Raw genomic sequence first — 54,230 nt, 5'->3', positions numbered from 1 at the left:
TTTTTTAAGCTCAATGAGCTGATTTCAACCTATATGACTCATATACAAGAAAAAAAGAGGTCGTAACCTCCTAGGCATCATCTGAATTTCCAAATGTGTCTATTTCGTTACAGCCTCTTTTTCAATAAAGTAACACAATTTTTAAGTGGGCTCATATACTAGAATGTATAAGAAAAAAAATAGGCTTATATAAGAAGGAGGATAAAGATGAGCAAACACTTAAAGGAAGTCTTTGCCAGCAGGTTTCAAGTGCATTTACTTGAAACTATTCAGCCTGAGCCATGTAATGTAAAGGGAACGATGGATATCATCGTGGAAGAAGTAAATGATGATGGAAGTCCATGGAAGAATCAGGCAAAGCGTTTTGTGAAAATTTGTCATTCACAAAATGAGTGTACACATGCAGAAATCAACATTGATGAACAAAGTGGTATCGGAAAGATGACGCTGAACAATATGGGGGCTATGCAATACCGTATTTCACAGGTGGATGAATGTGGTACCCAAATGATCAATGGGGATATGTATGAGGTTACCTATCGAGTAGACGATGAAGAGATGGAAAGTGATTATGCGACCGTGATGTTTGATGAACAACATTCACACCGCATGCTTCATATCATCAATCGAAGATTATCAAAAGCATATTTACAAATTAGTAAATCTTTGCGTGATCGTAGAGGAAATCCAAAGAAACCATGCGAGGATATGGAATTTTTAATTCGCATTACTAGAAGTGATTGTTATGAGAAATTTGTGAAGTTGAATGTTCATAATGGGTTTTGTGCATCTGTAGAAGATTTATGTGCAGGTGTATATCACATTGAGGAATTTGAATATTGTGATTATAGAGCGTTCTATCGTTTGAATGAACAAGAAGAAACAACGAGTACATTATTTGAATTGATGCCAGGTACAAATATTTTGCATATCTGTAATGAAGAGCGAATGGATACACAGCTGACCATTGAAAAATACGTTCGTAACAATTGTGGAGAATTAAATAAACCAAGTTGTTTTGAAGAGTTTCAAGTGTCTATTATATCCGATGAACATGATGAGTGTATCACACTTTGTGAAGAGAATGATTTCTGTGCCACATTGTATGGTTTAACTCCAGGATTTTATGATATCCAAGAAGTGAATTGTGATGGAAGTTTGTATGAGACTAGTTATATTGTTGGGGGATGTGATGAGAGCGAAGGGGCACAACTGCAACTTTGTGAAGGAAATTATGAAGAAGTATGGATTATCAATAGCAATATAGAACGCAATACTTGTTGTGATATGCAACCATCTGCTTTGCGCATTTGCAAGTTTATACGAGGATGTGATGGCAGAGTTTGTAGACCACAAGAAGATGCACAGTTTAAAGTTATGGTAAGAGGATGTGGCATGAATGAAGCCTTTTATCTAAATGCCAACAACAATTTCTGTATTGATCTAGCAAGTCTTTGTGTGGGGGAATATGAAGTATGTGAGATCAGTTGTGGGGAATACAATACGAGTTATAGTATCAATGGGGGAAGAGAGAAAACCAGTGCTTGTCTAAGATATGATAGAAGCGAGAACTTCTGTGTTTCCATTATCAATGAAGAACGTAATCGTGGTAGCATTTGTGTAAGTAAATATATTCGTAATGAATATGGCGATATGATGAAACCAGAAAAGGGACAATGCTTTCAAGTAAGTTTAAGTTCTTATTTCTGTAAACGTTGTTTTGAATTGAATGAGGATAATGACTTCTCTATGTGTTTCCATGATTTGCGTTTTGGAAGTTATGAAATACGAGAAGAGGAAACTTGCGAGTATGAAACAAGTTATCAGGTAGATTGTGAACGAGAACGACGTCATGCCAGATTTATGGTAGATGATTGTTGCGACCATGAAGTAAAGATTATCAATAGTATAACGCGTAATAACTGTGGCATTTTAAAGATAAGTAAATTTATTGAAACCGCAAGTAAAGAGTTGGTGAAACCTGCACGAGATGAAGAATTCGAAGTAGAAGTAGAGGGTCCATGTTTCTCTCAATGCTATGTCTTACGGGCTTCCAATAACTGGTGTATACAATTAGAAGGATTACAAGAAGGTGAATACCAAATCAGTGAATGTGGAAGTGCATGTTATGAAACTACGTATTTGGTAAACCGCGAAATCTGTAAAGAAGCATTTGTTTATATGGGGGACTGTAACCAAGATGTATGCATTATCAACCGTGCAATGCATAGTGGAAGTTTGACACTATCTGCCTGTGTTCGCAGATGTGATGGATGTATGGAAAAACCATCAAATGGTGCCTTCTTTGAAATCTTAGTAGAAGGAAGTGATGATTGTTTCAAAGTATGTTTGGATGCGTCAAATCAATGGTGTGCTGTATTGGATGAGTTGTGCGAAGGCAAATATCGCATCATTCAAAAGGATAATATGGGATATAAAGTAAGCTATATCGTACACGGACGAGAAGAAAGCTTTGGAAAGATCAAACTTGGTTCACAAGATGAAGAAGTTATGATTATCAATGAAGAAACAGCTTGTATGGGAAGTGTCATTGTTACAAAGTATATCATGGATGAACATGGTGATTTATGTACGCCTTGTCCACAAGATGAATTCCACTTTGAATTATCAGGAAGATGTTTCTGTCGTACGTATACGTTAAGAAATAGGAACGATTTCTGTATCTATTTTGATGATTTAGATGAGGGAGAATATGAAATACGGGAATTAGATGAAGGCTATGATGTGCAATATCGTATCAACAATTCTTGTGTAGAACATGCATGTTTTGTACTTGGAAGAGATGATATTCATGTAGATATTATAAATTCCATCAGTAGAGAAGGTATGGTACACATTGAAAAAAGAATTCGTAAAGGAAACGCACTTGTAAAACCTTCACCTGAGGATTGTTTCCAAATTTTATTAAAAGGGAAGAATACACACGAAGTTTATGAATTGAACTGTGATAATGATTTCCGTATTACCTTATGTGATTTATGTAAACAGCATTATGAAATCAAAGAACTTAATAGTGCTTGTAAAACATGTTATAACGTTGATGGAAATCTACAAAGCGATGGGTATTTCCTCTTTGATGGAGAACCAATCGATGTTACCATCATCAATGAAGAAATGTTGTTTGGATGTATGGAACTCAATAAAGTGATAGCAAGTGAAGATGGTAGACTAATCAAGCCGAATCGCTATGAATGTTTTGAAGTATTGGTAGAGAGTGATTGTTTCAAACAGAAGGTGGTCTTAAGTAAAGATAACGACTTCTGTGCTAGACTCTATGATTTACCACAAGGACATTATGAAGTAAAAGAATTGAACAACGATGGATATGTAAGTTATTTAATCAATGATTTACCATATGAATCTGCCTGTGTGGATGTATGTGAAGATGATGTATGCATTACCATTATCAACCATCCATGTGCACTTGGAAGCTTGCATTTCCAAGGTATGGTAGAAGAGCAAGGATGTTTAAAAGAACCACGTTGTGAAGATGAGTTTGTAATACAAGTAAGTGGTAAGAAGTGTTGTGAAGAACTAATCTTTAACAATAAAAATGAATTCCAACAAGAGTTGAGTAATTTGATACCAGATTCTTATATGTTGAAGGCAATCGGAAATGAAAATGTTCGCTTTGAAATGGAAGGGCAATGTTTTGATGATGAAGTTTGTATAGAACTTCGTGGGGAAGATGTTTGCGTCAATGTGATTGTACAAAAGAATTATGGGGTAGATATTACCATTCATAAATGTATGATGGATTGCCATGGAAACTTATTAGCACCAGAACATGATGCATGTTTTGAAGTACAATTGATACATGCAGAGAGTGTGAAGAACTATACTCTGAATTCTTATAATAACTTCACACAAATTGTAGAAAATTGTTTCCCTGGGAAATATGAAATTAAGGAATGTGGATGTGATACGATTACCCTTGTAGTAAACGACCAGTGTGCTCAAAATCATGGATCATTCGAAGTAGGAACACATGATGTACAAGTAACACTTATCAATACAATGAAGTCCAGTGCTTATTTGCATATTGAAACGAGAATACAAGATGGTCATGGTAGATTGATTAAACCACATCAAGATATGTGCTTTGAAATGGAAGTTAAAGGGGAACATTTCCACGAGAAGTTTATGATGAGTTGTCAAAACTCATGGCATGAAAAAGTATGGTTAGAAGAAGGTATGTATGAAGTTACACAGAAGGCAGATTGTGATTTTGATGATGTGTACTATCTTGTCAATGATCAAAAGATGAGAGAAGCCACACTTACCATTTGTGATGAAGATCAATACGTTACTGCCATCAATGAAGAATGCAGTGCAAGGGGAAGCATTGAAATTTGTAAATTGATACGAGATGAAGAGGGATGTTATTGTTATCCTGCACAAGATGAATCCTATTGGATAACAATACAAGGTGCCTGTGATACAACGCGTATTCTCTTGAATGCTGACAATCATTTCTACGCAAGCATTCGTTCACTAAAAGATGGATACTATGAAGTCATGGAAGAACAAGGAAGTGATCAAGTAGAGTATATCGTAAACAATGCCACACCTTCCTCTTCTGGAAGAGTTCATGTCGCGGGAAATGCAAATACAATCAATATCATCAATCCTATGAATCCTATGCCAAAGAATGGTAGCATTGACTTAATTAAATATATGGAAACATCCGATGGAATCTTTGTGAAACCACAAAGTGGAATGTATCGCATCCATGTATCCAAACCAGGTTATAATGAAATGTTCTATTTAAGCAAAGAGAATAGTTATCGTATGCGTATTGATGGTTTAGAAGATGGTCTTTATGTAGTAAATGAAGTGGATGTAGAAGGTGTTACGTATATTGTGAATGGAGGAAGTCAAGTTGATCGTGCCAGTGTACAAGTACGTAACAATGCCAATAAAGTAGAAGTTATAAATCCAGAGACGGTTTCAAAAACAGGAAGCATTACGTTAGCAAAATATATTCGCGAGAATAACCAATTGCGTCGTCCTACAGGAACTGCATCCTATGTCTTCCTTGTATCACGTCCTGGTTTTAATCAGCTCTATACCTTAGATGCTAGTAACCAGTGGATGCAAACCATCGAAGATCTTGAAGATGGTGACTATGTCATCAACGAAACAACCAACGAAGATAAAGTGACTTATATTGTCAACGGTGGTAGTGAAGTGGATCGTGCGGTTGTATCTGTAAGTGGAAATAGCAATACACTACAAATTATCAATACGCAAAAGCCATCAGGAAAAGGCAGTATTCATATCGAAAAATATGTACGAGTTGGTATGAAACTACGCCGTCCTACAGGGGATTATGAAGCAGAAATATTTATTAGTAAACCAGGGTATAATGAAAACTTCCTGTTAAATGAAAGCAATGGATGGATGGTAGATGTAAAGGATTTAGAAAGTGGACTGTATGTAATTGATGAAGTAGGAAACAATGATGTGGTTACCTATATCATCAATGGGGGAAGTGAAGTAAGCAATGGTGTGGTAAGTGTTGATAATGATGAAAATATGGTGATGATGATCAACACGATGAATGAAGATTCATCTTCCATCAAACTGAATAAATATGTACGTGATGGAAGTGGGGTATTACATTCACCTAGTGCAAATGAACAATTTCAAGTAGAAGTGAGTGGACAGGATGGTTATCGAAGTGTGGTAGTCTTGAATGCTTCCAATGGATGGAGTTCTACATTGAAGAACCTAAGCAATGGGTATTACACCGTAAAAGAAATGAGCAATCTAGGATACTCTGTAAGCTATATTGTAGATAACGGGTTAGAAACAAACAATGCAAGTATCTATCTACAAGACAATGCACACACGGTGAATATTATCAATTCTTCTGGGGAAATGATGGGAAGACTTGAAATTACAAAATTGATTAAGAATGCGGATGGTACACTCATTATGCCTGCAGATGGGGATATCTACTTTGTGGAAGTATCCAATGAATCGACCATAAGAAAAATACAACTTGATTCAGGAAACATGTTTACAAGTGTATTACAAGATCTTCCTGAAGGGCAATATCGCGTGTTAGAAATTGCGAACTTATCGTATTTAACCACATATCGTGTCAATGGAGGGCCAGAAGCAACCAGTGCTACCGTTATGATGGCGAGTGGAATTAACAACCAAGTAGAAGTCATCAATGAATTGCGTGGAAATCGTAATACCATTGAAGTCTTTAAATATATGTTAGATAACGATGGGAATTATTTACCACCTGTTGCGCCTGACACGTATCAATTTTCCATTACTGGTATTAACAATGAGGTAAATGAAACCTATGATTTGAATGTGGATAACAGTTGGCATCAAAGTCTTCGAACCCTGCCAAGTGGAACGTATCAAGTGAAAGAGTTAGGTACTTCACCATTTCCAGTAAAATATTTAATCAATAGTGCAGACTTAAAAGAAGAGGCAATCTTCAATGCGGCACCTGGTTCTACAACGGTTATCGGTATCATCAATTTAACATCCGATAATACTGGACAGGGAACGATGGTTATTACAAAGCGCATCCGTGAAATCAATGGAGCGTTGAATGTGCCAATGGATGGAGAAATCTTCACGGTTACGGTAAATGGACAAAATACAACGCAAATTGTGACCTTAGAACCAGAGAATAATTATACGTTTACGCTTTCTGATATCGCATTCGGTGTGTATACGGTAGAAGAAGTAGGAGCGGATTATAATGTCACGTATAGAGTAAATGAAGGACAAGTTACTTCAACAGGTGTTGTGAATGTGGATAGCAGTGCGATGAATGTGGTACTCGTTATCAATTCACGAACGGATGATGTAAGTGATACGAGCAATGTGATGAAGCGACAAGACAGTGTTGTACGTGTTGTCATAGAGTAAAAGAAGTTGGGGGAATGATGGGGAAGATAAAAGACGAAGTGCGCGCTTCGTCTTTTTCTTATGTGTGGATGTAGGAAAAGTGGTATTTTATAGATAAATCGGTATGAAAACACAGTTTTATTTACATTTTTTGTCATTTTGTTTCAAAATTTGTAAATATTTGAGACATATTTTCACATATCAAAAACAAACCGAAATAAATTGCTTTTATTTCTAAAAAAAACATCGAAATCGCTAGTAAAATAAAGTGATTCGTTTTATAATGGTTAGGTATCAGTTATTCAAGGAGGAAAACAAATGACTAAGAAATTTATGTCAATGGACGGTAATACTGCTGCTGCACATTGCGCTTACGCGTTTACCGAACTATCTGCGATTTACCCAATCACTCCATCTTCACCTATGGCTGAAGTTGTGGATCAATGGGCAACACAGGGTCGCAAAAATATTTTCGAAAGCGTTGTAAAAGTAGCTGAACTTCAATCTGAAGGTGGAGCTGCTGGTGCCGTACACGGTGCTTTACAAGCAGGAACATTAGCAACAACATTTACAGCATCTCAGGGTCTACTTCTAATGATTCCTAACATTTACAAAATGGTTGGGGAATGTTTACCAGGAGTTATCCATGTAGCTGCTCGTGCATTGGCATCAAGAGCATTGAATATCTTTGGTGACCATGAAGACGTTTATGCTTGTCGTCAGACAGGTGCTTGTATGTTAGCATCTCACTCTGTACAAGAAGCTATGGACTTAGCTGGAGTTGCACATTTAGCTGCAATCAAAGGTTCTGTACCATTCTTGCATTTCTTCGACGGATTCCGTACTTCTCATGAAGTTAGTAAAATCGAAGTGTTGGATACAGAAGTATTCAAAGGTTTAATCGACAAGGATGCATTAGCAAGTTTCCGCAAAAATGCATTAAATCCTCACACAAACCCAGTTACTCGTGGTGGTGCTGAAAATGACGATATCTTCTTCCAAGGTGTAGAAGCTCGTAACACTCACTTCGATGCAATTCCTGATATCGTTGCAGGTTATATGAGCGAAATCAGCAAAGTTACAGGGCGTGACTATGCTCCATTTACTTATTATGGTGCTGCAGATGCAGATCGTATTATCGTTGCTATGGGTTCTGTTACAGAAGCTGCAAAAGAATTGATCGATGCATTATGCGCTGCTGGAGAAAAAGTTGGTATGATCAAAGTTCACTTATACCGTCCTTTCTCTGTTAAATACTTAAATGCTGTACTTCCTAAGACAGTTAAGAAAATTGCTGTATTAGACCGTACAAAAGAATGCGGTGCAATGGGTGAACCATTATACTTAGATATCTTATCTGCATTAAAAGATACAGACATCGAAATTATTGGTGGACGCTATGGTTTAGGATCAAAAGATACACAACCATACCACATCAAAGGCGTATTTGATGAATTAAAGAAAGACGTTATGAAAAACTCTTTCACTATCGGAATTAACGATGACGTTACAAACACTAGTTTAGAGGCTGATAAATCATTTACTATCGATACTGACTATACTAGCTGCTTGTTCTGGGGTCTTGGATCTGATGGTACCGTATCTGCAAACAAGTCAACTGTAAAAATCATCGGTGATAATACAGATCAATATGCACAAGCTTACTTTGCATATGACTCTAAAAAAGCTGGTGGGGTTACACGTAGTCACTTACGTTTTGGAAACTCTCCAATCCGTTCAACTTACTACATTGACAACGCAGACTTCATTTCATGTTCATTAGATGCTTACATCTTCAAATATGACATGGTGAAAAACATTAAAGAAGGTGGTGTCTTCTTATTGAATACTACATTCTCTAAAGAAGAAATCATTGAACATATGCCTAACCGTATGAAAGCACAGTTAGCACAAAAGCACGCGAAATTCTATATCATCAATGCGACAAGCATTGCACAAAGTATTGGTATGGGTCGTCGTACAAATACAATTCTTCAGTCTGCATTCTTCGCACTTAACGAACAGATCATGCCTTATGCATCTGCAGTTGAGTTGATGAAAGCTGCTGCTAAGAAATCTTATAGCAAAAAAGGTGATGCTGTTGTTGAATTAAACTACAAAGCAATCGATGCTGGTAAAGCTGGTATTGAAGAAATTGCAGTGGATGCAGCTTGGGCTAATCTTCCATTTGATTCAACTCGTAAACTTACAGGTGATGAATACTTCGATAACCATGTTGCAGTAATTAATAGCCTTGAAGGATATGATATGCCAGTATCTGCATTTACAGGAGATTTCTTATTAGATGGATCTATCCGTAACAATGTAGCATTCGAAGAAAAACGTACAATCGCTGTTCAGGTACCAACTTGGCATCCAGAAAACTGTATCCAATGTGGAATCTGTAGCTTCGTTTGTCCTCATGCAACTATTCGTCCATTCTTATTGAATGATGAAGAAATTGCTAACGCTCCTATGGCATTCGATACATTACCTGCAATGGGTAAAGGTGTTGAAAACATGAAATATCGTATTCAAGTTTCTCCTGCAAACTGTGTAGGTTGTGGACTATGTACGGTAGAGTGTCCAGGAAAAGCTGGAAACAAAGCACTTGAAATGGTAGATATCAATGAAAAACTTGATGAAGAACCATTAGCAACTTATTTATACAAACAAACAGATTACAAATCTGAATTCTTCCCAGTAGATACTGTTAAGGGTTCTCAGTTCTTAATGCCTTATTTTGAAGTAAGTGGAGCTTGTCCAGGATGTGGAGAAACACCTTACTACAAATTGGTATCTCAGTTATTTGGTAGAGACTTATTAATTGCCAATGCTACTGGATGTTCTATGATTTACTGTTCTTCTACTCCTTCTACTCCATTTGTTAATGATGCAAACGGTGAAGGTGTTGCTTGGGCAAACTCTTTATTCGAAGACAATGCTGAATTCGGATATGGTATGGCATTAGCTCAAAACTACAAAGAAGCTAGAATCCTCAAAACAATGGAAGACAACATGGACAATGTTGATGCAGCTTTAAAAGATGCATTTGCTAAATATGTTGAAATTCACGGAGATCGTGAAGCTGAAAGAGAAATTGCTCCAACGATTAAAGAACTTGCAGCTAAATCTGATATCGAAATGGTAAAAGAATTATCTGAAGTTGACTTAGTAAGCAAATCTGTTTGGATTGTTGGTGGAGATGGATGGGCATATGACATCGGTTACGGTGGACTTGACCACGTTCTTGCTAACAACTTGAATGTAAACGTATTAGTACTTGATACTGAAGTTTACTCTAACACAGGTGGACAGTCTTCTAAATCAAGCCAGGCTGCTTCTATCGCTAAGTTCGCTGCTGGTGGTAAAACAACAGCTAAGAAAGACTTAGGACAGATCGCTATGGCATATGGTCATGTTTATGTAGCTCAGATTTCTATGGGTGCTAACAAAGCTCAGACTTTAAAAGCAATCAAAGAAGCTGAAAGCTATGAAGGACCATCATTGATCTTAGCTTACTCTCCATGTGCTGAACATGGTATTAAGGGAGGTCTTGCTAACCACCAAAGAACACAAGCGAAAGCTGTTGAATGTGGTTACTTAGACTTATACCGTTTCGATCCAAGAAACGAAAAACCTCTAACAATCGACTCAAAAGAACCAGACTTCGAAAAGATGATCGACTTCATGATGAGCGAAACTCGTTACAGCCAATTACCTAAATTAAAAGGTGAAACTGCATACGAAATGTTCGAGAAAACTAAGAAAGATGCTATGAAACGTCATAGAAGATTAATCGCACTTTCTAAAGAAGAAGCTTAATAAACGTTAAGGACTGAGAAATCAGTCCTTTTTGTTTACTTTATTACGCTATAAAATTGTTACCATTTGTTAAGAAATGCACGCATATGAAATAGATTTTGATATAATAGAAACACGTTATAGAAGAGGAGGAACAAAGTGAAAACAAAAGGAAAGAAAAGAGTTTCTCCCTTACTAAAAGTATTACTATCTATAGAAGTGATTTGTATTGTTCTTTTGATAACATTGTGTGGGTTCAAAGATCGAATTCCATTACTTGCGGATATGTTTGATGAAGAAGTGGTGGATGTAGTGTTGGATGCAGGACATGGTGGGTTTGATAGTGGATGTGTTTCTGGTGATTTATATGAAAAAGATATCAACTTGCAAGTTACTCTTCAAATAGGAAAACAATTAGAATCTGCTGGATATAAAGTGTCTTATACACGCGATAGTGATAATGTTGATTGGGCAGATGAAGAGATGGGAGATTTACGATATCGAACAAAAGTTTCCAACAATAGTGGAGCGAAGCTCTTTGTGTCCATTCATGTGAATTCAGAAGAAGTAGATTATGGCTCTTATGGATATGAGGTATGGGGACAATTTGATAAAGCAGAGGTAGAAAGATTAGGAACGAATATCTTAGATAGTGTAGATACACTTGGATATTCACTTAATCGTGGAATGAAAGATCAAGATGTTTCTCCATTGCATGTGCTACAAAATAATCAAGTACCTGCTGTATTATTTGAGTTAGGGTTTATCAATAGTGATATAGATCAACGTCACTTAATTGAAGGTTATAGCCAAACACAGATGTCAAATAAGATTGCGGAAGGTATTAAAAAAACGTTGGATGAAATAAAAAAAGAAGAAGAATTAAAAGAAAAAGAAAAATCTTAATTTACAAAATAGGATTTTTCTGTTAAACTTAGAGTCAATAAGGGAGTAGTCAGCACGATATTGTGCGAATATGGTCAACAATCCCGAATATTATTATTCTGGCCTAATTCTTAAATGACGAGACTTATAAAAAGGTAGTGCTTTTTATATAGTCTCGTTTTTATTTTGTTAAAGTGGTAAGACTAGTAAATGCACAGTAAAGAAAAGTGAGGATCTTATATGAAACAAAATTATCAAAAAGAAACGTCAGAAATACTCAATGAGTTAAATACTACGTTAGAAGGACTTAGTAGTAGTGAAGTTGAAAAACGAAGAGAACAATATGGAAGAAACGTATTAGAGGAATCAAAACCAGTTTCTCCACTTGTTGTATTTTTAACGCAGTTTAAAGATTTATTGGTAATCATTTTGATTATTGCGGCGATTATCTCAATGGTAAGTGGAGAAGTAGAAAGCACTATTGTTATCCTTGCGGTTATCACGATGAATGCAATTTTAGGAACTGTACAAACCATTAAAGCACAGAAATCTTTGGATTCCTTAAAGCAATTATCCACTCCTCATACACGTGTAATTCGTGATGGTGGAGTTATGGAAGTAAGCAGTAGTGAGTTGATGGTTGGGGACATCATGTTGTTAGAGGCTGGAGATGTTGTAGGTGCGGATGGACGTATCTTAGATAGCTTCTCTTTACAAGTGAATGAAAGTGCCTTAACCGGAGAAGTAGAAAGTGTTGATAAACAAATTGAAGTGATCGAAGAAGAAAGTGGTATCGGCGATCAGAAAAATATGGTATTTTCAAGTGGATTGGTAACTTATGGACGTGGTAAAGTAGTAATTACTTCTATTGGTATGAATACTGAAATTGGTAAAATTGCGACACTTATGAATACCACAAAAGAACGTAAGACTCCACTTCAAAGAACCCTTGATGATTTTAGTAAGAAGTTAAGTGTTGCGATTATTGCCATTTGTATCCTTGTATTTGGTTTAAATATAATGCAAGGGAATAATGTCTTAGATGCAATGATGTTTGCGGTAGCGTTAGCGGTAGCGGCAATTCCAGAAGCACTTGCTAGTATCGTTACCATTGTACTTGCAATGGGTACTTCTCAAATGGCTAAAGAAAATGCCATTATTAAGAATATCAATTCCGTAGAAAGCTTAGGTTGTGTTAGTGTTATATGTAGTGATAAAACAGGCACCTTAACACAAAATAAGATGACCGCAATCAATGTATATCGCAATGAAGAATTGATTGATGCGAAAACGATGAATGAGGCAATGCCACTAGATCGTATGATGATGTTAGGCTTTGGTTTATGTACCGATGCACAAACAACAGAAACCCAAAGAATTGGAGATCCAACAGAGTTAGCACTTGTGGATCTACTTGCAGTATATAATATTGATGAATTGAAATTGCGTGAGAAATATGCACGTATTGATGAAAATCCATTTGATTCACAACGTAAGTTAATGTCTACTTTGCATAAGATTGATGGAAATTTAACACTTATGTTAAAAGGGGCATGTGATGAAATTTTACGCAAAGCAACACATATTCAAATGAGTGATGGAATTCGTGAGATAAAGGAAGACGATCGTAAGAAAATCTTAGATAAAAATACGGAGTTTGCACAACATGGATTGCGTGTTCTAGGATTTGCATATCGCCATGTCAATGATGAAAAAATCACATTAGAAGATGAGGATCAATTAACCTTCCTTGGATTGATTTCCTTAATGGACCCACCACGTGAAGAAAGTAAAGTAGCAGTTGAAAACTGTCTACGTGCAGGAATTACTCCAGTGATGATTACTGGAGACCATAAAGTAACCGCAAAAAGTATTGCGACATCTCTAGGAATCTATAAAGATGGAGATGAATGTGTAGATGGAAGAGAATTAGACGCAATGAGTGAAGAAGAACTAGTGCAGCGTTTGAAACATATCACAGTGTATGCACGTGTGGCTCCTGAACATAAAATACGTATCGTAAACGCATGGCAAAAAGAAGGCAATATCGCCGCGATGACAGGAGATGGGGTAAATGATGCTCCTGCCTTGAAACAAGCGGATATTGGTATTGCAATGGGTATTACAGGGACGGAAGTTAGTAAAGACGCCGCAAGTATGATTCTAACCGATGATAACTTTGCGACCATTGTAAAAGCAGTAGCTACTGGACGTAATATTTATGCGAATATAAAAAATAGTATTATCTATTTATTATCTGGTAACTTATCTGGAATCATCTGTGTTCTAGCAGCTTCTCTATTAGGTCTAAAAGTACCATTCCTTCCAGTACATTTATTATTTATCAATCTAGTTACCGATTCTTTACCAGCGATTGCGATTGGTATGGAACATTCTACAAAGGATATATTAAAAGAAAAACCAAGAGATCCAAAAGAAGGAATCTTAACCAAAGATACGATGCAACAATTAGGATTCCAAGGTGTCTTGATTGCAATAGCAACTATGATTTCTTACTTCTTAGGATTACAAGTAAGCTGGGAAATCGCAACTACGATGGCATTCTCAACATTGTGTTTAGCTAGATTATTCCATGGCTTTAACTGTCGTAGTAAAGGTTCTTTATACCGTATTGGATTCTTCTCTAATAAGTATTCCATTATGGCATTCTGTATAGGATTTATATTCTTAACATGTATTCTTATGATTCCTGCATTACATTCTTTATTCTCTGTAACAACAATCACATTAGAACAATTGTTAATGATCTATGGTTTAGCATTTGCACCAACGTTCATTATTCAATCTGTAAAAATGTTGAAACATATGTAAAAGAAAAGGCATCGTCATTGTGGCGATGCCTTTCTAGTTCAAATACTTTCGAATGAACGTATGTTGAAATAATTTTTTCCAATTTGTATGATACGTAATTGGATATAGTACAAGGGTTAATAGGATGCCTGCGACAACATCGATAATTGAATGCTGTTTTAAAAACATCGTAGATAAGATGATCAAAATGGAAAGGATGGAAGTAGAGCCCTTAATTAGTAGAGGATGTTTAAAGTTTTTATAACGTAATACGGATAGATGAATGGCCAATGTGGTAGAAACATGAATGGATGGACATACATTGGTAGGGGAATCAAATCCCTGTAACATAGATACTATGTTTGCAAATACATTATCTGGATAATGATCCACTCGCAAATCTAATCCATTTGGAAGGATTGTATAAATCAATAAACAAATACTCATTCCTGTAAACATGAAGAAACAAAGATTTTGAAATTCTTTATGATCTTTCAACATATAATATCCTTGCGATACTGCCAATAAGGGAAACCAAAGGGCGTAGGGGATAATAAAGATTTCTAAGAATGGGATATGCGCATCGATCGGTGAATATAAAATATATTTAGCGACGACAATTCTCTCCAATAAAAAGAAATAGATGAGATAGAAAATCCAATACCCTAACAGCCTACAGTGTGGGTGTTCTTTGATCCATTTCATTGTATTTTTTATCATATATGCCCTCCTTTTTTCAGTTTATTATAACGCGAATAGTAAAAATTTAAAACCTTTTTTAATCGATTATTTATGGAAACACTTACATTGTATGGAAGGTTTACTTTTTACTAATATGCGCCTATAATTAAAAAAATGGAGGAATCAATATGCCAAAGATAGGAAAGCGTATATTAAAATCATCACTTGCTGTATTTTTATGCTTTGTCATCTATTTGTTGCGTGGGGAACAAGGCATTGTTTTTTATTCCTGTATAGCAGCCGTTCTCTGTGTCCAACAAAGTACATCCAATACCATTAAAGTGGCTCGTAATCGAGTAGAAGGAACCCTGATTGGGGGATTTATAGGAATGCTTGTCCTAGCTTTTGAGAAAGCATATATCCCACATGATTTCATATTCATACAATATGCTTTAATTGCATTTATGATCATACCTATTATTTATATTACAGTGTTATGGAAGAAAACGAATGCTTCTTATATATCTTGCGTTGTATTTATGAGTATTTGTGTTTCTCATGCAATGGATGTGAACCCATATTTATTTGCATTAGATCGTATCATGGATACGTTGATTGGAATCTTTGTGGCACTCCTTATAAACTGTGTACATATTCCTTATGGGAAACAAAAAGATAGTTTGATGGTTGTGGACTTTGCATTATTGGAAAAGGAAGAGGGGATTTCTTCCTATCATAAAATAAAATGGAATCAGTTTATGGAACGAGGTGCATCTTTGGCGATATTTAGTAAAGAAACACCTGGAAGTATATTATCTAGCATGCAAGGGATGCATATGCAAAATCCATTACTCATTCTAAATGGGGCAGCACTTTATAACATCCAACAACAAAGTTATCATTGTTATAGAACTTTTGAAGAGAGTTCATATGAATCTATGGTTCATGAGTTAAAGAAGCACGGAGATGTCTTTGTATATTGTGTAGTCCATAATGTCATGCATATCTATTATGAACATCTACATGCTTTAGAAGAAACCTTTTACGAACAAGCACGTAAACAACCATATGAAAACTATGTATATGGAAACAAACCTAAAGAAGTAGAAGTACTTGCACTTATGATTATAAAAGGTAAAGATCAAAAGAAAGAACTTCAAGAACTTATCGATAAACCATATGATGATGTACATATGTACATCAATGAAAAGCGTGATTATGTACAATTGTTTGTCACCAAAGTACCAGATTATACAAAGCTTAAACAAGAACTACAAAGAACAAGCAATCGTCATGTGCTCCATCTTGTACACCATCAACATGAATCTCAGCTTCAAACACTATGTGATATTAATCATGTCCAACAACCAAAGGATGTTATGCGACAACTTCATAAACTCTTGCATACGACATCACATAATAAAAATTCTCTACAATAGTAGGGAATTTTTATATATTGTTTTTCACTTCTACACAGAAACGATATGCATTTTCTGGGTATAAACGTATTTTCTTACCATCCTTACAAATGATACATATTTTATCTTTTGAATACCCAATGTTGAAAGTATCCTGTTGTACTATATCTTTGATATCATCATACTTAATGATACCACCTTTTTTCCCCCATAGTGCCTTATGGTATACAATCCCTTCTTCATTCAGAATATACACGTTATTAGGATTTTGGAATCCGTAAATATAAATATTATAAAGAAGAAGAATCGCACCAGCTACAATACCAAATTTAAAATAAAATTCATAAGAAATCGGTAAAAAATTTAAGACGATTGCGAATACGATGATATTATTTACCATCAATTTCCGGGAGGTGAAATGAAGTTCTCCTTCATTGATCTCTTTTTCTATATTCTTTCTACCATTTTGATATGCTTTATTGGCTCCTGCATACACAAGTAGGAACAAGATTGGTAATGATAAGAAAACAATTAAATATACGTAGAAATGTTTTGTGATATTACACAAATCCAATATAATCCAAATACTATGAAAAAATATAAACGGGGTAAATGCAAATGCTGGAATCAATAATACTTCAAAGTTAGAATCAAAACCCACCACACTTCGATAACAAACGCGAAGTGTATAATAGTAGGTAATCGCCCCTAACACACACATAGCTATAGATAAATATGGAATACTTACTTTTTCCTCAGCCATTTCCATATACCCATACGATATCATGAGTACCATAAATCCTAAAATGACGGATTTAGCGAGCTCTAAATACATATCCTTTAAGGTATCCATCTGCCGTTCATCTAATGGCAAGATACCTTTTGTTTTACTATACTTCCTTAAATCGGCAAAAAGTGATACTTTCATTATAATTCCTCCTTCTCATATGCTTCATCCCAAAATAAATCGTCTAGGCGTTTATGTAGCGCAATACAAATATTGATACATAATTTAATAGAGGGATTATAACGACCAGCTTCGATGAGTCCGATAGTCTGTCTAGTGGCACCTACTTTTTCTGCAAGTTCCTCTTGAGACATATCAAGTTCCATACGAGCTATCTTGATTTTTATGTTTTTCATAGGTCCACTCCTTACCTATATTATAATGGAGGCAACCCTATAAAGCAATACAAATTGCAATATATATGTGATAAATGTAAAGTATATATTGCATTTAAAAGGAGAGTGTACTATAATGAGGACATCTAAGGAGGAATGATGTATGAATCTTGAAGTCAAGGGATTAAAGAAAAGTTTTGAAGATAACGAAGTACTTCATGGAATCTCTTTTTCAATATCCAGTGGAAAAGCATTAGGATTATTAGGGAGAAACGGTGCAGGTAAAACAACAACCATTCGTATCTTAATGGATGTATTTAAAGCAAACGAAGGAACAATCACAATGGATGGAAAACCTTTCAAAGCTTTAGATTATAAGATTGGATATTTACCAGAAGAAAGAGGTTTATATCCTAAGAAGCGTGTGGATGAACAATTGTTGTATCTAGCTGCACTTAGAGGGATGAATAAAGCAGAGGCAAAAATCAACTTAAAGAAATGGTTAAGCCGTTTAGAAATCAGCGAATATGAAACAAGAAAGTTAGATACCTTATCGAAGGGAAACCAACAAAAAGTACAACTTGCACAAACATTGATGTGTGATCCAGATATCGTGATTCTTGATGAACCATTTAGTGGTCTTGACCCAGTCAATTCACAGGTGTTAAAAGAAGTAGTACAAGAATTGATTAAGGAAGGGAAATTGGTTATCTTCTCATCTCATCAAATGAATTATGTAGAAGAGTTTTGTGAAAGCATCGTTATTGTACACCGTGGAAATGTTGTGGTAAATGGAGAGCTGAAACAAATCAAAAAAGAGTTTGGAAACGATCGGTTAGTGATTAGCTCTTTGAATCATAGTGTTACAGAACTAAAAAAATTATGTAGTGAGGAACTATCTAACTTAATCAAAGAAAGTGAAGTAAAAGATGAGACACTTATCATTGCTTTACAAAAAGATGTCAAGAAACAAGATGTATTATCCGCATTGATGAAGAAAGATGTTGATATTGAAAAGTTTATGGTATATGAACCTTCTCTTACCGATATCTTTGTTGCAAAGGCAGGTGATGAAGCATGAAACGATTTTTAAATGTATTTAAATTTGAGTTTTCAGGATTTATTAAGGGAAAATGGTATCGTGTTTCTACAATTTTGATTTGTGCAATTGTAATGATTGTCATGTTTGCGCCTCGCTTCTTGGATATAGGGGGTTCTGAGGAAGGTGGAAACAATGTTTCACAAACTACAGGAAAAATTGGATTATATGATCCAAGTGGTTTGTTTAGCGATGAAACAATGTTAAAAAATGCATTTCCAAAGGCAACGATTACTAAGCCTGCTTCTATAGAAGATATGAAAAAAGATATCAAGGATGGAGATTTACAATCAGGTATCTATATCAAAGAAAATGGTGCGTACGAATATTTAATTTTAGACTCTTCTATGAGTGACAATACAGGGTATATCGTAGAGTCAATCATGAACACACAATATAAAATAAAGATGTTAAGTGATATGGGTCTTACACCTGAGCAAGCTTTACAAAGCGCTACCTCATCTGTAAAAGGAGAAACGGTCATCCTTGGTAAAGATGGTGTAAAAAATTATATGTATACGTATATTTTAATCTTTGCGTTATACTTTGTTATCATGTTCTATGGTCAATTGACCGCAACAAATGTCGCAAGTGAAAAGGGAAATCGTTCTATGGAGATACTGGTAACGAGTACCTCTACCAATGCCCTAATTTTTGGAAAAGTGTTTGCAGGAGCAGTAGCAAGTATCTTACAAGTAACCTTAATGTTAGGTGTTAGTGTTCTAGCGTATCAAGCAAATGCTGAAATATGGAATCATTCACTCGATTTCTTATTCAACATCCCAGTAAATGTGTTGCTTGCATTCTCCGTATTTGGAACCTTTGGTTATCTCTTCTATTCCTTTATCTTTGGAGCATTAGGTTCTATGGTTTCCAAGGTAGAAGATGTATCTGCAGCAATTGCTCCGATTCTGATGCTTTTTATTGCTGCATTCTTCCTAACTTTCTTCTCCGTTATGATGAACCCAGGAACGCTTCTATCAACTGTTGTTTCTTATTTGCCATTTACATCTTGTATGGCAATGTTCGCAAGAGTTGCGATGGGTAGTGTAGAAGTATGGGAGATTGTAGTATCTGCTGCAATTCTAATCGCATCAACATTCTTGATGGGATATTTAGGGGCGAAACTATATCGTCATGGTACCTTGTCTTATGGAAACAGCTTCAAATTTAAACAAGTTCTTAAATTGCTAAAACATAAAAACTAATACAGACGCTCTTCGGAGCGTTTTCTTTTGTCAAATTATGGTATGGGAGAATGGTTTACGATATAATAGGGATGTATAGTGAGGTAAACATATGGGAATATTTGATATATTTAAGAAACAAAAGCAAACACCTGTTGTGGAAATAAAGAAAGAAGAAACAACATTGTAAAAAGCAATAAACGTAAAACGATTCCAAATGATATAAAAGAATTGTTAGAACAAGGAAATGAAGAAGAAGTAAAAAAACGTATGGCGAAGTGCCAAGTGAACGCTTATGATACCTTTACAAAAAATACGATTCTATCGTATCCTAGTCTAAGTGACGACTTGGTGTGTTATTTTGTATTGGAGCAGGGCTATGATATCAATTATGTTGATCGATGGGAAAAGACACCTCTTCATTATCAAGCAACGATGGAACATAGCAATCTTTTGTTGTTTGTGGAATTGGGAGCCAATCCTCATGCATTAGATTATGAAGGATGTGGTCCACTTCATTATGCTGCAATGTATCAACAATTACAGCATATAAAAGAACTTATTGCATTAGGTGCAGATGTGAATTTAAAAGGAAAAACATTTCATAATACTCCTTTAGAAGAGGTACTGTCTAGAATGTGTCTTTATAATAGTGAACAAGCGATTGCTTGTATTCATTATTTGTTGGATCATGGGGCATGTATGACACAAGCAATGAAAGATATAGTGAAGCGCAATGGAGAAGACTTTGAATTTCATGTAGATGAAACAAATGAATTTTATGTGGAGATGAAGCAAACTTTATCTAAATTATATGAAATCTTTGATGTAGAACCTGTTGCCCCTCGTGTCTTGCATGATGGAATAGCAGATATCAAAGTATCTTCAACGAAATGGCAATCCCAATATCAAGAATTATGGCAATTGTTAGTTCCTAGTAGTGGACATGCGAGTACCATTCAAGGAGAAGTAATTCGTATTTCAGGTAAAGTGTCTTATGAAATATTAGATAATGGCGCTAGCAATTGGGATAAAAACTATAAAATGATGATACAATCAATGCCTTCCTATCTTGCGCAAGGCACTCCTTTGAAAGAAGAGGAGGAAGAAGAACTCACTGTATTACTAAAAACGATCGAAAAGAAACAGGGAGAAGAAAGCCAATTTCGTCGTTTTAGTGAGCTTATGGTCAAGTGGGTGTTATCAAATCCTAAACCACTACCACTAGAAAATACGAATTATAAGCGATAACGATAATTTACGCTACCCTAAAGTACGATATTATTATATAATATTAACTATGTGAAAGAGAGGAAGTGCTTCATGGAATTTATTACGACACCTTATACAATCGAGGATATTACAAAACTACATGAAGTAGCTGACGCTCTTGTTATTGCGACTCCATTCTTTTCTGTACGAGGAGCTGCATATTTTGATGTAGAGGAACTTGGTCTCATTCGTAAGTTGAGTGCTGAGAAATCTATGAACATGTATGTACTTGTAAATCGTTTCTTTATGGAAGATGAACTGGAATTATTAAGAGAGCATCTAGCCTATTTAAAAGAGTTGGATGTAGATGGTATCTATTATGGAGATGAGGGTGTTCTTTACGAGGCAAAGAAACTTCATATGGAACATAAACTGATATACAATCCAGATACACTCATTACCAATAAAGAAGATGTGCAATATTATCTTGATGAAGGTATTTCTATGGTAACCATATCCAAAGAAATTACATTACATGAAATATGCGAAATTGCGAGAAATGTAAAAGGAAACTGTGAAGTGATCATTCATGGAAGATTGAATATGATGCATAGCAAACGTCATTTATTGTCGAATTATCTCGATTTCCTTGGAAAGAGCGAAGACATTAAAGATAAACACGATTTATATATTATGGAAGAAACAAGAGATGAACATATGCCAATCATAGAAGATGATTTAGGTACGCATGTATTTACTGGATTTACACTTTCTTCCTTTGATGAAATAAAGGATTTAAGTGAAGCAGGGATACAACATGTGCGAATTGATGGAATCTTTCATGATATCGATTATGTATGTGAAATGATAGGATATTACAAAGAGATTTTAAATGGAACAAGAAATGGAAGAAAAACATATGAAGAAATGCGTGAGAAGTATCCAGAAGATCACATGACGCATGGCTTCTATTATACAAAGACAAGTAAAGTAAAGTAGGTGAACATATGAAGAAAATTGAATTACTAGCACCAGCTGGAGATTTAGAACGTTTAAAGATTGCGGTTTTATATGGTGCAGATGCAGTGTATTTGGGTGGTAAACAATTTTCTTTGCGTTCTCGTGCAAGTAACTTTGATATCCCAGATATTGAAGAAGGGGTAAAGTTTGCGAAAGCACATGGTGCCCATGTGCATGTAACTGTAAATATGTTGCCACATGAAGAAGATTTGAACGGGTTAAAAGAATATTTGATGGAACTGGAAAGAGTGGGTGTTACGGCAATCATTGCCGCATCGCCTTATATTGCAACAACCGCAAAAAAATACGCACCGAAATTAGAAGTGCATGTAAGTACACAACATTCTTCTACCAATTCTTCTTGTGCGAAGTATTGGAAAGAAAAAGGAATGGATCGAGTGGTACTTGCAAGAGAGTGTACCTTAGAAGAAATTCAAGCAACTGCTAAACATACGGATATTCCTCTTGAAGTATTTATTCATGGAGGTATGTGTATCTCTTATTCTGGAAGATGTGTGTTATCCAACAACATGACAGGAAGAGATGCGAATCGCGGAGGGTGTGCACAGAGTTGTCGTTGGAAGTATCGTTTATATGAGGGAGAACGTCAATTGCATGATGATCAAGATTTGTTCTCCATGTCTAGTAAGGATATGATGGCTGCGAAGTATATTCCTGATTTGATAGAGGCAAACATTGCGTCTTTAAAGATTGAAGGCCGTATGAAAAGTTCCTATTATATAGCGACACTAATCAAAACATATCGTACCTTGATTGATGAAATTTATGAAAAGGGGCGATTGAGTGATAAGCGTATGCAGTGGTATTATAATGAACTGGCAAAGGCAGAAAATCGACCCACTGGGGTTGGATTCTATGAAGGATTGCCTAAGCCAACAGGAAACTTGTATGGTGTCAATGGCGCAGGTGTTACGCAAGAATTCATTGCCTATGTTGTGGATTATGAGGAAGAAAGTGGAATGGCTACTTTAGAAGTTAGAAACAATTTCAAGCCTTTTATTGAAGCGGAAGTATTTGGACCAAGTATCACAACCACGGCATTCACCTTCGATAAAATCTATGATCAAGAAGGAAACGAAATGGATGTCGCAAAAACACCAATGCAAATTATTAAAACAGTCGTACCATGTCGTATGGAAAAAGATGCCATGATACGTAAAGTAATGGAGAAAAATCGTAAAGATATATACTAGAGGAGAACGTTATGAAATTAAAAGATAGTTTCTTTTATACCATAAGAGAAAATGCAAAAGATGAAGATAGTACAAGTGGAAATCTACTTGTACGTAGTGGGATGATTAAAAAGAGTAGTAGTGGAATTTATATGATCATGCCAATGGGGAAAAAAGTATTACACAAGATTGAAAATATTGTACGTGAAGAAATGGATCTAGCTGGTGCACAAGAGCTATTGATGCCTGCGTTAATCCCAGAAGAGATGTATGAGAAATCAGGAAGAAGAGTAGCATTCGGTTCTAACATGTTCGCACTAAAAGATCGTTTCCAAAAGAATTATGTATTAGGTCCAACGCATGAAGAGTTGTTTACGATTGCAGCAATGATGAAGGGAAGTTCTTACAAAGATTTCCCATATAACTTATACCAAATACAAACAAAATTCCGTGATGAAACAAGACCACGTTATGGATTGATTCGTGTACGTGAATTTATCATGAAGGATGCGTATTCCTTTGATGTGGATCAAGATGGACTTCATGAATCTTATATGAAGATGTTCAATGCATATAAGAATATAATGGATCGTTGTGAATTGAACTATAAGATTGTAAAAGCCGACACAGGTGCGATGGGTGGTTCTTTGTCTGAAGAGTTCCAAGCCATTTCAGAAATTGGTGAAGATGTTGTGGTAACTTGTGATCACTGTGATTTCTCTAGTAACTTAGAGATTACAGAGGTAATCGATACGACAAAAGATAGTGATGAAGAAGCATTAGAGATGGAAACCGTAGAAACTCCAAATGCGAAAACAATTGAAGATGTTGCGGCATTCTTCAAAAAATCAGAAGATGATTTCGTAAAAACCTTAATTTATAGTGTCGATGGAAAAACATATGCATTCTTGTTGAAGGGGACTAGAGAGCTCAATGAAACAAAAGTGTTAAAACTATTAAAAGCTAATGAAATGGAATTAGCAAACTTTGATGAAGTAGAACGTGTAACACATGCGAAAGTTGGATTTGCTGGTCCTGTTGGATTGGAATGTCCAATCATTATGGATCGTGAAGTTACACATATGAAAAACTTTATCGTAGGTGCAAATAAAAGTGATCATCACATTCAAAATGTAAACCTTAAAGACTTTAGCGTTGAGAGTGTTGCGGATATTGCACAAGTACATGAAGGCGATGTTTGTCCTACCTGTGGTGCACCACTAAAATTCTGTAAAGGAATTGAAGTTGGGAATACCTTTAAACTTGGTACTAAGTATGCAGAAGCATTTGGTCTAGAATATCTAGATGCCAACAATACCCTTCATCCAGTACAAATGGGATGTTATGGATTTGGTTTAGAACGTTGTATGGCAAGTATCGTAGAACAACATAACGATGAGTCTGGAATTCTTTGGCCTTTATCTGTTGCGCCATTTCAAGTAGCTATTGTCATTGTGTCTATGAAAGATGAAGAACAAATTCGTATTGCGAATGAGTTGTATGAAACACTGAAAAAAGCAGGTGTTGATGTAGTACTCGATGATCGTAATGAGCGTCCGGGTGTAAAATTCAAAGATATGGAACTCATTGGTATCCCTTATCGTATTACGGTAGGTCGTGGAATTAGCGAAGGAAATGTTGAATTTAGAGCACGTACAGCAAGTGAAAATGAAAACATTTCACTAAATGAAATCACTGAATACGTTTTCAATAAGTTAAAATAAAGTTAAAAATAAGAAAGATGATATGCGTAAAATGAAAATATTTACATTTTATGAAAATATTACAAAAATCTCTTTCTTATTTTTTCTTTTTATAGTATAATGGTATCCGATAAGGTTTAGATGACTTTATTTTCATTCCAAGTTTGAAAGGAGAAAGCTTATGAAAGAGACATTATATCTAAATAACCAACTGGCAATCGTAAACTATAGTGCAGGTTTTGCACACTCAGGAGATCAGTTGTTGAATTCCTCAACATTCAGTAACTATATCCAGAACTATCTAGAATTTCTAAAACATAACGACGAAGATTTATATAATTTTGCAATTGATGGGAAAACACCGAGAGAGGCAACATTTGAAATTTTAAAATTGTTCCGTTTATTACGTGTGTTCAATGTGGATGAATTAGAATCTGTATATTTGAATGACAAAGCGAAACTATTAGAATTTGTAGAAGAAGCTTATAACTTTTGGAAAAATCACCAGCGTTTCTCTGTAATCTCTGCAGGGGATGGAAATACATTACAGGATATTAGCTTTGTAGGGACTGACTCAAGTTTCAATTCCTTGATTTTATCCGTATATCGTTCTTTAGAAGAACAAATCATGGGACGTAAGAATCGTGTGTATCGTCAATTACAAGCAGGTACAAATGCAAGTATTGCGGTACGTAAACATGCAAACTCAAAATTATCTAAAAAATATGATGCATTGAAGAAAATCGAATTCGTAGAAAGTGTTCTACTTCGTACTCCAATGATCCTTCATCCAAAATCAAACAAACGTACTGGTATGTTTGAAGAAGTGGATGTAAACCCAATTGAAAAATTTACTGGAAATGCAGATGAATGGTTCTGTTATCCATGTAAAATTGGTTCTTTATTAGCCTTCGTTTATTTCCATCGTGATTTCATTTCTTCTGCAGTTTCTCTAGCAAACCTATTTGAACTAGCAAATGCAGATGAATGTCGTAAAAAACCAGACCTTGTATTATTGTTTGGTAACGAAGATGGAGAAGATGCGACAACGTTCCATTATGATTCAGAAGACAATGTTTGGGTAGGATGTGTAAGCTACAACGAACGTATCGAATATTTCGGATACATGAAGAAAATGTCTTTAACACTTCACAATGTATGTATGATGCAAAAGGGTTGGTTACCAATCCATGGTGCATTCGTAAACATTACTTTAAAGAGTGGAAAACGCAAAGGTATCATGTTGATGGGAGACTCTGGTGCAGGTAAATCAGAATCTATCGAAGCATTGAAAATTGCCGGAGCAGATGTTATCAAAGACATCGAAATCGTATTTGATGACATGGGAACAATTCACTTAGAAGATGGCGTTCCTTATGGACAGGGTACAGAAATTGGTGCTTTCATTCGTCTAGATGATTTGGATCCAGGTACACCTTACCGTGATATGGACCGTTCTATCTTCATGAACCCAGAATCAAGTAACAACGCTCGTGTTATTACACCTGCTGCACCATATGAAGTTGTAGCAATGAATCATCGTATTGACTTATTTGCATACGCAAATAACTATGATGATAAAATCGGTATGTCTAGATTGGATGTAGATACAGCCATAGAAACATGCAAAGAAGGTAAACGTATGGCAAAAGGAACTACACAAGAAGTTGGTATTTCTACTACGTACTTTGCGAATCCATTTGGTCCTATGCAACAACAAGAAGTATGTGAACCATTGATTCATGAAATGTTTAAAGCATTGGAAAAAGACAATGTATATATTGGAGAAATCTATACACACTTAGGTCTTGATAAAGAAAACCGTGATGGTATCAATCAAGCAGCTAAAGAATTGTTAGAGTTCATCGAAAAAGATTAATCTAAAGATTGAAGTCTCGGACTTCAATCTTTTTCTCTATATAGGAAAAATTATGTAATTCATGATTAAGTGTTTTTGATTTATGAACATATGCGTGAAAATGTTCTTAATTAGTAGAAATTCATCTTTATTTTATGAAATAAACATTGTACAATGGTTATAGTAATATAGGAGGATAATTGCATGGAGTTCTATAAAATTCAAGAAGCAAATGTTACACTACAAAATATCATATCAAAGACACCTTTGGTACATGCTACAAAGATTCACGATAATCTTTGGATTAAGGCAGAGAATTTACAATCTACAGGAGCATTTAAGTTAAGAGGTGCATATTATAAGCTTTCTAATTTAAGTGATGAAGAAAAAGCAAAGGGTGTAATTGCCGCAAGTGCTGGTAATCATGCACAAGGGGTTGCGTATTCTTGTAAGAAGATGGGGATTCAAGGTACTATCGTTATGCCTAAGACTGCACCCTTATCTAAGATAGAAGCTACTAGAAGTTATGGTGTCAATGTGGAACTTCAAGGGGATACGTTTAATGATGCTTATGAGTACGCAAAAAACTTACAAGAAATTACAGGAGCAGTATTCATCGAACCGTTCAATGATGAAGATGTAATCGCTGGACAGGGAACAATTGGACTTGAAATTATTGAGAAAATGCCAGATGTAGATACGGTGATTGTACCGATTGGTGGAGGTGGACTTATTAGTGGTATCGCCATGGCGATTAAGACTTTAAAACCGAATTGTAGGATCATTGGTGTACAATCGGAAAATGCTCCAAGTATGAAGAAGTCACTTGAACAACATGAAATTATCCAATTAGATAATGTATCTACAATCGCGGATGGAATTGCAGTAAAAACACCAGGCACACTTACTTTTGATCTATGTACAAAATACGTAGATGAAGTCGTTACCGTAAGTGAAGAAGAAATCGCTGCGGCTATCTTGACATTGTTAGAGAAGATGAAAATGGTGGCAGAAGGGGCAGGCGCAACCTCTGTTGCGGCAGCTATGTTCAAACTAGATTTAAGTAACCGTAAATGTGTAGCGTTATTGTCTGGTGGGAATATCGATGTAAACTTACTTTCTAAAATTATCGATTTAGGTTTGATCAAAACAGGTAGAAAAGCTGTTATCAATATGAATGTAATGGATAAACCAGGAAATTTATCTAGAATGTTAGAGTTGATTTCTAGAACAGGCGCTAATATTATCTCTGTTAATCACAATCGTATTCAAAATGGTATTTTATTCAATCAATGTCGTGTAGGTGTAGTGATAGAAACAAACGACCAAGAACACATCAATGAAGTCATGCAAATCCTGAAAGAGAATGGTTTTGAACCACATAATGTTGAACATGTTTCATATACTAATTGATGCGGATGGTTGTCCAGTTGTGGGGCAAACAATTGATATGGCGCAAGAATATCAAGTGCCTGTAATCCTTGTATGTGATACATCTCATATCTTTCATGAACCCTACGCAACTTTACTAATGGCAGATAAAGGAAAAGACCAAAGTGATTTCTTATTACTGAAACATGTTCATGCTGGTGATATCGTGATCACTCAGGATTATGGACTTGCTAGTTTAGCCCTAGCCAAAGGAGCGATTCCTTTATCACAGAATGGACTCCGTTATCATGAAGGCAACATGGATCAATTACTTCAATCCCGTCATGAACATGCCAAAATGCGAAAACATAAACAATATGGACATATTCCTAAAAGAACTGCACAAGCAGATATTGATTTTATGGATGCGTTAGAAACGATATTATTGGAAAAATTAGAGAAATAAAATTGAAATCTAAGGAATAGAAGATAGATATTGTAAAAAAATATGGGAAATTGCGAAAATCTTTCAAAATACTAGGATAATGATAGGAAGTATACTATAATAATATAGAAATAAGGAGGTATTTGATATGAAACAAAATGAAAATTATTTTGAACCAGCCTATACAACATCTTTACAAAGACATGCTGCGAGAACATTTGGTTGGATGACAATAGGTTTATTGGTCACTACAGTAGTGGCAATGTTAGTAACATTTACAGGAACATTTGATTTTATTTTCAGTATTCCTATGCTACCAATCGTTATGATTGTTGCACAGTTGGGATTGGTATTTGCATTAGCTGGAAGAATTATGAAGATGTCTCCAACAAGTGCGAAAATATTATTCCTATTATATTCAGCACTTACAGGAATCACATTCTCTGTACTTGGGTTAGTTTATAGCGTAGGTACATTGGCACTTGCATTCTTAGTAACGACTGTATATTTTGGAAGTCTTGCGGTGATTGGTCTTACGACAAAAATGAATCTATTAAAATTAGGACCTATCCTAATTGGCGCTTTGTTTGCGTTAATTATCACTCAAATTGTGATGATGTTTTTAAATGTTGGTACAGATACAATGTTATTCTCTGCGATTGGTCTGTTAATCTTTACTGGTATTACTGCGTATGATGCACAAAAGATGAAAGCATTGTACATGCAGTATGAACAAGATGAATTGGCATTACAAAGATTATCTATTTACTCAGCATTTGATTTATATTTAGACTTTATTAATATTTTCTTATATATCTTACGTTTCCTTGGAAACAGAGATTAATCATTTCAATAAAATAGGCTGCCCTCGTTATGAGTGCAGCCTTGTTTTTATTTCGTTAAGTAATTTGCGATATTCGCATCTTTATCAATGATTGGTTTTATAGCATTTGTTCTACTTGTTAGCACAATGGTAAGTCCAGGTCCATGTCCACTTGTAAAGGAATCTGAGTGCACCACCACACCAATAGAAACAGCATCTTTTAAATAATGTGGTCCATTATGGTTATCGTGATCTTGTACTGCGACTATATCTCCAAAACGTAGTTCATTAAGGTGATAAGTCTCATTGGCTTGAGCATCCTGTGTCATGATGTCATAATCACCCATCATCATATTGGCTTCTCCAAGTCCACTCCCCATTAAGGCAGCGGGTACAATGGTTACTACAGGGACTTCGATTCCATCTTCTTTCTCTGTAATATTCATTTTTTCTAATAAAGAAGGGTCAATGTTCATTGCCTGAATATCTTTATAATCCAATAACTTTAATCCCATACCACAAGCTTTGATTAAGACTTTATCATCACATGTCATAGTTTCTAAGGTTTCCTCATCAAAGGATACCATAACGTGATCTACACCACCGTGTTTTCCAGTTACAAATCCAGTTTTTCCTTTTGCGTCGCCACTGATAATTTTGGCTTCATTACCAACACACGCAAATGCCATAAGTGCATGATTTTCTTTATCACTAGGATTCTTTAAACTGACTCCTGGTTCAATGTGGTCTCCTTCAATCCCCATACAAGAATCTCCAATTTTATAATTGTAAGTAATACCACCAGTACCCATTGTAATTCTTCCATACCCATCATATCCTACGCGATATCCATTGGCCGCAAGACCGGGATGATCTACTTTTCCCTGCACGCTAATGATGGCTAATTTATCTTTGTTTAATTTCATATACGAACCTCCTGAATGCTTTCATTATAACAGTCTTTTCCATAAAAGTTAAGCAAGAATCCCGGGAGATTCACATAGGATATGATATAATACTTGTACGAGGTGAAGCTATGATATTTGGACATGCATGCAAAGTGAAAAGTAAAGGCGCGACATGTATTGATGCGCAAACATATGAACACTTTAAAGACGTTGTAGATTGTGAAGAATTTTTAAACGGTATTCAAAAGGCCAGTGCACAACTACATGCACAAGTAGATGGTGTAGAGAGAACTATGTATCAAGAAGAGTTCACGTTGCCTTTATCTAGAAATCTATTTGGATTATTGACGATTCCAGTGTATGTGAATCATATGAAATATCGATTTATCATTGATACAGGCGCACAGATAAGTGGTGTAAAGGAACAGGTTGTAAAGACTTTAGGGTTACGGAAAACCAATGGTAAAGTCACCATTGGTTCTATTGGAGGCACACAAAAGGAAATGCCTGGTGTCGTCATGGAATCCTTTCAATTTGGTGCTTTAGAGTATCGTAATCGTACTATGATTGAACTGGCAGACTCTGATTTTTCTATGCGTTTTGGTAACATTGATTTATTATCTTTTGATGGCATCTTAGGTTGGGATATTTTAAGTCAATTGGATTTTGAACTTGATGATATCAAGAAAGAATTTAAGGTGTTAAAAAATAGATTGAAGGTACCAAATCCGAATATGTTAAAAGGAAGCTTTCCATGTTTTATTGTGAAATTACCAAATGGAAATAGTGCACTTTATGGATTTGATAGTGGTTCGAAAATGAGTTGGATTGGAGAAGATGCAATTCAATTACACAACTATCGAAGCTCCAAAGAAGTGAATAGTGTTGGATTTGGGGTACACGGTATGGAAAAGCTTCAGTTAAAAGTAATAGAACACTGTACACTTTTATTAGATAAAGCCAAGATTGATTTATATCAAACGATGAGTGGCAGAACGAAGTTATTTCCTTCCTTTAGCTTTGATGGAGTACTAGGCAATGAAATATGCAAGGGAAGAAGAATGCGTATCATTAACAGCGCGCAAATGGTTTTAATTGCCTAATGTTGAAATTTGTGAGAATTTCGTGTATATTTTAGAAGTATAAAAAATAGAGAGGACGATATATATGATATTACATGGAAAATTTGTTTTAGAGAATGGGGCAGAGTTGCCTTTTGAATTATATCCGAGTGAAGCACCAAAAACAGTGGAGAATTTTGTGAAATTGATTAAAGAAGGGTATTATGATGGAAAGACATTTCATCGTGTAATTCCTCACTTTGTATCTCAAGGCGGATGTCCAAATGGAAATGGAACAGGGGATTTAGGTTATACAATTCCTTGTGAAACAGCTGGAAATCCACATAAACATGAAGAAGGAAGTTTATCAATGGCACATCGTGGAAAAGATACAGGATGTTGTCAATTCTTCATTTGTCATGATCCTCAGCCACATTTAGATGGTGTACACACCGTATTTGGTAAAGTGACAGACAATATGGGTGCAGTTCGCAATATGCGCAATGGCGATGTAATGACTCGTGTCATCATCGAGGAATAATAAATGAACGATTCTAGACGTTTAGGTATGCCTGTATTGGTTATGGTCGTATTTACTACGCTCTTTTATTTGATCAATACCTACTTACACTCAGAAATTACAAACACCATTTTAACGATTATATTTGATATTTCTTTGTTTATGTTTGGGGTTACTTTAAACGGTAAGAAGAAAAGTCATAGTGTGTACCGTAAGGTACTAGCACTTGTATTAACAATCATCTTAGTATTCATCCAATTGGGTGTGGTTTCCATGCCGTTTGTAGCAACACTACAAACCTTCTTTTCAATCAATCCATATTTAATAAGTATGTTGTTTATTTATTTTGGATTTTTATTCATGGATTAGAGGTAGACTATGTTTTTTAAGAAATTTGACAAAGACATGAGTGAAGTTAAACAGGAGATGCAACAAGGAACTAAGATACAATTAGTAGATGTACGTTTTGAAGAGGAATACATAGAAGGACACATTCCTAATGCTATATTGATTCCTTTGCCACAACTAGAAGAACTAGCTGATACGTTATTAAATAAAGATAGTACAACGTATGTATATTGTCGTAGTGGACAACGTGCCAGCAAAGCAGTTATGAAATTAAAGGCAATGGGATATCATGAAGTGTATAATGTTGGTGGTATTATTCATTGGAATGGAAATATAGAAAAAAGTCAGTAATTTACTGACTTTTTATATGATTTCGAAGGTACAAAAAACCAATAGAATCTGTATAAGAATACAACCTCAATAAAGCATATCAAGAATATTTTCATCTGTATCATAAAGTTTATCACCTAAATAAATATGATAGATAGATGTTAACCAAAGTGAAATACTTCAGAAACGATATACATAATTATCTTCGAACTTAATTCGATATTGATTAGTCTTTTGTTTGTCTTACATATTCAAATGCAAATATTGCTGTTGATGCGGCTGCCGTCATTGCATTTCTAAAGTCCGCACGATAGGGAATATATAAGTTTTGATCACTCTCTTGAAGGACGGGTTTACTTAAACCACGCATTTCTCCACCAATCGCAATACAAACACGTTCAGGGAATGTGTAATCATACAAAGAAATTGCATCACTTCGTTGGGCACATACAAAGTTTACTTTGTGTTGTTTTAAATAGCGTAGGGTTTCTGCCATATCTTGCGCAACATATAAATTGATATATTCACTAGCTCCTGCGCTTGCGCGAGTAACCACATCCCCTGCACTTGTCCAATTTCGCGGTGGGATAATCACCCCATCACATCCTGCAGCGTATAATGTACGAAGTACATAGCCAAAGTTGAAAGGATCTTCAATACCTTCCACAAGAGCTAAAAAGAGCTGTGGTTGATCTAGGACATCGTCAATGTTTTGAAACTGCCTCTCTTCACAGTACGCAAGCATTCCTCCATGTGTATTACCTTGCGCGATATCATCAATTTCTGCACGTTCCTTATACTCAATGGGTACTTGCTTATCATTTGCACGATGTAAGATATAAGAGGTATCCTTGTCCTTCTTGTTTTTGTCTACGACGATTTTTGTAACATTTCTTCTGCCTGCCATTAAGACAGCTTTTACAGATATATTTCCTTCTACGATATATGTACTCATATGGTCCTCATTTCTATTTGCATTTATTATAAGCGATTCTAGAAAAAACATCAAATGATGTAAGACACACTACTTTCCATCCATCCTAAAAAATGGTATGATGATGTACGTGAAAACAGGAGGTATCTGTATGAAAACAGCAGTTGTGACAATGAATGTAAAACAAGGGAAGTGTGAAGAGAATTTTGCTTATATGGAAATGAAAATCAAACAAGCGATACTCGATGGTGCGGACTTGATTGTATTTCCTCAAAATGCTGTCAGTGGATATCTTTTAGGAGATCGTTGGCTAGAAGATGCTTGGTGTAAGTATGTGGATAGTTTCAATGATTTACTAATTGCGCTTAGTCAGGATATCGCGATTGTATGGGGGAATGTGAAATATCGTAATCATAGACGATTTAATGCGGCCTTCTTTGCGTATCAGGGAAAGACGCATATGCGAGTTAAGAAAAATGAAAATTTGCCTTATTTTTCAGATGTTCGATATTTTGAAGAAAGTGATATCAATAGTGCAATCGAGTTTAAAGATATGGTATTAGCACTGAACTTTCATGAGGAAGTACAGTTGGCAGATATGAATATAAATTTAGATGCGCATCCATACGATATGGATGAAAGACATGAGATAAAAGGGAATGTGATTTATGTAAATGCAGTAGGGGCACAGAATAATGCGAAAAGCGTTATGATTATGCAAGGAGGCTCTGCCGTACAAAATCAAAAGAAACTCCTTTATCAGGCACCTTATTTTAAAGAAGACTATCAAGTTGTGGATATACTAAGTGAAAACGTATGTGAGAAACAAGAACCAGTCTTATTAGATGCGCTAGCATGCGGTATCAAAGATTTTGATATGCAAGTGTTTGGTGGAAAACTACCTTGGGTGGTTGGTTTATCAGGCGGACTTGATAGCAGTGTGACTTGTGCGTTGTTGGCATATGCGCTTGGAAGTGAGCGTGTCTATGGGTTTAATATGGCTACGAAGCATAATAGTAATACAACGATAACAAATGCTGCAAAAGAAGCAAGTGCATTGGGTATACATTATAAAGAAGGCTCCATTCAAGCGTTTGTTGAAGCAAGTGCACATACATTGATGGAAGAATATGGGTTTCATGCGAAGCAAGATGAAACGTTGGTTATGGAAAATATCCAAGCAAGAGCAAGAGGGTATTTGTTGAGTGGTTTTGCGGGAATTCTCGGAGGAGTAATTGTAAATAACGGGAATAAAGTGGAATCTATGTTAGGGTATTGTACGTTGTATGGAGATAGTGTTGGAGCACTTAGTTTGATAGGTGATTTAACAAAGGTACAGTTGTTTGATTTATCGAGAGATTTGAATGCACATTTTGGAAAAGAAGTAATTCCATTATCCTTGTTACCAGAAGTTTATGAGGATCGTATGAATTGGGAAATGGCACCAAGTGCAGAATTAAAAGAAAATCAATTTGATCCAATGAAATGGTTCTATCATGATTATCTTGTGGAACATCTTGGTAAAGATATGGAAGTTGTTGATTTTATGAGAAAGTATTATCATCATGAGTTGGATGAAGAATTAGGTAGATGGATTCAGTATTATCATTTAGATGAGCCTGAAGCGTTCTTAAAGGACTTGGATTGGTTCTTGTCTACCGTCGAAAGAAATAGCTTTAAAAGGCTTCAAACACCTCCTGTATTGTGCTTGCATAAAAAAAGTCTAGCAACACAAATTGATGCACAAATGCGTTATGATAAGATAATGTACGAAAAGTGGAAAGAAAACATACGAAATATGTAGAATCTTTCGAGATTGTAAGAGTAATCTATAAGGTTTCATGGTAAAATAAGTACATGAGGGGTGATGTTTGCATGAAGTTTAAGTTAACAGATGAAATGCGTAAGAAAATATGGATGTATGCGATTATCATCGGCATCGGTATTTCTATTTATTTTGCGTTTTATCGCTTTGAGGCATTGGCAGGATTGTTTAGTACAGTAGTATCCTTAACAACGCCATTTGTACTAGGTTTTGCATTGGCGTTCTTATTGAATAAGCCAATGATGTTTTTTGAAAGAAAATTATTTGGGAAGTTATCTTGTAAACCTCAAATGAAACGTAACCTTTCCGCGATTTTAGCAATGATTGTGGCAATTGTAGTTGTCCTATTATTTTTAGGAATGTTGATTCCACAATTGTTGGATAGTATCTTTTCACTGGTAAGCGCATTCCCCGGATATGTAAATGATTTTCAACAGTTCGCAGTAAATTTTATGGAAAAAAATCAAATTGATCAAACCATTATTGATCGTTATTTGAACGATTCTGATATACTTACTAGACTTACAGATATCGTTACCAAAGCATTGCCACAAATGGCAAGGATGACTTATCAATTAGGTAGTACCTTATTGAATATCTTACTTGGCATTATGGCTGGGTTGTATATGATGATGGATAAAGAGAGATTATCAGGCTATGTGAAAAAAATCAACTATGCAATATTTCCAGATGGAGTGTCTGAATACTTTCATCGCATGGTACTAGCAAGTGGTGATATCTTTAATAATTTTATTGTAGGAAAAGCAATCGATTCATTGATTATAGGTATCTTATGTTATGTTGGGTCTTTGATTTTTAATTTCCCATATGCATTATTGTTATCTGTGTTTGTAGGAGTTACGAATATGATTCCAGTGTTTGGACCATTCATTGGAGCTGTCCCTGGTATCGTAATCTTATTTATCATCGATCCTCTTACGGCTGTATGGTTTGCATTGTTTATCTTTGCGCTTCAACAATTTGATGGTAATATTTTAGGCCCTCTGATTCTTGGGGATAAATTAGGACTTCCTACAATTGGTATTTTGTTCTCTGTATGTATAGGTGGAGGCTTGTTTGGAATCTTAGGTATGTTTATCGGTGTTCCATGCTTTGCGGTCTTCTATATGGCGTTAAGGGAATGGGTACATTATCGATTGAGTAAGAAGGAACTCGACTTAGATCAAATTAGCGAGCGGGTTCAAAAAGAAGCAAAAATATTAGAAAACGAAACAGAAGCATAATAAAAGCTCAACGCTATATAAGGCGTTGAGCTTTCTTATGTTAAGCTGGCATACTAACCATATCTTTCATTAACTCTTCATCATTCAATGTAAAGCTACAACGTTTACATTCTTGAATAACGTTGATCATATGATCAGAGACACGCTCGATATCCGTAAGGATTTCAGAATAGATAACACAATCATTTGCATTTACTTTTTTCGCAAGTAATCGATCAATTTGTGTTTGACGATAAGTTTCAGTTAATTCATCGATGCGATCTTCAATACGCTCGATTTTTTCATAACAATCATCATTACTGTTTAAACGATAAGTAAATAATAATGAGAAACTCTTTTCTAATAATTCTTTTAATTGTAATAATTCTTCTTTGATATGTTCATGAGAGCTTAGAACGTTTTCTCCACCTGGTTCTGCATATTGAATCATGTTCATAGCGTGATCCCCAATACGTTCGATATCTGCATAAGATTTATACAATGCATTACATGTTGTAGAGTCTTCATCATTCATATTTAATTGACTTACTTTAGTCATATAGTCTGTCATTTCCATATTGATGAAATTGATACGTTTTTCTCGTTTTCTAATTTTATCAAAATCATGTTCAATACCAATAAGGGTTTCAATGGACTGAATTAGATTTGTTTCTGATAACTTTAGCATAACCAAAGCTTCTTTACGAAGGTTTGATATTGCGATAGGAATAGAACCAATGTTGTGTACATCAATAAACATAAGTGGTACATTTTCACTAGAATCTTCCATTTCTTCTGGTTTAATTGGTAAGATAACAGTAGCAAGTTTCGCCAATTGATTACCAAATGGAAGCAGTAATAAGGTCGTCGCAATGTTAAATGCTGTATGTGCATTGGCAATCTGTGCAGCAGGATTGGTAGTAATTGCCTCCATCCAATCTACAAATGGAATGAAGTTTACGACAATCAAGAAGATTGTTGTACCTATAATATTAAAGGAGAGATGGATAATGGTCGTCCGCTTGGCATTTCGATTCGCCCCAAGAGACGCCATAAAACTTGTGATACAAGTTCCAATATTCTGTCCAAAGATAATATAGACAGCAGTATGTAATGGCACCAACCCACTCACCGCTAATGCTTGTAAGATACCAACAGAAGCACTTGAACTTTGAATCAAAGCGGTAAATGCAGCTCCTAATAGAATTGCTAATACTGGATTGGAAATTGTAGACATAGCATCAATGAACATAGGAGATCCCTGTAAAGGAACCATTGCATTCTTCATCATATCTAATCCTATAAATAGAATACCCAAACCACCAAAGATCTCACCAATAGAATTGATTTTTTTCTTTTTGATAAAGGTTACCATGACCACACCAACAATTGCGACTAATGGAGCAATCTTACTTGCGTCAAGAGCAATTAACTGACCAGTAATGGTCGTACCAACATTGGCGCCCATAATAATCCAAACGGCTTGACGTAATGTCATCAACTGAGAATTTACAAAGCCAACAACCATAACTGTTGTGGCAGAAGAACTTTGTACAACAGCTGTAATTCCAGCACCCACAAGAATTCCCAAAAAACGATTACTTGTAAGTTTTTCAAGAATACCCTTCATTTTATCCCCAGCAGCACCCTCTAAACCATTACTCATCATATGCATACCATATAAGAACAAGGCAAGGCCACCCAGAAGCATTAAGACACTTTCAAATGTCATAATACAAACCTCCTTTATTTTTAGTTTATACGTAAAGTATAACGTAAGTATTTACATGTAACAATAAAAAATTCCTTTATTTAATAAAATACATCACCCTAAACCCTGGTAGGAGTAGGGTGATGCACTACTTATGCAGCAACGTAAGCTTCTGATAATGCGTTGATATCTTCTTCGCGTAACGTAAAACTGCAACGTTTACACTCTTGAATGATATTCAACATATGATCGGATACACGTTCGATATCGGTCATAATTTCACTGTAATTCACACAATCTCTAGCTTCTACTTTTTTGTCTACTAATCGTTTGATTTGTGCATCACGATAGGTTGCGGTTAATTCATCAATCTTATCTTCGATACATTCGATTTTATTGTAGCAATCATCCGCACTATTCAATTGGTATGTAAACATCAAGGTAAAGCTTTCGCTTAATAGATTTAATAATGTTTGTAATTCTTCTTTGATAGGTTCATATGTTTTAAATTTAAACTGGTCTACCGTAGAATATTGTAAGATATTAATGGCATGATCACCAATACGTTCAATATCAGCGAAACATTTATATAATGCATTACAAGTGGTGGAGTCACGATCGTTCATATTCAATTGACTTACTTTTGTCATATAGTTTGTAATTTCATAATTGATAAAATTGATTCGTTTCTCTCGCTTCATAATCTTTTCCGCATTGAATTTTTCACCATAAATGGCTCCAATTGCTTCATTCATATTCTTTTGTGCAAGTTGTAATGTCGCAAGTGCTTCCTTCTGAAGAGAATTAATGGCGATTGGAATGGAACCAATATTGTTTTGATCAATAAAGGTAAGTGGAATATCGTATTTCGCATCTTCTTTTTCGTTTTCACGAAGAGGCATAATTTTCTGTGCTAACAAGGCTAATTTATTTCCAAATGGCAACAACAATAAGGTAGTTACAATATTAAAGGTTGTATGCGTATTTGCGATTTGTGCTGCAGGATTTGATGTAATGGAAGTCATCCAATCTACAAACGGCACAAGATTTACAAAGATAAGGAATAAAGCCGTACCTATAATATTAAAGGATAAGTGAATAACGGTCGTTCTTTTTGCGTTTCGATTGGCACTCAAGGATGCAAGCACTGCGGTGATACAAGTACCAATATTTTGTCCAAATATAATATAAATGGAAGAACTGAGCGGAATCAAACCACTGACTGCCAGTGCTTGTAAGATACCTACCGATGCACTGGAACTTTGAATTAAGGCAGTGAATCCAGCACCTACAAGAATTGCAAGGAATGGATTGGATATGGTGGTAATCATATCGATAAAGGCAGGAGAATCACGTAAAGGAACCATGGCATTTGACATCATACTCATACCGATGAATAAAATTCCTAACCCTCCAAAGATTTCCCCAATGGAATTTGCTTTTTTATTTTTGATAAATGTTACCATTACAACACCAATGATTGCGACCAATGGGGCAATCTTACTGGCATCTAATGCGATTAACTGTCCAGTAATGGTCGTACCAATATTGGCTCCCATAATAATCCAAACAGCTTGATTTAACGTCATCAGTTGAGAATTTACAAACCCTACAACCATAACTGTCGTGGCAGAAGAACTCTGAATAACAGCAGTAATACCTGCACCTACGATAACACCTAAGAAACGATTGCTAGTCAAACGTTCTAGAATGCTTTTCATTCGATCCCCAGCAGCGCCTTCTAGTCCAACACTCATCATATGCATACCATATAAGAAGAGTGCTAGTCCACCAAGCAACGCTAGGACATTGTTAAATGACATAAACTACCTCCCAAACAAAAATGTTCAGGTATAGTATAACTCGTTATATAAAAAGTTTTGTAAATTTTTTGTTAATTTTTAACAATAATTTAACGCAAAACTCTAACAAAGTATATAAAAAGTAGCGATTCTATGAAGAATTGCTACTTTTGTGTTAATTTATTGCATATTGATGAACATATCATCGTAGGTAGGGAATGGGTAGTTTTCTGCAGACATCGCTTCTTCAATCTCATCGATAACTGCACGTAATTCATTCATCGTTGGGACCACAACATGATCAAGATAAAGTGCTTTCTCCATATTGTTTGGATAAGCAGAACGTTCGATCATCTTGTTCTTTAAATTATGATAGGTTTCATCAAATGTTGTTAATAAAGAAACAAGTTGAGCTATCTTACGTTTGTAGTATGGATTTTCTACACCCAAAGAATTTTGCGCATCGCTATAAAACTTGATCTCTTTTACAAGTGCTGGCAAAATTTCTTTCTTACTTATATCTAACAACGTTAATACTTCGGCTTTCACAGATTTGCGATACTCTTCCGTTAAAATATCCACACGTGCTTGCAACTCTGTTTGATTGTAAACTTCATTACGCGCAAACATTGCCACTGCTTTTTCATCAATCATAGATGGAATGGAATCTAAGTAATGGGCAATATTAGGAAGACCACGTCGTTTCGCTTCTTCTAACCATTCATCGGAATATCCATCTCCTGAGAATAAAATGCGAGAGTGTTTTTTTAAGATATCACGACAGATATCTAAAGATTTTTTACGAATATCATCAATGTATTTCAAATTCTGTAATTGATCCCCTATGCGACGCAGGGAATCTGCCACAATGGTATTCAAAATAATGTTGGTAGTAGATGCACTACGACTACTTCCTACCATACGGAATTCAAATTTATTTCCAGTAAAGGCAAATGGAGATGTACGGTTACGATCGCTTGTATCTTTTGGCACATAGGATAAGTTTGCGATTGCATATGGCTGTGTTTCTACTTCGTTCTTTAATTCGTTATCACCCTTACGGAGTTTATCAAAGATGATTTCTAACTCATCTCCCATACAAATAGAGACAACCGCAGGTGGAGCTTCATCTGCACCTAAACGATAATCATTTCCATAACAGCTTGCGGCCATGCGAAGAAGTTCTGGATAACTATCCACAGCTTCAATAATCGCACTTACAAATAATAAGAAACGGATATTTTCATGTGGACGATCACCTGGCTCTAATAAGTTTTGACCATCATCGGTTACCAAGGACCAGTTGTTATGTTTCCCACTTCCATTCACTCCTTGGAATGGTTTTTCATGAAGAAGACAAGCAAATCCATGTTTTTCTGCTTTCTTCTTCAACACATCCATAATAATAAGGTTTTGATCCACTGCAATATTTACTTCTGAATATAATGGCGCAAGTTCAAATTGACATGGAGCGACTTCATTATGCTCTGTCTTAGCGTAGATTCCAAGTTTCCATAGTTCTTCATCTACTTCTTCCATAAACGCTTGTACACGTGTTGGAATGCTGCCGAAATAATGTCCACGAATATCCATACTCTTTGGAGGCATAGAACCAAACAAAGTTCTTCCTGTGTGTACTAGATCTTTACGCTTCTGATACATTTCTTTATCTATAAGGAAGTATTCTTGTTCAAGTCCTACCATAGCACTTACACGTTTGATATCTTTATCTTTAAACAAGTTAACAATACGCGTTGCTTGTTTGCTAATGGCTTCTACCGATTTTAATAGAGGTGCTTTTTTATCAAGTGTTTCTCCATTATAAGAAACAAAGATGGTTGGAATACACAATACGTTATCTCTTAAAAAAGCTGGAGATGTACAATCCCAATACGTATACCCACGTGCTTCAAATGTTGCACGAAGTCCACCACTTGGAAAACTAGACGCATCTCCTTCACCTTTAATCAGTGATTTACCAGAGAAACGAGAAATTGGTTGATCGTATTCACCAGGTTCAATAAAACTATCATGTTTTTCTGCAGTAGAGCCTGTTAATGGTTGGAACCAATGTGTAAAGTGAGTGGCTCCTTTTTCCATTGCCCATGTTTTCATAGCGTGTGCAATCGCATCAGCGGTTGTACGATCAAGTGCATCTTCTTTACGAGTTGCAGTCTTCCATTTTGAATATATTGGATGAGGAAGGCACTCCTTCATTACGCTTTCACTAAATAAATTGATGCCAAAATCATCAAAGGGATGTTTGTTTGTCATATTGATACTCCTCCTATACAAGGATTTTACAGTATTTCATAAAAAAAGTATAGAAAAACATAACAAAAATGAAAAAAATAGAAGAAAATAGAAAAATAATTGCAAAAAACCAATTTAAAATAGAAAAACTTTGAAATATTCAAAAAATGTTTGTGATTATGTTAAATTGTAGTATGTATGCAAAGTGGATGCAATTTTACAATATTTGTAGTATAATTTGGAATAGAAAGTGTTGAATGCCGCATCATAATAGAGATTTGCATAAATATTGTCATAAGTACGTGGTGAAAAGCATAAAACATACATAGGACAGTAGCAAACTGGATGAGGCATAAAACATCCACAAGGAGGAATATACATGAATTTAAAAGGAACAAAAACAGAAAAGAATTTGAGTGAAGCATTTGCTGGGGAGTCCATGGCAAGAAATAAATATACTTACTATGCTAGCAAGGCAAAAAAAGATGGATACGTTCAAATTAGCAACATCTTTGAACAAACAGCAAACAACGAAAAAGAACATGCAAAATTATGGTTCAAATTATTACATGATGGAATGCCTGATACAGTAACGAACTTAAAAGATGCTGCAGCTGGTGAAAACTACGAATGGACAGATATGTATGCTCGTATGGCAAAAGAAGCACGTGAAGAAGGATTCGACGATATTGCGGATACTATGGAAGGTGTTTTAGCAATTGAAAAGACACATGAACAACGTTATGTTGCTTTATTAAACAATATCGAAGACGGATCTGTTTTTGATAAGTGCGAAGAAACTACTTGGGAATGTCTAAACTGTGGACATTTACATGTAGGTAAGAGTGCTCCTGAGCTTTGCCCAGTATGCGATCACCCACAATCTTACTTCGAAGTACGCGAAGAAAACTACTAGGATACAATGAGTTATAAGACTTCATAGGACATTGGTTGAACAAACCATCCTATGGAGTTTTTTTTTGGAACTTATTCAGATTTTTATCCCTATATATAGGAACATGATATAATGGAAGAAATGATATGGAAGGGAGTTCACATGCAAATACAGACACGTAATATGACATCTATGATGTACAAGGGAATATTGTGTATGATAAGTTTGTGTACATTATGGGGATGTAAAGATGCAAAGACATCATATGCATCGATGTCAAAAGAAGAGTTACAACAAGTATATGATACAAATGAACAAGATGTATCAAACATGAACAAAGATATAGAAACGAAAAAAATGACACTATCGCAATATAAAAAAGATCAGAAGCGATTGACTTCCTTACAGGAAGATATAAAAAAGGCTCAAGAAGAAATGCTAGATATACAAAAACAAGCACTTTATGTGGGGAAGTTTGTATGTAAGGTCAATACTTGTCAGGGAAATCCCAAACATGAGAATTATGGTGATTTTATAGCAATCACGGAAACTCTAGTTGAGGCAAGAGAAGATCTGTTACAATTACAAGATGAGGAAGAAAAGTTAGAAGATAAGATAGAGAAAGAAGAAGATATCGAAGAAGTTATAAAAGAGATAGAAACAAAGATTGAAAAGCTGACTCTTGAGAATGAAGAAATAAAAGAACAATTAGGGCAATAATAGCGTAATAGAAGGTGTTAAAAACTAGTATAAAGACCTTGTTTTGACCCTTTATTTATAGTATATACGACAAGTTTATATAAAATTTATTATTTTGTGTTGTAAAATAAATTTAAACGTGTAAAATATGTATCATACATCTGTGAAGAATTGGTAAAGATGTGGATAGAGCGCATAAGTTTTATGTGAAGATTGTATGACAAGGGAAAAGAAGGTTTAAATAAAGATATGGTGAATTTTATACATTCCGTGCTGGGCTTTCGAAAAATGTCCCCCGCACAAAAAATTGCATCCAGTTTTTTATTGGTCATCCTAACAGGTACTGTGTTATTGACACTACCAATATCGAATGCTGATGGTCAATTTTTAGATCCTATCAATGCGTTGTTCTCAGCGACGAGTGCGACTTGTGTTACTGGTTTAACAGTGATTGATGTTTCAACACAATTCAATTACTTCGGGCAAACGGTTATGATGTTGTTGATGCAAGTTGGTGGACTAGGGTTGATGACCTTTATGGCAGTGTTTCTGCTAATTATTAAGAATCGTTTATCAATGAATGAAAAGATAGCGATGAAAGAAATGTTAAATCAAGATAAAGTTTGGAATATGCGTAAGTTTATTCTAGATATTCTATATTATACCTTATTTTTTGAAACGATTGGGGCAATCTTAATATCGTTTCGAATGATTCCAACATATGGTTTGATGGATGGTGGATTCAAATCTATATTCTTGGCAGTATCTGCATTCTGTAATGCAGGGTTTGATACGTTAGGAACCACGAGTTTACAAGCCTATGTTCATGATCCACTTATGTGTTTAACAATCATGTCTTTGATTGTATTGGGTGGTATTGGTTTTGCAGTTTGGTTTGATGTACGTGATAAAGTCGGACCATTATTAAGAAGAGAGATTTCATTTAAGAAATTTAGACATAGTTTAACGCTTCACACGAAAATTGTATTGTTGGTAACTGTATTCTTAATTGTTGTCGGTGGTGTTGTCATCATGTTGTTGGAATTCAACAATCCTAATACCATGGGAGATTTTACACTTCCAGAAAAGTTGATGAGTGGAATGTTTGAATCCATTGCTTTGCGTACTGCTGGATTTACATCCATCAATTATGCAGGACTACATCAAGGTACAAGTTTGATTATGATGATCTTAATGTTTATCGGTGGATCTCCAGGAGGTACTGCTGGTGGTATTAAGACAACTACATTTGCAGTTTTGGTTATCTATATGATTTGTATGTTGAAGGGAAAAGATCATACGATTGCATTTAAACGTACGGTTGGTAATGGTGTTGTGATACGAGCAATGGGTATCTTCTTCATCAACTTGGTAACTTTATTTACAGGAATTTTCCTTCTTTGTATATTTGAAGATAAGGATTTCTTATCCATGTGCTTTGAAGCAGTAAGCGCATTAGCGACGGTTGGATCGAGTCTAGGTATTACTGGTTCCTTAGGCGTTGCTGGGAAATTGATAATTATATTATTGATGTATGTAGGAAGAATTGGTATTTCTACTTTGATTCTTTCTCTTACTAGACAAAAGAATTTAGAAACAAATAAAGTTGTTTATCCGGATGGTAATATCATCGTAGGTTAAGGAGACAGGTGTATGAAAAAAACATTAAATAGACAGTATGCAGTATTAGGGTTAGGGATTTTTGGTTCTACAGTCGCAAAGACATTAAGTATGCACAATTGTGAAGTTATCGCAGTAGATAGTGATCCAAAGTGTGTCAATCGTATGGCAGATATCGTAACACAAGCAATGCAGTGTGATATTACCGACATTGATCAATTGCGTGCTGCAGGAATTGCGGATTGTGATATCGCTATTGTAAGTATGGGAAGTCATTTGGAAGAAAGCGCAATGGGTATTATCAACTTAAAAGAGTTAGGTATTCCTTATATCGTTGCGAAAGCTAAGAATAAACGTTATATGCAAGTATTCTTGGAACTAGGTGCGAATAAGGTTGTACGCCCTGAAAAGGAAATGGGAGTACAAGTCGCAAAAGGTGTACTTGGTAAAAATATTATTGATATCGTTGACTTAGATAAAGATTATAGTGTTGTGGAAATTCCAGCTCCTGAAAAATGGATTGGAAAGTCTTTAATACAATTAGATTTAAGACGTACGCATGGAATCAATGTTGTTGGAATACGTTCTGTTGGAGAAGAACATTTGAATATTTGTCCAGATGCAGAATATAGCGTAAGACCTAACGATCATTTATTGATCATTGCGAATGGAAATACATTGGATCAGTTCGATTCACTATAGGCGAAGGGTATGTGTGAAAGCACATACCTTTTTTGTATTAAATTAGTGTTTATTTTCATACACTCTATTAGGAGGTTGAGTTATGGTAGAAGTAGAAAATATACAATTAGATCATCATGAGTTTATTGGCATTTATTTAAATCTCCCTCAATATCCCATTCATTTTATTATGTCTACACATTCGATTCTTGCGCAAGAAAACTTCTCCATGGAGCATTTTAATCATGTAGAGAAAGATGTTGCTTTGATTTTGTGTAGTTATACCTTTGGCTTTGAGGGATTATTAGCAAGTGTTGTAGTGGATTGTAATACACACGCAAAGCATAAGGGTGTTTGTAAAGGAATGTTGGCGAAAGAGGCGTTGATGCTTTGTGAGAAAAATACGAATCAAGCGTTACCGCAAGTTTAAAATACTTGCGATCATAATAGTTTTATTAAGTTCGAGTTTTTTAGCGACTCGATCATTTAATCGTTATATGGAGCCTCAACTATTGGCAATTGCAAAACAACATGCAGGCTTTGCAATCAATAACATTGTAAAAGAAGTTCTAGCAGATATGGAGTTTAATCAAAAGGATACTGTAAATATTCAAAAGAACAATGATGGAACCATTACGAATATTGACTATGATTCCGCAAGGTTAAATCAAATCTTATATACTGCGCTAAATACTATCGATGCATCCTTATTAGCGGCACAAGATGGAAGAAAAGATCCAACTACAAAAGATGTATTCTATGAAGATGGAGTACTCTATGAGGTGCCTATGGGCTATTTCTCTCATCTTTATTTCCTATATGAAAAAGGACCGAAAGTAAAAATAAAGATGAAGATGATGAACGATGTGACTGGAGAAATCAAAACAGAAACAAAACCATATGGAATTAATAATACAATGGTGAAAATATCACTGGTTGTGCATGTAAACGCCCAAGTATTAACTTTTTTAAGTACGAGTGAATTGAACAATAAGTGTGAGATACCAATCATAATCCAAGTGGTGAATGGAAGTGTTCCTAATATTTCACCTTATGGGGCTACGAATGAATAAAAGCAGTCTTTCGGCCAATGTCATTTAGTTAAGAAATAATAAACTAGAGGAATCAATTAAAATTTGACCCTCTTTTTTTATTTTCAATATATGTATTGACATAACATTGAAAATCTGGCGCCTCGCTGCGCTCAGCGCTTCGTTAGGAAAGTAAAAGGAGGTTGTATCCACATGACAACTACAATTTTATTTTTCTGTAAATCAAAAGTATGGAATAAAGAAATAGGAGGATTTATTTATGTCCAACTATTCTAAAGAAGTTTTAGATGTATTAGATCATAGTATTTTATCTGCAATCCAGCGAAAAAACGAAATGAATATCGTTAAGAATTCTTCTGATTTCTCTAGAAATCGAAAATTAAATTTTCACGATTTAATGAAAATCATTATCTTTATGTCTTCGAAGCCAATTAAGGAAGAACTCTGGGATTATTTTGATTATGATGAAGATGTAGCTACTTCTAGTGCTTTCGTTCAAGCAAGAGAGAAATTGCTTCCTAATGCTTTTCAAACAGTATTTCATATGATGAACAAACATTTTCCTTGTGATACCACTTATCATGGGTATCATTTAATAGCAATTGATGGTTCTGATTTAGCTATTTCTCGTGATGAGAACGATCAAGAAACCTTTGTATATAAGGGAGAAAATATAAAAAATTGTAATCAGTACCATATTAATTCTGCGTATGATATATTAAATTATAGATATATTGATATGATTATTCATGGAGCACAAAACCCTGGTGAACAGGCTTCGATGCATATCATGGCAGAGCGATACAAATATGATAAAGCAATATTTATCGCAGATCGTAATTATGCAACTTGGAACATCATGGAGCATATTAAGCAAGCAAATCAAAACTTTCTTATTCGCTCTAAAGATATTCACGCTTCAACAGGACTTTTGAGAAAATTTAGTCTTCCAGATAGTGAGTTTGATTTAGACGTTGAAGTAATATTAACAAATAAACAAACAAAAGAAGTTAAGAACAATCCTAGCAAATATCGAGCTATTTCAAATACAACTACATTCGATTATATTACTCCTGAGCAAAGCTTTTATACAATGACGTTTCGTCTAGTTCGTTTTAAGATTGAAGGTCAAGAGGAATATGAATCAATCTTAACCAATCTTTCTAGAGAGCAATTTCCCAAAAAGATTATAAAAGAGTTATATGGGATGCGTTGGGGAATAGAAGTATCATTTAGACATTTAAAATATTCTGCTGGACTTCGTGTTCTCCACTCAAAAAAGCGAAACAGTATTCTACAAGAAGTTTGGGCAAGAGCAATTCTCTATAATTTATCGAGGGTGATTATAGACAAACTTACTAAAAAAGATAATAAAGCACATTTAAAATGGAACTATAAAATCAATATTACTAGAGCAATTCATTTTATACGTAAAATGGCAAAAAGAAAAGGTGGAGTTCCACCTAATCTTGAGGAAATGATATCTAAAGAAGTATTACCAATAAGAACTGAGCGTAAAAACCCTAGAAAAGTTAAAACTCAGCGCTTTATTTCCTTTAATTATCGTTTCTCTTAAACATGTATATTATACCTCTTATTTTCAAAAATATCATCCTTTAATAGGAGTTTTTATCATGTCAAAAACGAAACAGTTTATTTTATACAATAGTCTTTATAATAAAAAATCACAGTGTTTAGTATTCGTTTACTAATATCTGTGATTTTTCGTTTCTTAACTAAATGACATTGGTCTTTCGGCTGCTTTTATGAGCTTATTTACGTAAGGAATCAATATATTTACGAATATTAGATGCATTACTATATGTTTCACATCCATCTTTTGTACATACCACTAAGGTAGGGGATTGCATAATCGCAAACTTCTTCGTAAGTTCAATATTATCTTCCGCATCCACTTTATCATATTCTACACCAGCATTATTTAACCATGTAGATGCAATCTTACAATTTGGACAAGTCTTTGTTGTGAAGAGCATGATACCTTCTTCATCAACGACTGGTTTTTCTATTTGTGTTTCTTTTGTGCTTGGACTTGCAAATGCTTCTTTTCCAGAAAGGATAGAATGTCCAATGTCGTATTCTTTACGTTCTTTGTATTCTTGCGCTTTTCCTTCATTCCAGTTTTGGATAGGTCGATAATATCCTGTTATACGACTCCATACTTCTGTTGGCTTTCCACAAATTGGACATACATATTGTTCACCTGTTAAATACCCGTGAGTCTTACAAATAGAGTAGGTTGGGGATAATGTATAGTAAGGGAGTTTATAGTTGTCAGAAATGGTTTTCACAAGGCTAGCGGCAGCTTTCCAATCAGGAAGCTTCTCACCTAGGAAGGCATGGAATACAGTCCCTGATGTATACAGGGCTTGTAATTCATCTTGTACATCCAATGCATCAAAGATATCTTCACTAAAGCCTACAGGCAAATGAGAACTATTGGTATAGTATGGTGTTCCATCTTGTGTTGCGCAAAGGATATCTGGGTATAGCTTTTTGTCATGTTTCGCAAGACGGAAGGTAGTAGATTCTGCTGGAGTTGCCTCTAGGTTGTATAAATCACCATATTCTTCTTGATAAATGACCAAACGATTGCGCATATGATCCAATACTTCTTTTGTAAAGGCTTGTGTTGTTTTATCTGTTAAATCTTTACCTAACCAGTTGGCATTTAGACCTACTTCATTCATTCCAATCAAACCAATGGTAGAGAAATGATTTTCAAAAGATCCAAGGTAACGTTTTGTATATGGATAAAGACCTTCATCTAATAAACGAGTAATGATATCACGTTTAATTTTTAAGGAACGTGCAGAAATATCCATCAAACGATCCAATCGTTTATAGAAGTCTTCTTTGTTCGTTGCTAGATAGGCAATACGAGGCATGTTGATGGTCACAACTCCTACAGAGCCAGTACTTTCACCACTTCCGAAGAAACCTCCAGATTTTCTACGAAGTTCACGAAGATCCAAACGTAAACGACAACACATACTACGTACATCACTTGGTTCCATATCACTATTTACATAGTTAGAGAAGTAAGGTGTACCATATTTTGAAGTCATTTCAAACAATAAACGATTATTTTCTGTATCTGACCAATCAAAATCAGAAGTTATAGAATACGTAGGAATAGGATATTGGAAACCACGTCCTTGTGCATCTCCTTCAATCATAATTTCTATGAATGCTTTATTGATCATATCCATCTCTTTTTTACAATCTTTATATTTAAAATCTAACTCTTTACCACCAATGATACAGTTAAGCTCTGCTAAATCATTAGGTACACTCCAATCCAATGTAATATTAGAGAATGGTGCTTGTGTTCCCCAACGACTTGGTGTATTCACTCCATAAATGAAGGATTCAATGCATTTTTTTACTTGTTCATAAGATAAATCATCTGCTTTTACAAAGGGTGCTAAATACGTATCGAAAGAAGAGAATGCTTGTGCACCAGCCCATTCATTTTGCATAATACCTAAGAAATTGACCATTTGATTACAAAGGGTTGCTAAGTGAGAGGCAGGCTTACTTGTAATCTTTCCACTAACTCCACCCAATCCTTCTTGGATCAATTGTTTCAAAGACCATCCTGCACAATATCCAGTTAACATACTTAAGTCATGGATATGTACGTCACCTTTACGATGTGCACTTGCTATTTCATCATCATAAATTTCTGACAACCAATAATTCGCAGTAATGGCTCCGCTGTTATTTAAAATCAATCCACCGACGGAATAGGTAACGGTAGAGTTCTCTTTCACACGCCAATCGGTTGCTTTTACATAACTATCAACTAAGTCTTTATAATCTAGAATGGTTGACTTCATATTACGTAACTTTTCGCGTTGTCTACGATATAAGATATAAGCTTTCGCTACATCTGCATATCCAGATTCAATTAGTACGGCTTCTACACTATCCTGAATATCTTCTACTGCGATTTTATCTGCTTTAATTTTTGGTTCAAAATGGGATGTAACACGAAGTGCTAACATCTCTATAATACTTGGATGATATTGACGTTCAACTGCTTCAAATCCCTGTGTAATCGCATCACTAATTTTTGTGATATTAAATTCTCTTTCTTTGCCATCTCTTTTAATAACTTTGTACATGTAAGTTTCCTCTCTTTCAAATACCCCTTAACTGTGTGTTTGGTATATATTCCTTTATGATTTCTAGGAATGTGTGAAGTGTATCTATGTCATGCGCATGTAATCCTGGTGTAATGACATGGTCACTGTCGACGAAATTTTGAAGATAATAAGCATCTGCCCCTTGTAGCCATTTCGCAATCTCTTTCATATCTTCTATACTATGAAATTCTTTTACGATGGTTGTGCGAAATTCATAATCCACTGCATTGCTCAATAGATATTGAATACTTTGTTGGATAGGTGTGATATCAAAGGTGGTTAAACCTATGGTTTCCGCATATCGTTTAGGGCTGTTTTTTATATCCATGGCAACAAAATCCACAAGCCCTTCATCTACAAGATGTTTTAAGGCGATGGGATTACTACCATTGGTATCGAGTTTAATCTTATAACCGAGAGCTTTTACCTTTCGCATAAAAGGTTCTAATCCACTGCTTAATAGAGGTTCTCCTCCACTAATGCAAATTCCTTCCAATATTCCTATTCTCTTTTTTAAAAAGGATAGGATGTCTTCTTGTGCAATTTCTGCTGTATTCTCGGGAAGAAATACCAAATCAGAATTTTGACAGAATGGACAACGGAAGTTACACCCTCCTGTAAAAATTGTACTGGCCATCTTTCCAGGATAATCTAACAGTGTAAGCTTTTGAAGTCCAAAGAGGGATATTGTGGAAGTTGTATCTTCTTCTTCAAAATTACGGGCAGTATCACATAGCTTTTCCAAAGAAGCTTCGAAAAGTGCTTCTTCCTCCGTATCCATATTACTGGTTAACTTCTCCCACCATCTTCTTCTAACTTTATATATTTCGGGTATAATTTCTTTTGTTTTCTCAGTTGTATATAAACAACGAACACGTCGATCTTCTTCACTTGCTACAGTGGTAACCAAACCTTGTTCTTCCAGCTTTTGAACACTTTTTGTAATCGTTCCTTTATCGAAACAACCTTTCAAAGCGAGGCTTTGCATACTGATTCCTTCATTTTCATAAATGAGAATAAGGAAGGGGAGTTGCCCTGAACCGATGCCGTATTCTGCTAGTTTTTTATCGTAATACTTTTGCCCATTTCGGTACAAAAGAGAGATGTTCATAAATAAATAATTGCTGCTTTCCATAGTGTTCTCCTAATGGTTGACAATTCAACTATTATCATATTAGCACATGAAAGTTGAACATTCAACTAAAATAATGCGATGTTTTAAATTCTTAAGAAACCGTTTACAACTACAAGTATCAACTGTTTTAAAGGAATCAAACACGATATATGATGAACTTCATGAAAAGGCTATTAATCAGCACAAAATGTCACAAAAAAAGTCTATACATTGTACAGACTTTTCAATTGAATAGTACGAGTGAGAATATTATTTATAACTTCGTTTTTATGAAGATATTGAATCATTTATAACTTTATATTCGAGTTCAATATACGAATCTTTTAGAACATTACATTTCATAAGCTTTAAAGCCTTCAAATTTATTAACTCATTTTCTTGGGTGATTGATTTGCCATCAATCAATGTTGGAGTATCTTGTCCTCCAACCAAAAGTGGGGAAATAACTACATGTACATAATCAATTAACTTCTCTTTTAAAAACAATGCGTTTAAATTTCCACCAGATTGAATGGTGATTCTTTCTACGTCGAACTTTTCTGCTAAATCATGAAGCAATAGTTTTAAGTCTAATTCTGGGTACAATATAATTTCCAGATTATCATATTTCTCCTTCATAGAGAAGGCGACATGATGTTTGTTGGTCGTTAACAATATTAATTTATTCATCCAATGACAAATATAATCAATACCTTTTTCATTGAGCCAAGGTTTATTATCAATAATAACAAATCGACAATTCACTTTATCATGATATGTATCCATATCATTGACTCCTATTTTCGCCATTACTCTTCCAGTGTTTAAGGAATAGAAATCAGTCGTGGCTTCCAATTCATAATATTGGTGCAGACCTTCCTTAACACCTTCTATTGTACACCAATCTTTATCAGCGTCTAAATTGTCACTACTTCCACTGCTTATTTTTCCATCTAAGGATTCTAACATAAATAGGGTAGTTATGGGTTTTTTCATGCTTTTCATCTCCTTTTTATTAATCTTATAATAGCAGTTTTCTTTCAAATTATCTAGGGTTATATAGACCACAAAAAAACCTGCACATTGTACAGGTTTCTTAATTAGAATGGTGGGGACGGTGGGACTTGAACCCACACGGGATTGCTCCCAACGGATTTTAAGTCCGTTGCGTCTGCCGATTTCGCCACGACCCCAAAAATGGAGGTTCCGATCGGATTTGAACCGATGATCACAGAGTTGCAGTCTATTGCCTTACCACTTGGCTACGGAACCATGATCGCTGCATGTTTTTCAGAAGGATAAAATGGTGGGGACGGTGGGACTTGAACCCACACGGGATTGCTCCCAACGGATTTTAAGTCCGTTGCGTCTGCCGATTTCGCCACGACCCCGCAATTTCGCTACTGAAAACATGTTGCTATAATATTATATAATAATTAAACGAAAATGCAAGCAAAAAATGAACTTTTTACCAAGCTCTTTCAATCCTATGGAAATCAGTGATTTGAACTACTTTAGCTTATGAAACTTGTTGTCTAATGGAAGGG

Annotated in this window: 39 protein-coding genes and 3 tRNA genes; 28 read left to right on the top strand and 14 right to left on the bottom strand. The window is 35.2% G+C overall.

Annotated elements, in window-relative coordinates; translation table 11 throughout:
- Positions 1 to 207 precede the first annotated feature (207 nt).
- The 4 genes from ACWG42_RS10740 to ACWG42_RS10725 all read left to right on the top strand — a co-directional run bounded on the left by ACWG42_RS10740 (position 208) and on the right by ACWG42_RS10725 (position 14,424).
- Positions 208 to 6,924: an MSCRAMM family protein gene (locus ACWG42_RS10740; protein ID WP_455792241.1), complete on the top strand. Its 6,717-nt coding sequence runs from the start codon at positions 208 to 210 to the stop codon at positions 6,922 to 6,924.
- A 297-nt stretch (positions 6,925 to 7,221) separates the two neighbouring features.
- The gene (nifJ, locus tag ACWG42_RS10735; protein WP_455792240.1) at positions 7,222 to 10,728 is read left to right on the top strand and encodes a pyruvate:ferredoxin (flavodoxin) oxidoreductase; all 3,507 of its coding nucleotides are present in this window, start codon (positions 7,222 to 7,224) and stop codon (positions 10,726 to 10,728) included.
- 138 nt (positions 10,729 to 10,866) lie between these two features.
- Complete coding sequence (locus ACWG42_RS10730; RefSeq protein ID WP_455792239.1) at positions 10,867 to 11,613, top strand: N-acetylmuramoyl-L-alanine amidase; 747 nt, start codon at positions 10,867 to 10,869, stop codon at positions 11,611 to 11,613.
- Positions 11,614 to 11,832: 219 nt separating this feature from the next.
- Positions 11,833 to 14,424: a cation-translocating P-type ATPase gene (locus ACWG42_RS10725; RefSeq protein WP_455792238.1), complete on the top strand. Its 2,592-nt coding sequence runs from the start codon at positions 11,833 to 11,835 to the stop codon at positions 14,422 to 14,424.
- Positions 14,425 to 14,457: 33 nt separating this feature from the next.
- On the opposite strand, the gene ACWG42_RS10720 is transcribed toward ACWG42_RS10725, so the two are convergent.
- Positions 14,458 to 15,123, bottom strand: coding sequence for a phosphatase PAP2 family protein (locus tag ACWG42_RS10720; RefSeq protein WP_455792236.1), 666 nt, complete (start codon positions 15,121 to 15,123; stop codon positions 14,458 to 14,460).
- Positions 15,124 to 15,272: 149 nt separating this feature from the next.
- Between ACWG42_RS10720 and ACWG42_RS10715 the strand changes: the two genes are divergently transcribed.
- Positions 15,273 to 16,523, top strand: a complete 1,251-nt coding sequence (locus tag ACWG42_RS10715; protein WP_455792235.1) for an FUSC family protein — start codon at positions 15,273 to 15,275, stop codon at positions 16,521 to 16,523.
- Positions 16,524 to 16,533: 10 nt separating this feature from the next.
- On the opposite strand, the gene ACWG42_RS10710 is transcribed toward ACWG42_RS10715, so the two are convergent.
- Both ACWG42_RS10710 and ACWG42_RS10705 read right to left on the bottom strand, forming a co-directional pair.
- Positions 16,534 to 17,430, bottom strand: a complete 897-nt coding sequence (locus tag ACWG42_RS10710; RefSeq protein ID WP_455792234.1) for a hypothetical protein — start codon at positions 17,428 to 17,430, stop codon at positions 16,534 to 16,536.
- A complete protein-coding gene (locus tag ACWG42_RS10705; RefSeq protein ID WP_455792233.1) occupies positions 17,430 to 17,645 on the bottom strand; it encodes a helix-turn-helix transcriptional regulator in 216 nt (71 codons plus the stop codon). Before ACWG42_RS10705 ends, ACWG42_RS10710 begins: the two co-directional genes overlap by 1 nt.
- A gap of 142 nt (positions 17,646 to 17,787) precedes the next feature.
- Between ACWG42_RS10705 and ACWG42_RS10700 the strand changes: the two genes are divergently transcribed.
- The 10 genes from ACWG42_RS10700 to ACWG42_RS10655 all read left to right on the top strand — a co-directional run bounded on the left by ACWG42_RS10700 (position 17,788) and on the right by ACWG42_RS10655 (position 29,556).
- A complete protein-coding gene (locus ACWG42_RS10700; RefSeq protein WP_455792231.1) occupies positions 17,788 to 18,705 on the top strand; it encodes an ABC transporter ATP-binding protein in 918 nt (305 codons plus the stop codon).
- Positions 18,702 to 19,931 (top strand): ABC transporter permease, encoded by a 1,230-nt coding sequence (locus ACWG42_RS10695; protein ID WP_455792230.1) that lies wholly within the window; start codon positions 18,702 to 18,704, stop codon positions 19,929 to 19,931. Before ACWG42_RS10700 ends, ACWG42_RS10695 begins: the two co-directional genes overlap by 4 nt.
- Positions 19,932 to 20,141: 210 nt before the next feature.
- A complete protein-coding gene (locus ACWG42_RS10690) occupies positions 20,142 to 21,161 on the top strand; it encodes an ankyrin repeat domain-containing protein (protein WP_455792228.1) in 1,020 nt (339 codons plus the stop codon).
- A 72-nt stretch (positions 21,162 to 21,233) separates the two neighbouring features.
- Complete coding sequence (locus ACWG42_RS10685; RefSeq protein WP_455792226.1) at positions 21,234 to 22,121, top strand: peptidase U32 family protein; 888 nt, start codon at positions 21,234 to 21,236, stop codon at positions 22,119 to 22,121.
- Positions 22,122 to 22,129: 8 nt separating this feature from the next.
- Positions 22,130 to 23,356, top strand: coding sequence for a peptidase U32 family protein (locus ACWG42_RS10680; RefSeq protein WP_455792224.1), 1,227 nt, complete (start codon positions 22,130 to 22,132; stop codon positions 23,354 to 23,356).
- An 11-nt stretch (positions 23,357 to 23,367) separates the two neighbouring features.
- Positions 23,368 to 25,059 (top strand): proline--tRNA ligase, encoded by a 1,692-nt coding sequence (locus ACWG42_RS10675; RefSeq protein WP_455792223.1) that lies wholly within the window; start codon positions 23,368 to 23,370, stop codon positions 25,057 to 25,059.
- A 160-nt stretch (positions 25,060 to 25,219) separates the two neighbouring features.
- Complete coding sequence (locus tag ACWG42_RS10670; protein WP_455792222.1) at positions 25,220 to 26,917, top strand: hypothetical protein; 1,698 nt, start codon at positions 25,220 to 25,222, stop codon at positions 26,915 to 26,917.
- A 183-nt stretch (positions 26,918 to 27,100) separates the two neighbouring features.
- Positions 27,101 to 28,309 (top strand): threonine ammonia-lyase, encoded by a 1,209-nt coding sequence (gene ilvA, locus ACWG42_RS10665; RefSeq protein ID WP_455792220.1) that lies wholly within the window; start codon positions 27,101 to 27,103, stop codon positions 28,307 to 28,309.
- Positions 28,290 to 28,733: a YaiI/YqxD family protein gene (locus ACWG42_RS10660; protein WP_455792219.1), complete on the top strand. Its 444-nt coding sequence runs from the start codon at positions 28,290 to 28,292 to the stop codon at positions 28,731 to 28,733. The genes ilvA and ACWG42_RS10660 overlap by 20 nt, the downstream gene beginning before the upstream one ends.
- A 127-nt stretch (positions 28,734 to 28,860) precedes the next feature.
- On the top strand, positions 28,861 to 29,556 hold the full coding sequence (locus ACWG42_RS10655; protein WP_455792217.1) for a Bax inhibitor-1/YccA family protein: 696 nt from the start codon (positions 28,861 to 28,863) through the stop codon (positions 29,554 to 29,556).
- A 47-nt stretch (positions 29,557 to 29,603) separates the two neighbouring features.
- On the opposite strand, the gene ACWG42_RS10650 is transcribed toward ACWG42_RS10655, so the two are convergent.
- Complete coding sequence (locus ACWG42_RS10650; RefSeq protein ID WP_455792216.1) at positions 29,604 to 30,461, bottom strand: DUF4438 domain-containing protein; 858 nt, start codon at positions 30,459 to 30,461, stop codon at positions 29,604 to 29,606.
- A gap of 110 nt (positions 30,462 to 30,571) precedes the next feature.
- Between ACWG42_RS10650 and ACWG42_RS10645 the strand changes: the two genes are divergently transcribed.
- The 4 genes from ACWG42_RS10645 to ACWG42_RS10630 all read left to right on the top strand — a co-directional run bounded on the left by ACWG42_RS10645 (position 30,572) and on the right by ACWG42_RS10630 (position 32,723).
- Complete coding sequence (locus tag ACWG42_RS10645; protein ID WP_455792215.1) at positions 30,572 to 31,546, top strand: aspartyl protease family protein; 975 nt, start codon at positions 30,572 to 30,574, stop codon at positions 31,544 to 31,546.
- Positions 31,547 to 31,610: 64 nt separating this feature from the next.
- Positions 31,611 to 32,045, top strand: a complete 435-nt coding sequence (locus ACWG42_RS10640) for a peptidylprolyl isomerase (RefSeq protein WP_455792213.1) — start codon at positions 31,611 to 31,613, stop codon at positions 32,043 to 32,045.
- A gap of 3 nt (positions 32,046 to 32,048) precedes the next feature.
- Positions 32,049 to 32,393: a hypothetical protein gene (locus ACWG42_RS10635; protein ID WP_455792211.1), complete on the top strand. Its 345-nt coding sequence runs from the start codon at positions 32,049 to 32,051 to the stop codon at positions 32,391 to 32,393.
- A gap of 9 nt (positions 32,394 to 32,402) precedes the next feature.
- Positions 32,403 to 32,723 carry a rhodanese-like domain-containing protein gene (locus tag ACWG42_RS10630; protein ID WP_455792209.1) on the top strand — a complete coding sequence of 107 codons (321 nt, stop codon included), beginning with the start codon at positions 32,403 to 32,405 and terminating at the stop codon, positions 32,721 to 32,723.
- A gap of 205 nt (positions 32,724 to 32,928) precedes the next feature.
- Here ACWG42_RS10630 and ACWG42_RS10625 read toward each other — a convergent pair whose 3' ends face one another.
- Positions 32,929 to 33,657, bottom strand: a complete 729-nt coding sequence (locus ACWG42_RS10625) for a TrmH family RNA methyltransferase (RefSeq protein WP_455792207.1) — start codon at positions 33,655 to 33,657, stop codon at positions 32,929 to 32,931.
- Positions 33,658 to 33,787: 130 nt separating this feature from the next.
- On the opposite strand from ACWG42_RS10625, the gene nadE reads away from it, so the two are divergent.
- Positions 33,788 to 35,440: an NAD(+) synthase gene (nadE, locus tag ACWG42_RS10620; RefSeq protein ID WP_455792205.1), complete on the top strand. Its 1,653-nt coding sequence runs from the start codon at positions 33,788 to 33,790 to the stop codon at positions 35,438 to 35,440.
- Between the two features lie 71 nt (positions 35,441 to 35,511).
- Positions 35,512 to 36,705 carry an AI-2E family transporter gene (locus ACWG42_RS10615; RefSeq protein ID WP_455792203.1) on the top strand — a complete coding sequence of 398 codons (1,194 nt, stop codon included), beginning with the start codon at positions 35,512 to 35,514 and terminating at the stop codon, positions 36,703 to 36,705.
- Positions 36,706 to 36,745: 40 nt separating this feature from the next.
- Here ACWG42_RS10615 and ACWG42_RS10610 read toward each other — a convergent pair whose 3' ends face one another.
- The 3 genes from ACWG42_RS10610 to ACWG42_RS10600 form a co-directional block, all read right to left on the bottom strand.
- Positions 36,746 to 38,416, bottom strand: a complete 1,671-nt coding sequence (locus tag ACWG42_RS10610; RefSeq protein WP_455792201.1) for a Na/Pi cotransporter family protein — start codon at positions 38,414 to 38,416, stop codon at positions 36,746 to 36,748.
- A gap of 131 nt (positions 38,417 to 38,547) precedes the next feature.
- On the bottom strand, positions 38,548 to 40,218 hold the full coding sequence (locus ACWG42_RS10605; RefSeq protein WP_455792199.1) for a Na/Pi cotransporter family protein: 1,671 nt from the start codon (positions 40,216 to 40,218) through the stop codon (positions 38,548 to 38,550).
- A gap of 159 nt (positions 40,219 to 40,377) precedes the next feature.
- Positions 40,378 to 42,471, bottom strand: coding sequence for a glutamine synthetase III family protein (locus ACWG42_RS10600; protein ID WP_455792197.1), 2,094 nt, complete (start codon positions 42,469 to 42,471; stop codon positions 40,378 to 40,380).
- A 358-nt stretch (positions 42,472 to 42,829) separates the two neighbouring features.
- On the opposite strand from ACWG42_RS10600, the gene rbr reads away from it, so the two are divergent.
- The 7 genes from rbr to ACWG42_RS10565 all read left to right on the top strand — a co-directional run bounded on the left by rbr (position 42,830) and on the right by ACWG42_RS10565 (position 48,973).
- On the top strand, positions 42,830 to 43,366 hold the full coding sequence (rbr, locus tag ACWG42_RS10595) for a rubrerythrin (RefSeq protein ID WP_455792195.1): 537 nt from the start codon (positions 42,830 to 42,832) through the stop codon (positions 43,364 to 43,366).
- Between the two features lie 141 nt (positions 43,367 to 43,507).
- Positions 43,508 to 44,065, top strand: a complete 558-nt coding sequence (locus tag ACWG42_RS10590) for a hypothetical protein (protein ID WP_455792193.1) — start codon at positions 43,508 to 43,510, stop codon at positions 44,063 to 44,065.
- Between the two features lie 267 nt (positions 44,066 to 44,332).
- Complete coding sequence (locus tag ACWG42_RS10585; RefSeq protein ID WP_455792191.1) at positions 44,333 to 45,685, top strand: TrkH family potassium uptake protein; 1,353 nt, start codon at positions 44,333 to 44,335, stop codon at positions 45,683 to 45,685.
- 12 nt (positions 45,686 to 45,697) lie between these two features.
- Positions 45,698 to 46,366 (top strand): potassium channel family protein, encoded by a 669-nt coding sequence (locus ACWG42_RS10580; RefSeq protein WP_455792189.1) that lies wholly within the window; start codon positions 45,698 to 45,700, stop codon positions 46,364 to 46,366.
- An 82-nt stretch (positions 46,367 to 46,448) separates the two neighbouring features.
- A complete protein-coding gene (locus ACWG42_RS10575; RefSeq protein ID WP_455792187.1) occupies positions 46,449 to 46,775 on the top strand; it encodes a hypothetical protein in 327 nt (108 codons plus the stop codon).
- On the top strand, positions 46,738 to 47,418 hold the full coding sequence (locus tag ACWG42_RS10570; protein ID WP_455792185.1) for a sporulation protein YunB: 681 nt from the start codon (positions 46,738 to 46,740) through the stop codon (positions 47,416 to 47,418). Before ACWG42_RS10575 ends, ACWG42_RS10570 begins: the two co-directional genes overlap by 38 nt.
- A 238-nt stretch (positions 47,419 to 47,656) precedes the next feature.
- Entirely contained in the window at positions 47,657 to 48,973 is a 1,317-nt protein-coding gene (locus ACWG42_RS10565) for an IS4 family transposase (RefSeq protein WP_455792183.1), read from the top strand.
- 196 nt (positions 48,974 to 49,169) lie between these two features.
- Here ACWG42_RS10565 and ACWG42_RS10560 read toward each other — a convergent pair whose 3' ends face one another.
- From ACWG42_RS10560 to ACWG42_RS10535, 6 genes are all read right to left on the bottom strand, one after another.
- The gene (locus ACWG42_RS10560) at positions 49,170 to 51,548 is read right to left on the bottom strand and encodes a ribonucleoside triphosphate reductase (protein ID WP_455792181.1); all 2,379 of its coding nucleotides are present in this window, start codon (positions 51,546 to 51,548) and stop codon (positions 49,170 to 49,172) included.
- A 16-nt stretch (positions 51,549 to 51,564) separates the two neighbouring features.
- Entirely contained in the window at positions 51,565 to 52,704 is a 1,140-nt protein-coding gene (locus ACWG42_RS10555; protein ID WP_455792179.1) for an anaerobic ribonucleoside-triphosphate reductase activating protein, read from the bottom strand.
- A 267-nt stretch (positions 52,705 to 52,971) separates the two neighbouring features.
- On the bottom strand, positions 52,972 to 53,679 hold the full coding sequence (locus ACWG42_RS10550) for a dihydrofolate reductase family protein (RefSeq protein WP_455792178.1): 708 nt from the start codon (positions 53,677 to 53,679) through the stop codon (positions 52,972 to 52,974).
- A gap of 110 nt (positions 53,680 to 53,789) precedes the next feature.
- A tRNA-Leu gene (locus tag ACWG42_RS10545) sits at positions 53,790 to 53,876 on the bottom strand.
- A 5-nt stretch (positions 53,877 to 53,881) separates the two neighbouring features.
- Positions 53,882 to 53,955, bottom strand: a tRNA-Cys gene (locus ACWG42_RS10540).
- Between the two features lie 32 nt (positions 53,956 to 53,987).
- Positions 53,988 to 54,074, bottom strand: a tRNA-Leu gene (locus ACWG42_RS10535).
- Positions 54,075 to 54,230: the final 156 nt, after the last annotated feature.

It is taken from the genome of Amedibacillus sp. YH-ame10 (genome assembly GCF_053848885.1).
This window is presented reverse-complemented; position numbering and strand designations above follow the sequence as displayed.

Excerpts from the sequence above, each read along its gene's own strand:
- ACWG42_RS10740 (WP_455792241.1), top strand. The coding sequence starts at position 208 with ATGAGCAAACACTTAAAGGAAGTCTTTGCCAGCAGGTTTCAAGTGCAT.
- ACWG42_RS10685 (WP_455792226.1), top strand. The coding sequence starts at position 21,234 with ATGGAATTTATTACGACACCTTATACAATCGAGGATATTACAAAACTA.
- ACWG42_RS10590 (WP_455792193.1), top strand. The coding sequence starts at position 43,508 with ATGCAAATACAGACACGTAATATGACATCTATGATGTACAAGGGAATA.
- nadE (WP_455792205.1), top strand. The coding sequence starts at position 33,788 with ATGAAAACAGCAGTTGTGACAATGAATGTAAAACAAGGGAAGTGTGAA.
- ACWG42_RS10610 (WP_455792201.1), bottom strand. The coding sequence starts at position 38,416 with ATGACATTTGAAAGTGTCTTAATGCTTCTGGGTGGCCTTGCCTTGTTC.
- ACWG42_RS10660 (WP_455792219.1), top strand. The coding sequence starts at position 28,290 with ATGTTTCATATACTAATTGATGCGGATGGTTGTCCAGTTGTGGGGCAA.
- ACWG42_RS10650 (WP_455792216.1), bottom strand. The coding sequence starts at position 30,461 with ATGAAATTAAACAAAGATAAATTAGCCATCATTAGCGTGCAGGGAAAA.
- ACWG42_RS10625 (WP_455792207.1), bottom strand. The coding sequence starts at position 33,657 with ATGAGTACATATATCGTAGAAGGAAATATATCTGTAAAAGCTGTCTTA.
- ACWG42_RS10680 (WP_455792224.1), top strand. The coding sequence starts at position 22,130 with ATGAAGAAAATTGAATTACTAGCACCAGCTGGAGATTTAGAACGTTTA.
- ACWG42_RS10720 (WP_455792236.1), bottom strand. The coding sequence starts at position 15,123 with ATGATAAAAAATACAATGAAATGGATCAAAGAACACCCACACTGTAGG.
- ACWG42_RS10585 (WP_455792191.1), top strand. The coding sequence starts at position 44,333 with ATGTCCCCCGCACAAAAAATTGCATCCAGTTTTTTATTGGTCATCCTA.
- ACWG42_RS10670 (WP_455792222.1), top strand. The coding sequence starts at position 25,220 with ATGAAAGAGACATTATATCTAAATAACCAACTGGCAATCGTAAACTAT.
- ACWG42_RS10655 (WP_455792217.1), top strand. The coding sequence starts at position 28,861 with ATGAAACAAAATGAAAATTATTTTGAACCAGCCTATACAACATCTTTA.
- ACWG42_RS10715 (WP_455792235.1), top strand. The coding sequence starts at position 15,273 with ATGCCAAAGATAGGAAAGCGTATATTAAAATCATCACTTGCTGTATTT.
- ACWG42_RS10695 (WP_455792230.1), top strand. The coding sequence starts at position 18,702 with ATGAAACGATTTTTAAATGTATTTAAATTTGAGTTTTCAGGATTTATT.
- nifJ (WP_455792240.1), top strand. The coding sequence starts at position 7,222 with ATGACTAAGAAATTTATGTCAATGGACGGTAATACTGCTGCTGCACAT.
- ACWG42_RS10575 (WP_455792187.1), top strand. The coding sequence starts at position 46,449 with ATGGTAGAAGTAGAAAATATACAATTAGATCATCATGAGTTTATTGGC.
- ACWG42_RS10630 (WP_455792209.1), top strand. The coding sequence starts at position 32,403 with ATGTTTTTTAAGAAATTTGACAAAGACATGAGTGAAGTTAAACAGGAG.
- ACWG42_RS10700 (WP_455792231.1), top strand. The coding sequence starts at position 17,788 with ATGAATCTTGAAGTCAAGGGATTAAAGAAAAGTTTTGAAGATAACGAA.
- ACWG42_RS10600 (WP_455792197.1), bottom strand. The coding sequence starts at position 42,471 with ATGACAAACAAACATCCCTTTGATGATTTTGGCATCAATTTATTTAGT.
- ACWG42_RS10550 (WP_455792178.1), bottom strand. The coding sequence starts at position 53,679 with ATGAAAAAACCCATAACTACCCTATTTATGTTAGAATCCTTAGATGGA.
- ACWG42_RS10560 (WP_455792181.1), bottom strand. The coding sequence starts at position 51,548 with ATGTACAAAGTTATTAAAAGAGATGGCAAAGAAAGAGAATTTAATATC.
- ACWG42_RS10605 (WP_455792199.1), bottom strand. The coding sequence starts at position 40,218 with ATGTCATTTAACAATGTCCTAGCGTTGCTTGGTGGACTAGCACTCTTC.
- ACWG42_RS10725 (WP_455792238.1), top strand. The coding sequence starts at position 11,833 with ATGAAACAAAATTATCAAAAAGAAACGTCAGAAATACTCAATGAGTTA.
- ACWG42_RS10710 (WP_455792234.1), bottom strand. The coding sequence starts at position 17,430 with ATGAAAGTATCACTTTTTGCCGATTTAAGGAAGTATAGTAAAACAAAA.
- ilvA (WP_455792220.1), top strand. The coding sequence starts at position 27,101 with ATGGAGTTCTATAAAATTCAAGAAGCAAATGTTACACTACAAAATATC.
- ACWG42_RS10645 (WP_455792215.1), top strand. The coding sequence starts at position 30,572 with ATGATATTTGGACATGCATGCAAAGTGAAAAGTAAAGGCGCGACATGT.
- ACWG42_RS10580 (WP_455792189.1), top strand. The coding sequence starts at position 45,698 with ATGAAAAAAACATTAAATAGACAGTATGCAGTATTAGGGTTAGGGATT.
- rbr (WP_455792195.1), top strand. The coding sequence starts at position 42,830 with ATGAATTTAAAAGGAACAAAAACAGAAAAGAATTTGAGTGAAGCATTT.
- ACWG42_RS10565 (WP_455792183.1), top strand. The coding sequence starts at position 47,657 with ATGTCCAACTATTCTAAAGAAGTTTTAGATGTATTAGATCATAGTATT.
- ACWG42_RS10615 (WP_455792203.1), top strand. The coding sequence starts at position 35,512 with ATGAAGTTTAAGTTAACAGATGAAATGCGTAAGAAAATATGGATGTAT.
- ACWG42_RS10640 (WP_455792213.1), top strand. The coding sequence starts at position 31,611 with ATGATATTACATGGAAAATTTGTTTTAGAGAATGGGGCAGAGTTGCCT.
- ACWG42_RS10675 (WP_455792223.1), top strand. The coding sequence starts at position 23,368 with ATGAAATTAAAAGATAGTTTCTTTTATACCATAAGAGAAAATGCAAAA.
- ACWG42_RS10635 (WP_455792211.1), top strand. The coding sequence starts at position 32,049 with ATGAACGATTCTAGACGTTTAGGTATGCCTGTATTGGTTATGGTCGTA.
- ACWG42_RS10555 (WP_455792179.1), bottom strand. The coding sequence starts at position 52,704 with ATGGAAAGCAGCAATTATTTATTTATGAACATCTCTCTTTTGTACCGA.
- ACWG42_RS10705 (WP_455792233.1), bottom strand. The coding sequence starts at position 17,645 with ATGAAAAACATAAAAATCAAGATAGCTCGTATGGAACTTGATATGTCT.